The following is a 54,130-nucleotide window of genomic DNA, read 5'->3' as shown; positions in this document are numbered from 1 at the left end:
CGTCATTTCGGCTCGCATTCCGGTAGTGCCGGCCGCTGGCCGGCAACCCCATGAATCTCCGCAGACATGAACCCATTGCCGGCCAGCGGCCGGCACTACCATGGCGATGCGCGGCACCCCGTATAGTCGGCCCATGACCACCATCACCCCGGCCGAGCTCCCCGCCATCCTGCACACCCTGCGCAGCGCCTGGCAGTCGCAGCGCCCCACGCTCGACCAGCGTGAGGCCGACCTGCGCCGCCTGCGCGAGGGGCTGAAGCCACGCCTGGACGAAATGGCGCAGGCCATCGCCGAGGACTTCGGGCATCGCGCCCACGTTGAATCGAAGCTGGCCGATGGCATGAGCGTGCTGTCGGCCATCGACCACCTGCGCCGCCACCTGCGGCGCTGGTCGAAGCCGCAGCGGGCATCGGCGGGATGGAAGTTGTGGCCAGCGCGCGCGCAGCTGCGGCCGACGCCACTGGGCGTGGTCGGGGTGATCTCGCCCTGGAACTACCCGGTCACGCTGGCATTGGTGCCTTTGGCCACCGCCATCGCTGCGGGTAACCATGTGCTGCTGAAGCCTTCGGAACACACGCCGCGCACCAGTGCGTTCCTGGCCGATCTGCTGGCCAGCGTGTTCCCGCCCGATCGGGTGGCGGTGGTGCAGGGCGGGGCGGAGGTGGCCGCAGCGGTGTCGTCGCTGCCGTTGGACCATCTGCTGTTCACCGGCTCGACGGCCGTTGGCCGCAAGGTGATGGCCGCCGCCGCCGAGCATCTGGTGCCGGTCACGCTGGAACTGGGCGGCAAGTCGCCGGCGATCGTCTGCCGCGATTTCCCGCTGGACAAAGCCGCCGCGCGGCTGGCCACCGGCAAGTGGTTCAACGCCGGCCAGACCTGCATCGCGCCGGATTACGTGCTGATCGATACCGCGCGCCAGCGCGAGTTCGTGCAGGCGCTGCAGCAGCAGGTGCGCGAGCGCTATGGCGACTTCAGCGATGCCGACGATTACACCCGCATCATCAACGAGGGTCAGTACCGGCGCCTGCAGGGGTACCTGGCGCAGGCACGCGAACGCGGCATGCCGGTGATTCCGCTGGCGCAGGTGGATGACGCGCGCGCCGACCGCGAGCGTCTGCTGGTGCCGACCGTGGTGCTGGATCCGCCGGATGACCTGGACCTGATGCGTGAGGAAATCTTCGGGCCGATTCTGCCGGTGCGGGCCTATCCGGACCTGGATGCCGCGCTGGCCGACGTGCTGTCGCGTGACCGCCCGCTGGCGCTGTACCCCTTCAGCCAGGACCGCGCGACGGTGGAGCGCATCCTCGGCCAGGTGGTGGCCGGTGGGGTGACGGTGAATGACACGCTGCTGCACTTCGCCGCCGATGGCCTGCCGTTTGGCGGGGTGGGGGCCAGTGGCATGGGCGCGTACCACGGCCGGGCCGGGTTCGATGCGATGAGCAAGCGGCTGCCGGTGCTGTGGCAGTCGCGCTGGGCCGCCAGTGACCGGCTGCGGCCGCCGTATTCGAAGATTGCGGGGTTGTTGAAGCTGCTGCTGCGGTGAACCCAGGCAGGGCGTGGCTCTACTGAATCAGGGCCCGGGCCGATTCTTCTGTAGAGCCGAGCCCACGCTCGGCTGCTCCTGGCTGGGTGCCGATCAATGCAGCCGAGCGTGGGCTCGGCTCTACACGGGAATCCGGGCCGACCCCCATCCCGGCCACCCGGTTAGAATGCCCGCATGAAAATCGCCTCGTGGAACGTCAATTCGCTCAATGTCCGCCTGCCGCACCTGGAACAGTGGCTCAAGGACTTCGGCCCGGACATCGTCGGCATCCAGGAAACCAAGCTGGAGGACCACAAGTTCCCCGATTCGGCGCTGATCGCCGCGGGCTACCGCAGCGTGTTCGCCGGCCAGAAGACCTACAACGGCGTGGCGCTGCTGTCGCGTGAGCCTGCGCAGGACGTGCAGATCGGCATTCCCGGCTTCGAGGACGAGCAGAAGCGCGTCATCGCCGGTACCTTCGGCGACCTGCGCGTGATCAACCTGTACGTGGTCAACGGCCAGGACATCGGTACCGACAAGTACGACTACAAGCTGCGCTGGCTGGAGGCGGTGCACGCCTGGATCGCGCAGGAGCTGCAGCGGCACCCGAAGCTGATCGTGATGGGGGACTTCAACATTGCCCCGGACGCACGCGACGTGCACGACCCGGAGGTGTGGAACGACAACCACATCCTGACCTCCACCGCTGAGCGTGGCGCGCTCAACAAGCTGCTGCAGCTGGGCCTGCACGATGGCTTCCGCCTGCACAACGACGAGGCGGGTACCTTCAGCTGGTGGGATTACCGCGCCGCCGGCTTCCGTCGCAACCTGGGCCTGCGCATCGACCTGACCCTGGTTTCCGATGCGCTGAAGAGCGGTGCGGTGGCTTCGGGCATCGACCGCGAGCCGCGCACCTGGGAACGCCCGAGCGACCATGCGCCGGCGTGGGTGCAGCTGGGTTGAGTTGAGGTAGCGCCGGGGCATACCCGGCGAGCGCAGCGGCGGCAGGGTGACGCCGGGCATGGCCCGGCGCTACCCCTCAGATCACCGTATGCTCTTGCGGGTGAACAGGTTGACGATCGCCAGCAGGATCACCGCACCGATCAGCGAGAACAGGAAGGTGCGGATGGTGATCGCCTCGTTGATGCCACCGCCGAACAGCCAGCCGGAAATCAGCGCGCCGACGATGCCGACCACGATGTTGAGGATGATGCCCTGCTGGGCATCGCGCTTCATGATGATGCTGGCCAGCCAGCCTACGATGCCGCCGACGATCAGCCAGATGATGATGCCCATGATCGAACCTCCGGTGGGGAACTGTGACCAGTTGACGCGCACGGCTGTGAACCCGTCGTGCAATTGCGTGATGGGCGCGTGCGGATGAGCCTGCCAGCCACCCTCGACGGCCCCTGGCGCTTCGGCCCGGTGACGGTCTGGCGCTGCCCGCACGTGCCGGGCCAGCGCGGTGAACCGCAGGCCCGGCAGGTACTGGCGCAGGCGCTGGGCACCGATCCGCAGACGCTGCCACTGGTCCGTGACGACAAGGGCCGGCCGGAGCTGAGCGGCCCGTTGGCCCACTACGGGACCGGCTGGAGCCACAGCGGTGAGGTGCTGCTGGTGGCGCTGGGCGAAGGCGTGCGGCTGGGCGTGGACCTGGAACTGCTGCGGCCGCGGCCGCGTCTTCTGGAAATCGTGCGGCGCTTCTTCCACCCGCAGGAGGTGGCCTGGCTGGAACGCCTGGACGAGGCCGACCGCGAGCACTGGTTCTTCCGCGTGTGGTGCGTCAAGGAGGCGATCCTGAAGGCGCACGGCCAGGGCATCTCGTTCGGCCTGCACCGCCTGCAGCTGGCGCCGGGGGCCGATGGCGCCCTGCACCTGCGCTGGTGCGACCTGGAACTGGGCGAGGCCGCGCGCTGGCACCTGCACGAATGGCAGGCCAGCGGCCAGTTCCGTGCGGCGTTGGCCTGGTATCCGCACTGAAGCGGGGAATCAGCGCGCAAAACCGGCGATAATGGCGGCATGAGCGAACACCCACTTCCCGCCAGCGTGGCTGCCACGCTGGAACAGGGCCTGGCCAGCATGGGCCTGGACGCCGCGCTGGCGCCGCCGCTGCTGCGCTACCTGGCCCTGCTGCACCGCTGGAACGGCACCTACAACCTCACCGCCATCCGCGACCCGCAGGAGATGGTTACCCGCCACCTGCTCGATTCGCTGGCGATGCAGCCGTTCGTGGCTGATGGCAGCCTGGCCGACCTCGGTACCGGTCCCGGGTTGCCGGGCATCCCGCTGGCGATCGCCTGCCCGGGCCTGCAGGTCACCCTGGTCGAGAGCAACGGCAAGAAGGCGCGCTTCATGCGCGAGGCCGTGCGCCAGCTCGGCCTGGGCAATGCCCGCGTCGCCGAATCGCGCGCCGAGGCGCTGGACGAGGCCGGCCGTTATGACCAGCTGACCGCCCGCGCGATGGACACCCTGGCCGGCATCGTCCGCGTCGGTGGCCACCTGCTGCGGCCCGGCGGCGTGCTGCTGGCCATGAAGGGCGTCTACCCGCATGAGGAGATCGCGGAACTGCCGGCTGGCTGGCAGGTGCGTGAGGTGACCCCGCTGAGCGTGCCCGGCCTGGCCGGCGAACGCCACCTGGTCACCGTTGCAGGTCCCTGATTCGCGCCGCCAGCCCTTTGTGGAACAACGGGTTGGCGATCCACGATTTCCGCAAGGGGCCGGTTGTACGCATAATGACCGGTCCCAACCATCCGTCGACGAGGCACACCCGCATGGCCCGCATCATCGCCATCGCCAACCAGAAGGGTGGCGTCGGCAAGACCACGACCGCCGTCAACCTGGCCGCTTCCCTGGCCAACGCACCCAAGCGCGTGCTGTTGGTCGACCTGGACTCGCAGGGCAACGCGACCATGGGCAGCGGCGTGGACAAGCGTGAGCTGGCGGCCTCCACCTGCGATCTGCTGCTGGGCGAGAACAGCGCCGCCGATGTGCGCGTGCAGACCGCCGAAGGCTACGACCTGCTGCCGGGCAACATCGACCTGACCGCCGCCGAGATCCAGCTGATGGGCCAGAGCGAGCGCGAGCAGCGGCTGAAGCGCGCGCTGGCGCCGATCCGCGACGAGTACGACTACATCCTGATCGATTGCCCGCCGGCGCTGTCGCTGCTGACGCTCAACGCGCTGGCCGCCGCCGATTCGGTGATCGTGCCGATGCAGTGCGAGTACTACGCACTGGAAGGCCTGAGCGCGCTGGTGGAAACCATCGAAGCGCTGCGCACCAGCCTGAACCCCGCGCTGGAGATCGAAGGCGTGCTGCGCACCATGTTCGACGTGCGCAACAACCTGGCCAATGCGGTCTCGGCCGAGCTCACCGAGCACTTCGGCGACCGCGTGTTCCGCACCATCGTGCCGCGCAACGTGCGCCTGGCCGAGGCACCCAGCCATGGCCAGAGCATCGTCGGCTACGACCGCGCCTCGCGCGGTGGCGTGGCCTACCTGGGCCTGGCCGGCGAGATCATCCGCCGCAACAACGAACGCAACAAGGCCGGCAAGGCCGTGGAGACCGTCTGATGACCAGCAGCAAGCCGGCAGCCAAGAAGCGAGGCCTCGGCCGTGGCCTGGACGCGCTGCTGGGCCCGAAGGGCGCGGTCAGCCAGGTGCAGGCCACCACCGCGGTGATCGAGCCGCTGCCGGGTGAAGTGCTGCGCAAGTTGCCGGTCGGCCAGCTGCAGCCGGGCAAGTACCAGCCGCGCCGCGAGATGGACGAGGGCAAGCTGTCCGAGCTGGCCGACTCGATCAAGTCGCAGGGCGTGATCCAGCCGATCCTGGTGCGCCAGCTGCCGGCGGGCAACTACGAAATCGTCGCTGGTGAACGCCGTTGGCGCGCATCGCAGCTGGCCGGGCTGGACGAAGTGCCGGTGGTGGTGCGCGAGCTGGAAGACCGCACCGTCATCGCGATGGCGCTGATCGAGAACATCCAGCGCGAAGACCTCAACCCGCTGGAAGAAGCCGAGGCGCTGCAGCGCCTGATCAGCGAGTTCACCCTGACCCATGCCGAGGCCGCCGAGGCCGTCGGCCGCTCGCGCGCGGCGGTGTCCAACCTGCTGCGCCTGCTGGAGCTGCCGGTGGCGATCCGGCTGCTGCTGGAAACCCGCCGCCTGGAAATGGGCCACGCCCGCGCGCTGCTGACCCTGGCTCCCGAGCTGGCCGGCAAGCTGGCGCAGGAAGCGGCCGATGAAGGCTGGTCGGTGCGCGAGGTCGAGCGCCGTGCGCAGGCCTTCGCCGCCGGCAAGGTGCCGAGCAACCGCCCGGTGGCGACGCCGAAGGTGCAGCAGGCCGACATCGCCTCGCTGGAAACCGAACTGTCCGAAGCGCTGGGTGCCAAGGTGGCGATCAACCACGGCCGTGGCGGCAAGGGCAAGCTGATCATCCACTACACCGATCTGGACACCCTGGACGGCGTGCTGGAAAAGCTGCGTACGCGCCAGGGCTGAACCCGGCGCCACATCACGCCGGCCGACGCATCCCCGCGACGTCGGCCACGCCGATGGCAGCGGGGTGCTTTGATCGAGACCCGCGATGACCATCCTGCTTACCGGCGCTGCCGGCTTCATCGGTGCCTACACCGCCCGCGCGCTGCTGGAGGCCGGCCAGGCCGTGGTCGGTCTGGACAACTTCAACGATTACTACGACCCGCAGATCAAGCGTGACCGCGTGGCCGCGCTGTGCCCGGCGCTGGACCTGCGCACGCTGGACCTGACCGATAACGAAGGCCTGGCCGCGCTGTTCGACGAAGTGAAGCCGACCGCCGTGATCCATCTGGCTGCACAGGCCGGCGTGCGCTATTCGCTGGAAAACCCGCAGGCCTACGTCGACAGCAACCTGGTCGGCTTCGTCAACATGCTCGAGCTGTGCCGCCACCGTGGCGTGCAGCACCTGGTGTATGCCTCCAGCAGTTCGGTGTATGGCGACTCGGCCACGCCGCCGTTCTCCGAGGACCAGCGCGTGGACCAGCCGCGCTCGCTGTACGCGGCGACCAAGGCGGCCAACGAGCTGATGGCCTACACCTACGCACAGCTGTACGGCCTGCATGCCACCGGGCTGCGATTCTTCACCGTGTATGGCCCGTGGGGCAGGCCGGACATGGCACCGCTGCTGTTCTCGCGCGCGGTGCTGGCCGGTCGGCCGATCGACGTGTTCAACGAAGGCCGCATGCAGCGCGATTTCACACATGTCTCCGACATCGTGTCCGGTATCCTCGGTGCCCTCGCGCATCCGGCCGACGGCCCGGTGCCGCACCGGGTGTTCAACCTCGGCAACCATACGCCGGTCGAGCTGGAGCGCTTCATCAGCGTGATCGAGCAGGCGGCCGGCCGCCCTGCGCAGAAGGTCTACAAGCCCATGCAGCCGGGCGACATGGTGCGCACGATGGCCGATACCCGGCGCGCACATGACGCTTTCGGCTTCGATGCGGTGACCCCGATCGAACAAGGCCTGCCGCCTGTGGTGCTGTGGTGCCGCGAGTATTTTGGCGATCGCGCCTGAGGACGGATCCTCACGCCGCCGGGTTCATCTTCGGATAACCTCGGTTTCGGAGAATGCGCGGTCTTTGTCCCCCCTTTGGCCGAGTGCCTTATGAGCCAACCCGAGCTTTCCGTTGTCGTCCCGGTGTTCAACGAGCGCGACAATGTTGCCCCGCTGGTCGCCGAAATCACCGCTGCGCTGCGTGGCCGAGTCCCGTTCGAGATCGTCTACATCGACGACCACTCGCGTGATGACACCCTGGCGGTGCTGCAGGGGCTGAAGGCAACCACCCCGGAACTGCGCGTGCTGCACCATGTGAACCAGAGCGGGCAGAGCACGGCGGTGCGCACCGGCGTCAAGCATGCGCGGGCGCCGTGGATCGCGACCCTGGATGGCGATGGCCAGAACGATCCGGCCGATATTCCCAAGCTGCTCGCCGCACGCGACGCCGCCGACACGCAGGTGAAGCTGTTCGCCGGTTGGCGCGTCAACCGGCAGGACAGCAGCAGCAAGCGCTGGGCCAGTCGCTGGGCCAATGCCATCCGTGCGCGCATGCTGCGCGACGACACCCCCGACACCGGTTGCGGCATCAAGCTGTTCGAACGCAGCGCGTTCCTCGACCTGCCGTATTTCGACCACATGCACCGCTATCTGCCGGCGCTGATGCAGCGCGCCGGCTGGAAGACCACCAGTGTGCCGGTCAACCACCGCCACCGTACCGCTGGCGTGTCCAAGTACAACAACCTCGGCCGTGCGCTGGTCGGCATCCGCGATCTGCGTGGCGTGGCCTGGCTGATCACCCGAAGCAAGCGCACCGCGGTGGAGGAGCGCTGATGGATCTGGAGCTTCACTGGCTGGATCAGCCCTTGACCTGGCTGTACTGGACCGGCCTGCATGTAACCGGCTGGAAGCTGATCGGTTACACCGGCGCACTGATGTTCGGCGGCCGCTGGCTGGTCCAGTTCATCGCCTCCAAGCGTGCCGGCAAGCCCGTCATCCCGCGCCTGTTCTGGTACATGAGCGTGATCGGCAGCCTGATGACGCTGAGCTACTTCCTGTTCTCGGCCAAGCAGGACTCGGTGGGTGTGCTGCAGAACCTGTTCCCGGCGTTCACCGCGCTGTACAGCCTGCACCTGGACATCAAGCACCGCGGCTGGAAGCGCGACAAGGCCAGCCACTGAGGCCTGCGGGGTGCCTGCCATGGGTAGAGTCGACTGTCAGTCGACTTTCGCGCGGAGCGCGGGCTTTGCCACGTTTGGCGGAAGAGCAGCCGACTAACAGTCGGCTCTACCCAGTCGGCGCTACCACGCGCCTTCGGCCGGGGCCCGGTCCTGCCTGCTGTGGGTAGAGTCGACTGTCAGTCGACTTTCGCGCGGAGCGCGGGCTTTGCCACGTTTGGCCGAAGAGCAGCCGACTAACAGTCGGCTCTACCCAGTCGGCCTACTACGTGCCTTCGGCCGGGGCCCGGTCCTGCCCGCCGTGGGTAGAGTCGACTGTCAGTCGACTTTCGCGCGGAGCGCGGGCTTTGCTGCATGTGGCGGAAGAGCAGCCGACTGACAGTCGGCTCTACCACGCGCCTGCGCCGCTGGGTCCCCGGCCTGCGGGCGGTTCCCGGTCCTGCCTGCTGCGCAGGCAGGACCTTCGTCCCATGCCTTGGACCGTGGGCGGTGCCATGATCGGGGTCTGCCTTCCCGGGAACCTGTGCTCGTGAAAACCCGTCTTGCCGTTGCCCTGCTGCTCGCCCTGTCCGCCCCCGCTGTGGCGCTGGCTGCACCGCCCGCCACCGCCGCGTCGGCCAGCGTGGCCACCGAATCGCCCGCGGATGCCGCCTTCCGTGCGGTGTACGAGAAGGAATGGAAGTGGCGCCAGGATGGCGGCGGCGAGGCCAGCGAGGACGAGGACGCCCCGGCCAATGCCACCCGCATGCCCGACGTCGGCCCGGCCGCGCAGCAGGCGCGCCTGAAGGTGTGGGACGAGACTCTCGCCGCGCTGAAGAAGATCGACCCGAAGACCCTGTCGCCCGACAACCAGGTCAACTACGCGATCTACCGCGACCAGGTGTTCAACCTCGCCGAAGAGGTGCGCCTGCGCGGCTACGAGATGCCGTTCAACGCCGACTCCTCGTTCTGGTCCAACCTGTCCTTCATGGCCCGGCGCGAGATGAAGACCGTGCAGGATTACCAGAACTACATCGCACGGCTGAACGATGTGCCGCGCTATTTCGGGCAGCAGACAGAGAACATGCGCGCCGGCCTGAAGCGTGGCTTCAGCGTGCCGCGCGCGGTGCTCGATGGCCGCGAGGTGTCCATCGCCACCGTCGCCGAGTTGAAGGACCCGACCGAGTCGCCACTGTACGCGCCGTTCAAGAAGCTGCCCAACACCGTTCCGGCGGCCGAACAGGCCAGGCTGCAGGCGCAGGCGCGTGAAGCGATCAGCGGCAAGGTGGTGCCGGCGTTCCAGCAGCTGCGCACCTTCTTCGTCAACGAGTACGTGCCGCAGGCGCGCACCACCCTGGCCGCCGAAGCGATGCCCGACGGCAAGGCGTACTACAAGCAGCAGATCCACGAATACACCACGCTGGACCTGTCGCCGGACGAGATCCACCGCATCGGCCTGGATGAAGTCGCACGCATCCAGAAGGAAATGAACGACATCATCAAGCAGGTGAAGTTCAAGGGCAGCTTCGCCGAATTCCTGACCTTCCTGCGTACCGACCCGCAGTTCTACGCCAAGACGCCGGAGGAGCTGCTGTCGCGTGCCGCGTGGATCTCCAAGCGCGCCGATGGCCAGCTTGGCAAGTACATGACGCTGCCACGCGCCCGCTTCACCATCGTGCCGGTGCCGCCGGACATTGCGCCGTTCTGGACCGCCGGCCGCGGTGGCATGGGCACCTACTGGCTCAACACCTACAACCTGCCGTCGCGCCCGCTGTACAACCTGCCGGCACTGACCCTGCATGAGTCCGATCCGGGCCACGCGTTGCAGGGCGCCATCGCCGCCGAGCAGAAGAACCTGCCCGAGTTCCGCCGCAACGCCTACATCTCCGCCTATGGCGAAGGCTGGGCGCTGTACTGCGAGAAGCTGGGCGTGGAAATGGGCATCTATGAAACCCCGTACGAGGATTTCGGCCGTCTGACCTACGAGATGTGGCGTGCTGCGCGCCTGGTGATCGACACCGGCGTGCACAGCAAGGGCTGGACCCGCGAGCAGGCGTTGGCCTACCTGCGTGACCACACCGCGCTGAGCGAGCATGAAGTGACCACCGAAGTGGATCGCTACATTTCCTGGCCGGGCCAGGCGCTGAGCTACAAGCTGGGCGAGATCGCCATCGTGCGCCTGCGTGCGCAGGCCGAGAAGGAGCTGGGCGACAAGTTCGACATCAAGGGTTTCCACGACACCCTGCTCAAGCAGGGCTCGGTGCCGCTGCCGGTGCTGGAACAGCAGATCCAGGCCTACATCGCCGAACGCAAGAAGGCCTGACCCGACGCGTCGCCGGGCCATGCCCGGCGAGCGTGATGCGATCGGGTCAGAGCCCCGCCCGAAGGGCGGGGCTCCGACCCCCTCTCACCTCACCCCACCGCCCGCGGCTTGGCCACGCGTGCGGCAAACGTCGGCAGCACCAGCAGGGTCAGCACGGTGGCGGTGACCAGGCCACCGATCACCACCGTCGCCAGCGGCTTCTGCACCTCCGCACCGGAACCGCTGGCAATCGCCATCGGAATGAAGCCGACGATCGCTACCAGCGCCGTGGTCAGCACCGCGCGGATGCGGCTGGAGGCACCGTTGATCGCCGCCTGCAGCGGCAGGTCGCCGGCGTCGAGGCGCTCGCGGATCGCCTGCATCAACACCAAGCCGTTCAAGGTCGCCACGCCGGAGACGGCGATGAAGCCCACCGCCGCCGATACCGAGAACGGCATGCCACGCAGCAGCAGTGCGAGGATGCCGCCGACCAGCGCCAACGGCACGCAGCTGAACACCAGAATGGCTTCCTTGCCGCTGCGCAGCGCCATGAACAGCAGACTGCCGATCAGCAGGAACACCACCGGTACCACCGTCGCCAGCCGCTTCTCCGCGCGCTGCAGGTTCTCGAACTGACCGCCCCAGGTCAGGTAGGCACCCGGCGGCAGTGCCACGCCGGCCACCGCTGCCTGTGCCTCGCCGACGAAGCCGCCCAGGTCGCGGCCACGCACGTTGGCCTGCACCACCACGCGGCGGCTGCCGTTGTTGCGGCTGATCTGGTTCGGCCCTTCGCTCACCGTGATGCGCGCCACCGACGACAGCGGAATCACCAGCCCTGACGGCGTGGCGATCGGCAGTGACGCGAGCTGGTCCGGATCGTTGCGCGAGGCATCGTCCAGGCGCACCACCACGTTGAAGCGGCGATCACCTTCGAAGATCTTGCCGGCCGCAGTGCCGCCAATGCCGGTGGACAGCGCATCACTCACGTCCGCGGCGGTCAGCCCGTACTGCGCCGCCGCCACGTGGTCGATCGCTACGTTGAGCGTAGGCAGGCCGGAGATCTGTTCCACCCGCACGTCGGCCGCGCCGTTTACCGCACGCAGCTTCAACGCCACCTGGTCGGCCACCTTCTGTAGCTGGCTGAAGTCATCGCCGAAGATCATTACGGCCAAGTCGGTACGCACGCCGGAAATCAGCTCGTTGAAGCGCAGCTCGATTGGCTGGCTGAACTCGAAGCTGTTGCCCAGCTGCTGCCCGGCCAGTTTCTCGAAGCGCGCCACCAGTGCTTCCTTGTCCAACTTCGGATCGGGCCAGTCCTTGCGTGGCTTCAGCACGATCACGCTGTCGGAGATGTTGGTCGGCATCGGATCGATCGCCGCCTCGGCGGTACCGGTACGTGAGAACACGGTCTCCACTTCCGGCTGCTTGGCAATCACCTTTTCCAACGCCAGTTGCATGGCCAGTGACTGCTCCAGCGACGTCGATGGCACGCGCAGGGCCTGCATCGCCACGTTGCCTTCGTCCAGCGTCGGCATGAACTCACGGCCCAGCAGCGAGAACGCGCCGACGCCCACCACCACCATCATCACCGCACCGGCCACCACCGTGCGCGGATGCGCGACGGCCTTGCGGATCACCGGCTCGATGCGCGCGCGCAGCACGCGTATCAGCCTGGTCTCGTGCTCGCCGTCGTCCGCATGTGCATCGCCGTCCTTCAGCTTCGGCTCGCGCACCAGCAGCGCCGTCATCGCCGGCACGAAGGTGAAGGAGAACAGGAAGGCACCGACCAGGGCCAGCATGAAGGTCGCCGCCATCGGGTGGAACGTCTTGCCCTCCACGCCTTCCAGGGTGAGGATCGGCGCGAACACCAGCAGGATGATCAGCTGGCCGAACGCCGCCGGTCGCGCCATCTTCATTGCCGAATCGGCGGCCACGCGCAGCCGCTCCATCGCGGTCAACGCACGGCCCAGTTCGGCGCGGCGCTGGCCCAGCATCAGCAGGGTCGACTCGACCACGATCACCGCGCCATCCACCAGGATGCCGAAGTCCAACGCACCCAGGCTCATCAGGTTGCCGCTGATGCCGAAGCGGTTCATGCCGATCACTGCGAACAGGAACGACAGCGGAATCACCAGCGCGGTGATCGTCGCCGCACGCAGATTGCCCAGCAGCAGGAACAGCACCACCACTACCAGCAGCGCGCCCTCGGTGAGGTTCTTGGCCACGGTCTTGATGGTGGAATTGACCAGCACGCTACGGTCCAGCACCGGCGCGGCCACGATGTCGGCCGGCAGCGATTTGTTCACCTGTTCCAGGCGCGCCGCAGCGGCCTGCGCCACGGTGCGGCTGTTGCCACCGGCGATCATCAGCGCAGTGCCGAGCACGGCCTCGTGGCCGTTGCGGCTGGCCGCACCCAGGCGCGGCGCGCGGCTCAGGTCGACGTCGGCCACATCGGCCACGCGCACCACCACGCCATTGCGGGTCGCCACCGGCGCCTGTGCCAGGTCGTCGGTGGTCAGCGCCAGGCCGTCGGCACGTACCACCAGGCCCTCGCCGGCACGCTGTACGAAGCCGGCACCGGCCTGCACGTTGGAGCGCTGCAGGGCGGTAACCAGGTCGGCCAGGCCGAGGCCATGCGCGGCCAGTTTGGCGCTGTCCGGATGCACGCCGTATTCCTTGACGTAGCCGCCAACCGTATCGACACCGGCCAGCCCCGGGCTGGAGCGCATCTGCGGCGCGATGATCCAGTCCTGCACGGTGCGCAGGTAGGTCGCGCGCTCTTCCGGCGTGCGCAGCAGGTTGCCTTCCGGCGTGCGGTAGACCTCGCCGGCCTGCCAGCCGGCTTCACCGGGCTTGGCCAGCCTGGCCGGATCGAACGCGGTGAAGTCCACCGTCCACATCAGCACCTCGCCGAGGCCGGTGGTGACCGGCGACAGCATCGGCGACGCACCATCGGGCAGGTCCTCCGATGCCTCGCGCATGCGTTCGGCCACCTGCTGGCGGGCGAAGTAGATGTCGGTCGCATCGGTGAAGATCGCGGTGACCTGCGAGAAGCCATTGCGCGACAGCGAACGGGTGGTGGTCAGGCCGGGAATGCCGGCCAGCGCGGTTTCCAGCGGATAGGTCACCTGCCGCTCGATCTGCTCCGGGGTCAGCGCCGGCGCCACCGTGTTGATCTGTACCTGGCGGTTGGTGATGTCCGGCACCGCGTCGATCGGCAGCTTGCCGAGCTGGAACAGGCCCACGGCGGCGATCAGCGCGGCCATGAACACCACCAGCCAGCGGTGGCGCACCGCTGTTTCAATGATCAGCTTGAACATGGTCGCCTCCTCAGTGGCCGTGCTCGGCTTCGCCCTTGGCCAGTTCGGCCTTGAGCAGGAAGGCGTTGGCACCGACGATGCGTTCGCTGCCGCTCAACCCACCGAGGATCTCGATGCGGTCACCGGCACGGCGCCCGGCCAGGACCGGCTGCGCCTTGAAGCCGCCTTCGACGGCGACGAACACCGCGCTGCTGCCATCGACGTTCTGCACCGCATCGGCGGGCACGCTGAGCGAACCGTCCTGGCCTTCGGTGACCACCACGGCTGACACCGGCGAACCGGCCGGCGGCAGTGGCGCATCGACCGGCGTGGCGCGGATCACCGCGACGCCCCCCTGCTGGCGGACATCGGCGGCCGAGCCGGTGACGGTGGCGGTGAAGCTGCCCCCCGGCACACTCACTTCCAGCTTCATGCCCGGCGTGACCTGTGCAGCCAGCGCCGGCGGTGCGGTGAACACCAGCTCGTTCATCGACGGGTCGGCGACATCGGCGACTGCACTGCCGGCGGCGACCACACCGCCCGGAGTGACCTGCACGTTACCGACGATGCCGGCCACCGGGCTGGTGATGCGCACGCGGCCACTGGCATCGGGCGCGCCGTTGGCGGCGGCCTGGGCCTGCGCGGCAGCGGCCTGGGCCTGTGCCGCCAGCGAACGTGCGCGCGAGGCTTCCATCTCCTGGCGCGCGACCACGCCCTGGTCGACCAGCGCCTTGTCGCGGCCATAGGCCAGGCGCGCGGCCTCGGCTTCGGCCGAGGCGGCCAGCGCATTGGCACGGAACACCGCCGCTTCGCCACTGACCACGATGGCCAGGGCCTGGTTCTGCTTCACTGCGGTGCCCGGTGCGACCAGCACGCGTTCGACGCGGCCGGTAACGGTCGACGCCACCGAGGCACGTGCGCCCACCGACGGCTCGACGCGGCCGGACAGGCGCGTCGAGCCACCGCCACCGCGGCCGATGGCGACCACCTCGATACCGGACGCCTTGATCTGCTCCGGGGTCAGCGGCACCACGCCTTCATCGGCGCCAGCCGGCGCCTTGGCGGCTTCCGCCTTGGCTTCCTTGCTGTCGGTCGCGTGGCCATGGCCATCGTCGGTGCCGGCCTTGGCCGCGGCGGGGTCTTCATTTGCAGGTGTCTGCGCATTGCCGGCGCAGCCGGCCAGCAGCACGGTCAGCAGCACGCCGCCGATCAGCGGGAAGGTACGGGAGAGAGTCATGGGGCCTCCACAAAAGGTGCGCGCCCTTCGAGGCGGGCAAGATCGATTTCCGCGCCGACGCGCGACAGGCGCGCATCCACGGCGGCGGCGCGGGCGGCGATAAGGGCGCTGCGCGTGCTGCGCAGTTCCAGCTGCGAGATGCGTCCGGCGTCGAAGCCGATGCGTGCAAGGCGGTAGGCCTCTTCGGCGGCGACCACGCTTTCATCGGCGGCACGGGTGCGGCTGCCGGCCGCCTTCAGCCCGGCCACGGCGGACAGGCGTGCGGCCTCGCTGTCGCGGCGCTGCTGGTCCAGGCGTGCCTCGGCCGCGCGCTGGTCGGCATTGGCGGCGCGGATGCCACCGCGGTTACGGTCGAACAGCGGGATGCTGAGGCTGAGCCCGAGGTTGTAGGCACGCTCGCCGCCTTCGCGGAAGCGGGTCTGTGCGGCGGTGACGCTGAGGTCGGGCAGGGCGCGCTTGCGCTCCACGTCGACCAGCTTGCTCGCCGCATCGGCTTCGGCTTCGGCAATGCGCACTGCCAGTGCGGTATCGGTGGCACCGCGCGGCAGCGGTGGTGCGCGGTCGAGCAGGCTGTTGTCGATCGACTGCACCGGCGCATCCAGCAGTGCAGCACCGGCCAGGCGGGCCAGCGCGGCATCGCGGAACGCCTGTGCTTCATCCAGCGACGCCATGGCATTGGCTACTTCGCTCTGCGCTTGCACCGCGCGCAGCTGTGGTTCGCGGCCCTGCTTGACCATGGCGTTGACGGCGTTGGCGTCATCGCGGGTCAGTGACAGTGCTTCCTCGGCCAGGGTGTAGCGGCGCAGTGCACTTTCCGCCTGTGCATAGACCACCGCCAGCTGGCTGGCCACGTCGCTGCGACTCTGCGCGCCACGCAGGTTGGCCGCCTGGGCCTCGGCACGGGCGGCACGAACGCGCGCGCCACGCTGGCCCCAGACCTCCAGCGGCTGGGACAGGGTGAGTACGGTGTCGGCCTTGCCCATGCCGCGGTAGGTGCCGGAGCCCCAGGCGTTTTCGGCCGACCAGGAAAGGGAGGGGTTGGGTAGCGCACGGGCCTGGTCGGCGCGCGCATCGGCGGCCTCGGCCAGTGCCGTGCCCACACGAGTGCCGGGCAGCTGGTCCAGGCGTTCAAGCAGGGTGTCGTAGGAGGGGGCGGCTTGCGCCATCACCGATGCCGCCGGGGCCAGGCCCAGCAACACGGCGACGACCAGCCCGGCCGCACGCGGCGACCGAGGTGTCAGGATCGACATAGGGGGATTCCGGTTGTGAGTGAAACGGGAGCCCGCAATCGCGGGACGCGCTCAACTCACGCCCGGGGTGGACGCGTCAATTCATCCTGGGCGACCGCATAGGTCGCCGCATCGCCTGCACTCATCCAGCGCGCCGGCAGTGGCGCCCCGAAGGCGGCGATCGTGTGCGCCGGCAGGCTCAGGTTGGAGTGGTGGCAGTGGTTGTGGCCACAGGCACCGACATGCTTGCCGTCGCTGTCGCCATCGGAATCCGGTGTGGACTCCACATGCACCGTGCTGGCGTGCGGTTCCACCGTGCACGCCAGGGCATCGGCCACCGGCACGACCACGAATGCCGCCATCAGCAGCATCAGCAGGGTCGAACGGAGGTGGCGGGTGATCCAGCGCATGAAGGGGAGGCTAGCAAGCGGTTTTCGCCGGATACAATATCAATGGCCGCTTCGGGAATACGTCGGAATCTCCCGTTCAGGTGGGGCGGGCCTTTCGGCCCACCGGGCTGCGCTTCTGTAGAGCCGAGCCCACGCTCGGCTGCTTTCGCACGATCAGCCGAGCATGGGCTCGGCTCTACAACGAAGGTCACGGCAGCTTCGCGATCACCTTGATCTCGAACTGGAACCCGTACAGCCAAGTCACACCGATGCCGGTCAGGGTCGGGAGGCGGACATTGCCTGGCAGATCGCACCGGCTCCAAGCCATGCGTACCAAAGCCTGCTTGTCGGGATTGGCTCTTGGTGGGAAAGGCCGGGGCCGGGACAATTCCGAAACACGCTACGGAAGCCTAGGGAATCGACTCGATGAACTACTACGCGCTATCCCAGGCAAATCCGCCAGGATGCCCCTCGTACTATCTGGACGCTCAGCTTCACGACAGGTTCTATCCTTTCCATCCTGCTGTTTCCCATGGCCGATTCCCTTGGTACGCTAGGGCCAGAACTGACATGGCACGGGTATTTACAGACACCATGGTGCTGGTTGGCCCTGAGGCGAGTCATTCCAACGACATCGTTCGCATTACCTCGCACATTTACATTGCAAGCCAGAAGTTCCTGGAAGCCTGCCTGAAATTTGATGCCAAGATGATCGACTTCAGGCGCATTCCTCATGTTTCAGAGAAGGGATGGACGACTTCGACGAGTGAGTACAGTGCCATCATCTTCCATGAGACCAGCCTCTCCTCCGTCGCCTCTGAGGAAAACCAGATGGCGTACAGCAAGTATGGAGAGTCTCGCAGGATCAAGAAGCTGCGCGTGAAAAGCTCTTTCAAAGAACACTTGTTCCGGATTGAGAACATGGAAGGCTCCAGCAATACCTTGATCTGCTCGGAGGACTTTCGTGCTTATGTCGGGGATAGTCTCAGCGGCGTCGAATTTGTTGATACCGCGGATGTGGAGTGGCCGCGAATCAAGCCGATCTGAGTCACCCGACGGCGCGGAAGCAGGCGAGTGCAGGTCAACGCCCGTTGTTGCCGGCCAGCGGCCGGCACTACCGGTCTGCAGGCAGCTTCGCGATCACCTTGATCTCGAACTGGAACCCGTACAGCCAGGTCACGCCGATGCCGGTCAGGGTCGGGTGCGGCGCCTCGCCCCAGTACTCGGGCACGATCGCCCAGGCCTTCTCGAAGTTGGTTTCCGGATCGACCAGGAACACGGTCACGTCGATCACGTCATCGAAGGTGCAGCCGGCGGCAGCCAACACCGCATTGAGATTCTCGAAGGCGCGGCGCACCTGGGTTTCGAAGTCCGGCTCGGGCGAACCGTCCTCGCGGCTGCCGACCTGGCCGGAAACGAACAGGAAGCCATCGGACCGGATCGCCGGCGAGTAGCGGTTGCGCTCGTACAGGGCTTGGCGTCCGGCGGGGAAAACGACATCACGCTGTGACATGGGGAAGATCCCGTGGGAGAGAACGCCATCCTCCCTGCCAGCGCTGTCTGGATAAACCGCGATGATCGGCCTAGATTGATTGCCAATTCCAAACAATCAGGGCCCGCCATGGACCGTTTCGAGGCGATGCGGGCGTTTGCCCGGGTGGTGGAGACCGGCAGCTTCACCCGCGCCGCGCACACTCTGCAGGTCAGCCGCACCACGGTCACCCAGCTGGTGCAGCAGCTGGAGGCACACCTGCGGCTGCGCCTGCTCAATCGCACCACCCGACGGGTCAGCGTCACCGCCGATGGCGCGGCCTACTACCCGCGCATCGCCCGCCTGCTGGCCGAGCTGGAAGAGGTGGAGGGCGGGCTGGGTGACGCGGCCAGCCAGCCGCGCGGCCGCCTGCGGGTTGATGTACCCGGACCCTACGCGCGGTTGCGGCTGGTACCCGCACTGCCGGATTTCCAGGCGCGTTACCCGGAGATCCAGCTGGACATCGGCGTCAGTGACCGCGAGGTCGACGTCATCGCCGACAACGTTGACTGCGTGATCCGCGGCGGCACCCCGGCCGATCCGGCACTGGTGGCGAGACCGCTCGGCGCGCTGTCGATCGGTTTCCACGCCAGCCCCGGCTATGTGCAGCGCTTCGGCCTGCCGACCGACCCACGCGCGCTGGAAGGACCCGACCACCACATGGTCGGCTTCCTCAGCCCGCGCAGTGGCCGGGCGCGGGTGTTCAGCGCGCAGCGCGGCGATGAGCGCGTTGAGGTGCAGGGCCGCTATACGGTCGGCTTCGATGACGGCAACGCCTATCTGGCCGCCGCGTTGGCGGGGCTGGGCGTGGTGGCGCTGCCCAGCTATATGGCCGAGCCGCATGTGGCGCGTGGCGAGCTGTTGCCGGTGTTGCTGGACTGGCAGCTGCCGCCAATGCCGATGCATGTGATGTTCCCGCCGAACCGGCACATGAGCCAGCGGCTGCGGGTGTTCATCGATTGGGTGGTGGAAGCGCTGGGCTGATCGCGCGCGCATCTGTAGAGCCGAGCCCACGCTCGGCTGCTTCTGGCATCACCAAGCCCGCGCTACGCACGCCAGCCGAGCGTGGGCCCGGCTCTACCGGCATGCGAAAATCACCACCGCACGCAACAGGACACATCGCCACGCATGAGTCGCATCGTCGCACTGGATACCGAAACCACCGGCATCTCCCACCGCCTGGGGCACCGGGTGATCGAAATCGGTGCCGTCGAGCTGATCGATGGCCAGCTCACCGGTCGCCAGTTCCACACCTACCTGCAGCCGCAGCGCAAGGTGGATTGGGGCGCACAGCGCGTGCACGGCATCAGCGATGCGATGCTGGTGGGCAAGCCGCTGTTCTCCAGCAAGGCGGCCGAACTGCTGGAGTTCCTGCGCGGCAGCGAGATGGTCGCGCACAACGCCACCTTCGATGTGGGCTTCCTGGACAACGAGCTGCGTCTGTCCGGTATCCCCGGCACGCTGGCCCAGCACTGCCGCATCACCTGCAGCCTGAAGCTGGCGCGCGGGCGCTGGCCGGGCCAAGGCAACAAGCTGGATGATGTGCTGCAGCGCCTGCGCATTCCCAGCCAGCGCGGCCTGCACGGCGCGCTCAAGGATGCCCATCTGCTGGCGCAGGTGATTCCGCACCTGCGCTGAGGCCTGGCCGCTGTTACACCGGCCGCAACCAGCGCTCGATCATTGCCACCCCACGTGCCACCCCGTCCTCATGGCTCATCGCCGCGCCCAGGGCTGCCGCGCGTGCGCGTGTTGCGTCGGTTTCAGCGAAGGTGATGGCTGCCGCCAGCGTTGCTGCATCCAGTCGCTTCGATGACAACGGTGCCGGTGCCACGCCCAACCGATGCAGGCGATCGGCCCAGAAGAACTGATCCGCGGCGAACGGCATCACCAGCGAGGGAATGCCGGCGCGGCAGGCCGAATGCGTGGTGCCGCTGCCACCATGGTGGATGGCGAGTGCGCAATGCGGGAACAGTGCTTCGTGTGGCGTCGGGCCGAGCACGAACACATCTGCTGGCAGCGCGCCCGTCGGCAGCCCGGCCCACCCCGGAAACAGCAGCACCCGGCGTGGCGCCAGCGCCTGCAGCAGGGCCGGCAGCACGCGCTCGCGATCAAACCCGGTCATGCTGCCAAAGCCCAGGTACACCGGCGGCGGCCCGGCATCGAGGAAGGCCTGCAGATCGACCGGGGGCGTCCAGGGCGCATCAGGTAGCCGCCACTGGCCACAGACGATGTGGTTGGCCGGCCAGTCCGCCGGTGGCGGCAGCAGCTGCGGCGAGATGCCATAGAGCATCGGCAGGCCGGACCACAACGCGCGGCGCGGCGATTGCCCCAGTTGCTGGCGTGCCGCGTTGATCGGCCGGCGGAACTGGCGCCAGATCAGGCCGTTGACCAGCCCATAGCTGGCGCGGTTCAACCAGCCCGGCGAGCGTCCCGGTGGCAGGAACGGAGAGCGGAAGGCCCGCGTCGGGGTCAGCGGGATCATGCCGGTGCCGATGACCGGCATTCCGCGGCGTTCGCCCACGCTCATGCCGACGAAGGCCGCCAGTCCGCCGGTCAGAATCGCATCGCAGCCTTCTGCGGCCGCATCGGCCTGGCGCATCCAGCCGCTGACATGCTGCAGCGCCATCCGTGCCAGACCGGAACTGGCGGCGGCAACACCGTTGCCACGCGACACCAGGGCGACCACTTCGTCATGGATGTCGCCCTCAAGGGCCGCGTGGGGCACATCCAGGGCCTGCGCGCTGCCCAGGGTGCCGCCATCGGCCAGCAGTGTCACCGCGTGGCCTGCGCCGATCAGCCCATGGCAGAGCATGGCCAGCGGGCGCGTATCGCCTTCGGTTCCGTAGGTCAGGGCCAGCAGCCGCATGGAAAGCTCCGCAGTGATCCGGGCCAGTATGCCGGTTGGCGGGCTCCCGGCCCTGCCGGTTCAGCCGCAGCCTGTGGGTAACTTGCGCAAGTGCTTGAACCCGTGCATAATGCGCGGCTCGCTGTGTCCGGTTTTCTACCGGGCGGCGCCCCCGGGAGCACGTCCCCGGCCGCCCAACGCCAGCGTAACCCTTTGATTCTCTTGACGTGTGGTGGGCAACCATCGAGGCCGCCGTCGCCCGGGCTACGGGCTGACAACTACTACTATCGAGGTGCGCAATGTCCCGCGTATGCCAGGTTTCCGGCAAGCGAGTGCAGACGGGTAACAACGTCTCGCACGCCAACAACAAGACCCGTCGTCGTTTCCTGCCGAATCTGCACGAGCGCCGTTTCTGGGTGGCCAGCGAGAACCGCTGGGTCAAGCTTCGTGTTTCCGCGCATGCACTGCGCACCATCGACAAGAACGGCATTGATTCCGTTCTGGCTGAGCTGCGTGCGCGCGGCGAAAAGGTCTGAGGAGTAAAGCATCATGGCAGGCAAGCGCGATAAGGTCCGTATGATTTCCTCGGCCGGTACCGGCCACTTCTACACGACCGACAAGAACAAGAAGAACACCCCGGGGAAGATGGAATTCCTGAAGTACGATCCGGTCGTGCGCAAGCACGTCCTGTACAAGGAAGGCAAGATCAAGTAATCCGCACGGATTGCTGATCCCCGCGAAGAAACCCGCCCTTGTGGCGGGTTTTTTCATGCCTGGCATCCAGGTGGTGGGTGCCGACCGTTGGTCGGCACGCTCTCCCCGCACCCGGTAGCTGTCGACCCTGGTCGACACGCTGGCTCTCTGCCGTCGGTTCGAAAGGCAGTCGAGCATGGCTCGACTCTACAAATCCTGCTGGGCAGAATGGCCCATCACCTCCCGACGGGCGACGCGATGCTGTTCGAGTGGTTGCTGGGTTCGTATCTGCTGCTGATCGACTGGCTGATCCGGCTGGTCGCGCTGTGCTGGATTCCCACCCGCACCACGCCGGGGGCGGCGCGCAGCTGGCTGCTGCTGGTGGGCTTCGTGCCGCTGCTGGGCCTGCCGCTGTACCTGCTGTTTGGCCACCCGTGGCTGTCACGCGAACGCATCCGCCGCCAGGCCGAGGCCTCGCAGGTCATCCGCGAGGAACAGGCGCTGCAGCATCGCCTGCGCTGGACCCCGCAGCCGGATACCGCCAGCGCCGAGATCGTGCCGCTGGTGCAGCGCCAGGGCGATTTCATGCCGGTGCATGGCAACGCCGTCGATCTGCTGACCGACTACGACGAATCGCTGCACACGCTGATCGCCGACATCGACCAGGCCGAAGACCGGGTGCACCTGCTGTACTACCTGATGTTCGACGACGCGGTGGGCGAGGCTATCGTCGAGGCACTGCAGCGTGCGGCTGCACGGGGCGTGCAGTGCCGCGTGCTGCTCGACGCGGTGGGTGCCAAGCGTGGCCTGCGCGCCTATCGCAAACGCCTGGAAGCTCGCGATATCGAAGTGCGTGCGATGCTGCCCGGTGGCCTGCGCTGGCGCCGCAGCGGCCGCATGGACCTGCGCAACCACCGCAAGATCGCGGTGATCGACAACGAAGTGGCCTATGTCGGTTCGCAGAATCTGGCCGGCCCGCAGTTCGTGCCTGGCCACCCGAACCGCGAGCTGGTGGCGCGCGTGCGCGGCCCGGCGGTGGCGCATCTGGAAGCGGTGTTCGCCAGCGACTGGTACATGGAAACCGGCCAGCGCCTGGATGTGATCACCGATGTTCCCGAATGCGGCGACGACATCGCCACCCAGCTGCTGCCCAGCGGCCCGGCCTACCCGTACAGCAACGCGCGCGATGCGGTTGCGGCGCTGATTCATCTGGCGCGGCGCCGGCTGGTGATGGTGACCCCATATTTCGTGCCCGACGAGGCCACGTTGAGCGCGCTGCGTATCGCCGCATTGTCTGGCGTGCAGGTGCAGCTGATCCTGTCGGCCAGCAATAACCAGCGGCTGACCTCGTGGGCGCAGGAGGCCTACTACGACGAGCTGCTGCGCTGTGGCGTGCGCATCGCGCTGTACGAGCCGCAGTTCCTGCATGCCAAGCACATGAGCGTGGACGAGGACATCGCCGTGCTCGGCTCGATCAACATGGACATCCGCTCGTTCGCGCTGAATGCCGAGATCGGCCTGGTCTGCTACGACCGCGCGCTGGTGCAGCAGCTGTGCGCGATCGAGGATGGCTACCTGCGCGAGTCGCGGCAGCTGGACCTGCAGCAGTGGCGCAGTCGCCCCACGTGGCGGCGCAGCCGCGAAGGCATCGCACGGCTGGCCGATGCGTTGATGTGAGGTGGCGGCAATCGCCCGCTTCGGCAACCCGGCCCGTCATCGCCGATGGCCTACAATCGGCGCATGACTGATTCACCGCGTAATGGCGAACTGGACCTGGCAATCATCGGTGGTGGTGCGGCCGGGGTGCTGGTGGCGATCCAGGTACTGCGCCAAGCCAAGGCGCCACTGGCGTTGGCCATTCTCGAACCGGCTTCGCAGCTGGCCCAGGGCATCGCCTATGCCACGCCGTGGCCGGAGCACCTGCTGAACGTGCCGGCGGCGAAGATGAGTGCGTTTGCCGACCAGCCCGGCGATTTCCTCGACTACCTGATGGCCGCCAACGCCTACCCGGGCGAGGCGCGCGAGGTGCTGGGCGAGCGTTACGTATGCCGCCACTACTTTGCGGCCTACCTGCAGCAGCGCCTGCAGGAGGCCGCTGCGGCCAGCCCGGCGCAGCTGCAGGTGATCGCGCAGCCGGTACTGGGCCTGCAGCCGGATGACCACGGCTACCAGCTGACACTCGGCGATGGCAGCACGCTGCATGCCGCGCAGGCGGTGCTCGCCACCGGCAACAGCATGCGGCCGCTGCCGGTGGCCGGTGCCGAGGCACTGCCCGCCGATGATGTGATCGAGGCCTGGGACTACGACGGTGTGCGTACCCTGGCCGGCGACCAGGCCGTGGCCATTGTCGGCTCCGGCCTGAGCATGGCCGACACCGTGCTGGCGCTGGTCGCCGCCGGTCATACCGGCCCGCTGCATGTGATCTCGCGCCATGGCCTGCTGCCGTTGCCGCACGCGCACGGCGGCCTGCCCAGCTTCGATCCGGCGGTGCTGCTGCCGATGAACCTGCGCCAGCGCCTGCGTGCGCTGCGTGGCTTCGCCCGTCAAGCGCAGGCCGATGGCCTGCCGTGGCAGGGCGTGATGGACCGCATCCGTCCGCACGGACAGGCGCTGTGGTGCAGCCTCGACGAGGCCGACCAGCGTCGTTTCCTGCGCCATGTGGTGCGCTACTGGGACGTGCATCGCCACCGCATCGCCGAAGAGGTCGACGCACAGCTGCAGGCGCTGACCGAAAGCGGCCAACTGCGCATTCACCGGTCCCGCCTGCAATCCGTCGGCCGCGAAGGCGATGCCCTGCGGCTGTCGGGTCGCGATGCCAACGGCAATGAACAGCACTGGACGATCGGCGGTGTGGTCAACGCCACCGGCGTGGAAACCCGCGCCAGTGCGTTGCGCAATCCGTTGCTGCAGCAGCTGCAGGCCGATGGCCTCGCTCGCCCCGGCCCGCATGGGCTGGGCCTGGACAGCACGGTGCCGGGCGACCGCCTGCGCAGCGCCAGTGGCCAGCCGCAGGCACGGCTGGGCGTGCTCGGCAGCCTGCGCATCGGCAGCCTGTGGGAAAGCCTGGCGGTGCCTGAACTGCGTCAGCAGGCGCAGGCGCTGGCCACCGAAGTGGTCGCAGGAGCCGCGACGGCGATGCCGTAAAATGGGGGCATGGATGTCTCCCACCTGCTTGATGGCCTGAACCCGGCCCAGCGCGAAGCCGTCTCCGCTCCCCCCGGCCACCACCTGGTGCTGGCCGGTGCCGGTTCCGGCAAGACCCGCGTACTCACCCACCGCATCGCCTGGCTGCATGAAGTCGATGGCGTGCCGACCCACGGCATTTTCGCGGTGACCTTCACCAACAAGGCGGCCGGCGAAATGCGCCACCGCATCGACGCACAGCTGCCCCATGGCAGCCGTGGCATGTGGATCGGTACCTTCCACGGCCTGGCCAACCGCCTGCTGCGCCTGCACTGGCAGGACGCCAAGCTGCCAGAAGGCTTCCAGGTGATGGACTCGGACGACCAGCTGCGGCTGGTCAAGCGCGTGGTGCAGGCGCTGGAGCTGGACGACGGCAAGTACCCGCCCAAGCAGATCGCGTGGTGGATCAACGCGCAGAAGGACGAGGGCCGCCGCCCGCAGCACATCCAGCCCGAACCGCACGACGCGTGGCTGGAAACCATGCGCCAGGCCTACATCGAATACCAGGCGCGCTGCGACCGCGCCGGCCTGGTCGACTTCGCCGAGCTGCTGCTGCGCGCGCATGAACTGCTGCGCGACAACCCGGCCCTGCTGGCGCATTACCGCGCCCGCTTCCGCGAAATCCTGGTGGACGAGTTCCAGGACACCAACGCCATCCAGTACGCCTTCGTGCGCGTGCTGGCCGGCGATTCCGGCCACGTGTTCGTGGTCGGCGACGATGACCAGGCCATCTACGGCTGGCGCGGTGCCAAGGTCGAGAACGTGCAGGGCTTCCTGCGCGACTTCCCGGGTGCGCAGACCATCCGCCTGGAGCAGAACTACCGCTCCACCGCCAACATCCTCGGCGCCGCCAACGCGGTGATCGCGCACAACCCGGACCGCATCGGCAAGCAGCTGTGGACCGACAGCGGCGACGGCGAGCCGATCGACCTGTATGCCGCGTACAACGAGATGGACGAGGCGCGCTACATCGTCGAGCGCGCCCGCCAGTGGGTGCGCGACGGTGGCAGTTACACCGAAGTGGCCGTGCTTTATCGCAGCAACGCGCAGTCGCGCGCGCTGGAAGAAGCGCTGCTGAGCGAGCAGGTGCCGTACCGCGTGTATGGCGGCATGCGCTTCTTCGAGCGTGCCGAAATCAAGGACGCGCTGGCCTACCTGCGCCTGCTGTCCAACCGCAATGATGACGCCGCTTTCGAGCGCGCGGTCAACACGCCCACCCGGGGCATCGGCGACCGCACGCTGGACGAAGTGCGCCGCGAGGCGCGTGCGCAGGGCATTTCGTTGTGGGAAGCGACGATGCTGGTCACCCAGGGCAGCGCGCTGGCTGCACGTGCGCGCAATGCACTGGCCGGCTTCCTGGGGCTGGTCAACGAGCTGCAGGCGCAGACCGTGCACATGACGCTGGCCGAGCGCGTGGACCACGTGCTGGCCCGCTCGCAGCTGCGCGAGCACTGGAGCAAGGAAAGCCGCAATTCGCTGGACTCGGAATCGCGCACCGACAACCTCGACGAACTGGTCTCGGTCGCCTCGCGCTTCGTGCGCCGCGCCGACGACATCGAGGAAGTGGGCGAGGACATGGACGAGCTGGTCGCGTTCCTGGCCTATGCCGCGCTGGAGGCCGGTGAAGGCCAGGCGCAGGCCGGCGAGGACGGTGTGCAGTTGATGACCCTGCACTCGGCCAAGGGCCTGGAATTCCCGCTGGTGTTCCTGGCAGGCATGGAAGACGGCCTGTTCCCCAGCGCACGTTCGCTGGAAGAAAGCGGGCGGCTGGAGGAAGAGCGTCGCCTGGCCTACGTCGGCATCACCCGCGCGCGCCAGAAGCTGGTGCTGAGCTACGCCGAATCGCGCCGCATCCACGGCCAGGACAACTACAGCCTGCCGTCGCGCTTCCTGCGCGAGATTCCGCGCGAGCTGCTGCACGAAGTGCGCCCGAAGGTGCAGGTCTCGCGGCCGGCATCGATGGGCGCCAGCCGGGTGATGGGCCACGCCTCGATCGAGGCACCGCCGGTCAAGCTCGGCGCGCTGGTTACCCATCCCAAGTTTGGCGAAGGCATGGTGACCGACTACGAAGGCAGCGGCGCACACGCCCGCGTGCAGGTCGAATTCGCCGACGCCGGCAGCAAGTGGCTGGTGATGGCCTACGCCAACCTGACGGTGATCTGATCACCGTCGAGCGGCGGGATACCTGTAGAGCCGAGCCTATGCTCGGCTGCTTGTACCGCCAAAAGCAGCCGAGCATGGGCTCGGCTCTACAATAGGCGGCACTTCTTCCAGGAACGCCCCATGACCGAACCCACGCTGCACGTCACCGTGAAGTTGAACGCCCGGCTGCAGCCGGAGCATCGCCACGAGCTGTTCGAGGATCCGCTTGACGCGTTGCTGCAGGCGGCCCAGGTGGGCGAGCTCACCGGCGGCGGCACTGCGATGTCCGATCTGGGTGAGGTCGAATACGGCGACATCGAAGTGGCGCTGGTCGATGCGAGTGGCGTGCCGAAGCTGATCGACCTGCTGGAGCAGCTGGGTGCGCCGAAGGGGTCGAAGATCCAGGGGGCAGGCGAAGCGGATCGCAGCTTCGGCGTGACCGAGGGCCTGGGCATCTACCTGGATGGCCTGAACCTGCCGGACGAGGTCTACGAACAGTGCGATTCCAACCACGTGTTCGAGCAGCTGTCCGGGAACATCGACGGCCTGGGTGAGATCTGCAGCTGGTGGCAGGGCCCGAGCGAGACCGCGCTGTACATGTACGGCCAATCGTTCGAGGCGATGCGCGATGCGATTGCCGAATTCGTGGCCAGCTATCCGCTGTGCCAGAACGCACGCGTGGTGCAGATCGCCTGAGGGTGGGCCTGATGTAGAGCCGAGCCCATGCTTGGCTGCTTCGTCCGCAGCCGAGCATGGGCTCGGCTCTACAGGAGCAGGTTATCGGCCGGCTGACTGCCGGGCGTTGTCGCGCTGGGCAAGATCCTTGCCCAGGTAATAGCCGCCGCAGAACAGCACGAAGGCGGCGCTGAGGCTCCACAGGATGATCCTGAGGGTGCTTTGTGATGTCGGCTTGCTGTCCTGCATGCGGGTTCTCCCAGGGCGGCCCGATACCGCTTGGTCAGCATGCGCCGCGGTCAGTGGGTACGCAAGCCGGCGGTGCGCACACGCCGCTGCGCGGCGCCGGATTGATCCTGCTCAAGGCGCCGCCTCCACATCCGGTGTGCAATGGTGGCGTTCCCATCTGGCAGACCGCCACGGAGCCCCACCATGTACAAGCGCATCCTGATTGCCACCGACGGGTCCGAGCTGGCCGACAAGGGCCTGGCCAAGGGCCTGGAGCTGGCCAAGGACCTCAATGCCGAGGTCGATATCGTGACTGTCTCCGAGCCGTGGGCCGTCGGCATGTACGACGCCATGGGCTGGAGCGTGGGCTACATGAACAGTCCGGAATACAAGGCCGACCGCGAGGAAGGCGCGCAGAAGGTGCTGCAGCCGGCGCTGGCCAAGGCCGCCGAGCAGGGCATCACCGCCAACCCGGTGCACGTGCTGGACCGCTACGCGGCCGACGGCATCATCGAGACGGCGGCCGAGCGCAACAGCGACCTGATCGTGATGACCTCGCACGGCCGCCGTGGCGTGACCCGCGTGCTGCTGGGCAGCCAGACCGCCGAAGTGCTGGCGCGCAGCACGCTGCCGGTGCTGGTCATCCGCTGATCCATACCCGCTGATTCAAGCGTTCCCGGGGAGGGGACCCGACGCCGGCCGCAGGATGCGCGCCGGCGTTGTTTTTTGTGGGGGCCGGGGTGGATCCACGCATGGCGTGGATCTACTGAGTTGCAGATCTACTGAGTTGCAGGGATCCGACCCCGGTCACATCACCAGCTGTACAGCTTCCAGTACACCGGCGACACGCCATCCTTGTCGTTGTCGAATCGGCCATCGCCGTTCTTGTCGTACATGTAGAACGGGGCACCGCGCGACGGCGTCACCTTGACCATGCGCAGCTGGCCGGACACACGGTATTCCTCGATGACATCGCCGTTGTCCATGGTGCGCCTGGACACATCCGCGCCCTTGACGTCCACCGGGGGAGCACCCGCGCCATCCATGCTGGCGCAGCCAGCGAGCAGGAGCAGGGAAGCCAGCATCAGGGTCTTCATCGGCGGGGGCCTTTGCCTGGAGAGAGCCCTGATTATGCCCCATCGCCAAGTGCGTGCCGTGTCGTGGCGGTGCAGGCACGGGCGCGTAGAATCGGCGCATGAGCAGATTAGTCCTGATCGACGGGTCCAGTTACCTGTACCGCGCGTTCCACGCGCTGCCGCCCCTGTCCAATGCACAGGGTGAGCCCACCGGCGCGCTGTTCGGCGTGGTCAACATGCTGCGTTCGACGCTGAAGGAGCGCCCGGCCTACGTCGCGTTCGTGGTCGATGCGCCCGGCAAGACCTTCCGTGATGACCTGTACGACCAGTACAAGGCCAACCGCCCGCCGATGCCCGATGAACTGCGCAGCCAGGTTGAGCCGATGTGCCGCATCGTCGAAGCGCTGGGCATCAGCATCCTGCGCATCCCCGGCGTGGAAGCCGACGATGTGATCGGCACGCTTGCGCTGCAGGGCCTGGCGCAGGATCTGAAGGTGACCATTTCCACCGGTGACAAGGACTTTGCCCAGCTGGTGCGGCCGGGCATCGAACTGGTCAACACCATGACCGGCAGCCGCATGGATTCCGACGCGGCGGTGATGGACAAGTTCGGCGTGCGCGCCGATCAGATCATCGACCTGCTGGCGCTGATGGGCGACGCGGTCGACAACGTGCCGGGCGTGGAGAAGTGCGGGCCGAAGACCGCTGCCAAGTGGCTGGCCGAGTACCAGCACCTGGACGGGGTGATGGCGGCCGCGCCGACCATGAAGGGCAAGATCGGCGAGAACCTGCGCGCTGCGCTGGAACGCCTGCCGCTGAACCGCGAATTGGTGACGATCCGCACCGATGTGGAACTGGAGGCCAGCCCGACCACGCTGGCGCTGCGCGAGCAGGATGTTCCGGCGCTGACCGAGCTGTATACGCGCTATGGTTTCACCCAGGCGCTGAAGGAGCTGGGCGCGCCTGTGCCGGCACCGGTGGCCGCCAGCGAGGCGACCCCGAGCCTGCGCGGCACTGCGGCCGGCTTCGCGCGTGGCAGCGTCGAGGCGCCCGCCGCCGGCACGCTGGATCCGGCACTGTCCGCGCCGGGTGAATACGAGACCGTGCTGACCAGCGGGCAGCTGCAGGCCTGGGTCGAGCGCCTGCAGCAGGCCGAGCTGATCAGCTTCGATACTGAAACCGATGCGCTGGACGCGATGCGCGCGCGGCTGGTGGGCATCAGCCTGGCGGTCGAGCCGGGCAGGGCGGCCTACATTCCGGTGGGCCATGATTACCCGGGGGCTCCGGTCCAGCTGCCAGCGCAGCAGGTGCTGGACGCACTGCGCCCGGCGCTGCAGGACCCGGCGAAGAAGAAGCTGGGCCAGCATGGCAAGTACGACCTGCATGTGCTGCGCCGCCACGGCGTGGACGTGCAGGGCTACCACGACGACACCATGCTCGAGAGCTTCGTGCTCAACTCCACCGCCACCCGTCACGACATGGATTCGCTGGCCCTGCGTTACCTGGGCTACAGCACCGTCAAGTTCGAGGACGTGGCCGGCAAGGGCGCCAAGCAGATTCCGTTCTCGCAGGTGGGCATCGACGAAGCCAGCCGCTATGCGGCCGAAGACGCCGACATCACCCTGCGCCTGCATCGCGCGCTGCAGCCGCAGCTGCTGGCCGAGCCGGCGCTGGACAGCGTGTACCGCGACATCGAGATGCCGCTGGTGCCGGTGCTGGCCAGCATCGAAGCCAACGGCGTGCGGATCGACACCGACGAGCTGCGCCGGCAGAGCCAGGACCTGTCCTCGCGCATGCTGGCCGCGCAGCAGAAGGCCACCGAGCTGGCCGGCCGCAGCTTCAACCTGGATTCGCCCAAGCAGTTGCAGGCGGTGCTGTTCGACGAGTTGAAGCTGCCGGCGGTGGTGAAGACCCCGAAGGGCCAGCCCAGCACCAATGAAGAGGCGCTGGAGGCGATTGCCGACCAGCATGAACTGCCGCGCGTGATCCTCGACTACCGCGGATTGGCCAAGCTGCGCAGCACCTACACCGACAAGCTGCCGGAGATGGTCAATCCGGACACCGGCCGGGTGCACACCAGCTACCACCAGTCCGGCGCCGCTACCGGCCGCCTGTCCTCGTCGGACCCGAACCTGCAGAACATCCCGATCCGCACCGAGGACGGTCGTCGCATCCGCCGCGCGTTCATCGCCCCGGAAGGCTGCCAGCTGCTGGCCGCCGACTATTCGCAGATCGAGCTGCGGATCATGGCGCACCTGTCCGAGGACCCGGGCCTGGTGCGCGCCTTCGAGCAGGGTGCCGACGTGCACCGGGCCACCGCCGCCGAGGTGTTCGGGCGCACGCTGGAGGAGGTGACCCCGAACGAGCGCCGCGCCGCCAAGGCGATCAACTTCGGCCTGATGTACGGCATGAGCGCCTTCGGCCTGGCCCGCAACCTGGGCATCGACCGCGGCCAGGCGCAGGACTACGTGGCGCTGTACTTCAACCGCTACCCGGGCGTGCGCGACTTCATGGAGCGGATGCGCCAGCAGGCCCGCGACCAGGGCTATGTGGAAACCCTGTTCGGCCGCCGCCTGTACCTGAACGACATCCACGCCCGCAACCAGGGCCTGCGTGCCGGGGCCGAGCGCGCCGCGATCAACGCGCCGATGCAGGGCACAGCCGCCGACATCATCAAGCGCGCGATGGTGGATGTGGACCAGTGGCTGCGCGACAGCGGGGCACCGGCACGGATGATCCTGCAGGTGCACGATGAACTGGTGTTCGAAACCGAAAGCAGTTTCGTCGAAGACTTGCGCTTGCAGGTGGTGGAACGCATGTCGCAAGCGGCCAAACTGCGGGTGCCGCTGGTGGTCGATACGGGCGTCGGCAGCAACTGGGATGAAGCGCACTGACCGCATTCCGGGCCGAAAACGACGTGAATTTGTTCATGAGTCGGGGGTTTCTGACTCGACCATGAATGTTGCCCCGATTGAATTTCATTAAATGGGGCCCCTTCACGAACCGTTAGTGTTCGGAGTGCTTCTATAACTCCCGACAGGCGCAATGCCTGTTGTGGATCTCTCCCATCCCCTGGAGCAGATCTCGGAACGGGGACTCCTCCCCAAGTGCCCGTTCCCCGGCCCCGTTGACCTCCCCCTGGTCAGCGGGGCTTTTTATTTGTGCCGTTGCCAGACGCCATCGCCTGCGCCACGCTGGGCCACCGTTCCGCAGGGGAAGACCATGCCCGACCTGTTCGCCCTGGCCATGCCGTGGTGGGAATTCATCCTGCGCGCGGTGGTGGTCTACGTCGTGGTGCTGGGCATGGTCCGGCTGGGCGGCAAGCGGGCTCTGGGGCAGATCACGCCGTTCGACGTGCTGCTGATCGTGCTGCTGGGCAACGCGGTGCAGAACGCGCTGCTGGGCACGGATACCTCGCTGGGCGGCGGCCTGCTGCTGGCGGCGACCCTGATCCTGCTGAACTACGGGGTGGGCTGGCTCACCACCCGGAATCGGCGCATGGAGCGGTTGATCGAAGGAGAACCCACCGTAATCGCGCGCGATGGGCGCCTGTTCGAGGCGGTACTTCGCCGCGAGCTGATCAGCCGCGCCGACTTCGATGCCGCGCTGCGCCAGCAGGGCGGGCTGCAGATTGAAGATGTGCAGATTGCCCTGCTGGAGACGACAGGGCACATCACCATCATCGCGCGGAAGGGCAGCTGACCAGCGCCGAGCCCACGCCCCGCGCGACGACACCCCTCAGAGCCAGTCGCGCGGCACCAGGTAGTCGGCCAGGCGCGATTCGGGGCTGCCGGGTTCGGGCGAGAAGCCGTATTCCCAGCGCACCCGCGGCGGCAGGCTCATCAGGATGCTTTCGCTGCGGCCACCGCTCTGCAGCCCGAACAGGGTGCCGCGGTCGTAGACCAGGTTGAATTCCACGTAGCGGCCGCGGCGGTACAGCTGGAACTCGCGTTCGCGCTCGCCATAGATGGCGTCCTTGCGCTGCTGCACGATCGGCAGGTAGGCGTCGAGGAAGCCATCGCCGACCGCGCGCAGATAATCGAAATCGCGCTCGAAGTCGCCGTGCAGGTCGTCGAAGAACAGACCGCCGACGCCGCGCGTTTCGTTGCGGTGGCGCAGGAAGAAGTACTCATCACACCAGCGCTTGTGCGCGGCGTAGCGTTCGTCGCCGAACGGTGCACACAGATCGCGTGCGACCCGGTGCCAGTGCTGCACGTCCTCGTCGAACGGGTAGAACGGGGTCAGGTCGAAGCCGCCGCCGAACCAGCTGGCCACCACTTCACCGTCGCGCTGCGCCTGGAAAAAGCGCACGTTGGCATGGGTGGTCGGCACGTACGGGTTGAGCGGGTGGAACACCAGCGACACGCCGGTGGCGCGCCAGGAGGCGCCCGCCAGTTCCGGGCGGTTGGCCGAGGCCGACGGCGGCAGGCGGCTGCCAGCAACGTCGGAGAAGCCGATGCCGGCCTGCTCGAACACCGCACCGTCGCGCAGCACGCGGGTACGCCCGCCACCGCCCTCTGCACGCTGCCACAGGTCTTCCTGGAAGCGGGCCCGGCCATCGACGGCCTCGATTGCCGCACAGATGCGGTCCTGCAGGTCGGTGAGGTAGGTGCGCACGCGCTCGAATTCATTCATGGCGCGTACTTTACCGCAGGGCCCGGGGAGGCAAGCCCCTTACTGCTTGTGGTTGGGGGTGCGTGGCGCCGGTCGGGTCTGATCCTCGTCCGCCGACTGCTCCTGGACAGCACGCTGCAAGGCCTGGCCGAAACCCAGCAAGCTCCAGTTGCGCGTCGCCAGCACGTCACATGCCACGTGGCGGCCACTGCCCTCGGCCTCGCAGACGCCCTCAAGCATGGGGCGGACGTCCACACTGCTGCTGTTCTCCATCACGCTGGCCAGGTTTTCACAGCCTTCGCGGATGCCGGCCTGGCACACCTTCTGGTAGTGCTGGCTGGCCTCGACCCACTTCCCGCCCAGCGCGGCGCGGCTGCCCAGCACATTGCAGCCCTGCATCCTGCCGGCCGCGCAGCAGGTTTCTGCTTCGCCGTCGACCGACGCGCGTGGGCAATCCTGCGGGAATGGGATTTCGTCGAACACCAGCGGTGCGCTGCACTGGGCACTTCCCGGCTGTCGCTGGAAGCGCTCAAAACGCATCGAATCGTCCAGCCCCAGCAGGTCACCGTTGGCCAACGGTTGCAGCACGTAGTCACCCCCCAGCTCGTGGCGCATGCGGATCTGGCCGTCCTGCACGCGTGCACGCACCCGCGAACCGTAGCCCACCTCCACCAGTCCACCATCGCCGAACGTCAGTTCGTCCAACAGCCCGCCGGAGGCCACGTAGTGGCCACAGGGCACGGCGCTGGCGGCCTGCGGCAACAGCTCCCCATCCAGCGCCCGCAGTGCAGCCGCCTGCCGGCAGGACGTCTCGTTGCCGCCTTCGCAGGCCATCTGCAACGCCGCCCTGCCGTCCTGCAGATTGCCGGCGGTCCACTGCAGGGTGGCAACCTCCATGCAGAAGTCACTTTCACCCACCTGCGTGCATAGGTCCTGCAGGCGCTGCAATCGCGCGTCGGACAGCGCAGGCTTGGCTGCAGGCGAGAACACTTCAACCATCTTGGCCGCCATCGAGGCCGTGCGGATGGCAGTGGCGACGGCCTCGACCAGCTCTGGCCGCTCTTCCAGGATGGCCATGCAGGCCTCGGTGTCGGCCGCAGGGTCATCCTTGCGACACTGGCGGGGGAAGTCCATCTCGGCCATCTCCTTTTCCATCGTGGCCTGTATCACCGCGATCTGTGCTTCGGTCGGTGTATCGCTGCCGGGGGCCTGGTCAGCCTCGCGATAGCGATCGGGCAGGCGCTGGCACAGAAATGGAACCCCTTCGGCACAGGCCGATTCCAGCGCCGTCAGGCTCAGCTCATGATGATGCCTGTCAAGGCAGCGCTGGGCATCTGCCAGGCAGCTGCCTGGCGCGTGCTCGACCGGGGGCAGGCACGCCGCTGGCTGGATCAGGCGGTAGCGCGTGTTGCCCTGCTGCAGGACGCGACCGCCACGCTGGACGTTCAGTCCAGATGCAACTCCGAAGGTGAGGTTGACGAGGCTCAGCTCGCCATCGATCTCTTGGACAACGAAGGGCCGATCAGAGATGTGCGTGTTCTTCGCCACCCCGCGGTCAGGCCCATCCACGCGCAGCTGGTTGCCACCGCCTTCGGCCGCGAATAGGCCACAGCGTGGCAGACCGGTTGCGGCCGCCTGCTGCGCCCAGGTCAGCAGCAACAAGGCAATGAAGGCCGGAATCAGGTGGCGTGGGGCGAAAGGAGGCATCTTGGAGCCAGGGCAGAAAGACGCGGGCTACGATAGCCAACCGCCACCGATCCGCAATCAAACCCGCTGGAACGCCTGTGCTGCGGTCACGGCATCTGTGCCGGGCAGGTCGTTCGCGTCAAAAATGCCGGGAGCGAGAGCTCAGCGGAAGCGCGCGCGCACGTCGGGGCGCAGCAGGCGCCAGGCCAGCCAGCCCTGCAGGCCGAGAAGCACGAACGACATGCCGACCACGGTCAGCGTGATCAGCCAGCGTTTCAGCTGCAGCTCCTGCAGCAGGGCCGGGTCATCGGCCAGCAATGGGATGAGGTCGCGCATGAACACGTCCAGCCACCAGGCGACTGCGAAGTTGCTCAAGCCGCTCAACAGCAGCAGCACCACGAAGCTCCACAGGCCCCAGCGACGTTCACGCAGCAGGCCCCAGCTGGACACGGTCGAGGCCAGGCACAACAGCGCGACGATCATTGACGCGGCCACCGGGTGCGCCAGCAGCCAGACCAGGCTGTGCAGCTGCTGGTGCTGCACTTCGCTTTCCACCAGGTGCCACAGCGCAAGGTGGTTCAGCGGCCACAGCACCAGTCCCTGCAGCACGAAGTAGATCGTCAGCAGCAGTGACAGCCAGAACGAGGCCTGTGCCACCGGGCGCACCCAGGCGTGATAGGCCGGGGACGGCGGCGAGGGGATCGACGGGATCGACATTGACATCCGATGTCCTTGCAGTCGGCGCCCGCCTGCTCAGCGGACCGTCACCCGGGTGGCGACCGCCGGCAGGATATGGTGTTCGCTCAAGGGTGCCAAGGGCAGGCCATGCGGCGGTTGCAGCGGCACCCAGGCCAGCTCGGCGATCTCGGCGCGCGCCTGCGGCGCACCGTCCACCTGCACCCACCAGGCCTGTGCCTGCACGCGGTGGCCGGGTTCGTTCACCGCCCAGTCCTCGAACGTGCCCAGCCCGATGGCGGCATTGGCGCGCAGCTGTACCCCCAGTTCTTCTTCCAGCTCGCGGGCCAGCGCCTGCAGGGGCGCCTCGCCGGGTTCGGGCTTGCCACCTGGCTGGATGAAGCGGCGTGCACCGTGCTTGCGCACCACCAGCGCCTGGCCGCGGTCATCCAGGATGACCGCAGCCACGATCCGGATCGTGGCTGCGGCGTTGCTCACTTCAGGTTCTGCTCGAACAGCTTGAGGATGCGCTTGTACTGGTCCAGCCAGGAATCGGCACGCACGTAGCCGTGACGTTCCAGTGGGTACGGGGCGATCGACCAGTTGTCCTTGTGCAGTTCGATCAGGCGCTGGGTCAGGTTCACCGAATCCTGGAAGAACACGTTGTCATCCATCATGCCGTGGGCGATCAGCAGGTTGTCCTGCAGGTTCTGCGCATACTCGATCGGCGAGGAAACGCGGTACGCCTCCGGGTCGATGTCCGGGGTGTTGAGGATGTTGCTGGTGTAGCCGTGGTTGTAGTTGTGCCAGTCCACCACCGGGCGCAGCGCGGCGCCGGCCTTGAACGTGCCCGGTGCACGGAACAGCGCCATGAAGGTCATGAAACCGCCGTAGGAACCACCGTAGATGCCGGCGTGGTCGCGGTCACCCTGCTGGGTGTCGACCAGCCAGTCCAGGCCGTCCTTGTAGTCTTCCAGTTCCGGGTGGCCCATGTTGCGGTAGATCGCCGTGCGCCAGTCGCGGCCGTAGCCCTCGCTGCCGCGGTAATCCATGTCCAGCACGATGTAGCCCTTCTGCACCAGCAGGTTGTGGAACATCTGCTCGCGGAAGTAGGCCGGGTAGCGCTGGTGCACGTTCTGCAGGTAGCCGGCGCCGTGCACGAACATCACGATCGGGTACTTCTTCCCCGGTTCCTTGTTTTCCGGTTCGTAGTACTTGGCCCAGACCACGCCAGCACCATGCTTGGACGGCACTGCCACCAGCTTCGGCTGGATCCACTGGCGCGCCTTGTAGTCGGCGGTGCGGGTGTCGGTCAGCACGCGTGCCTGGCCACCGGCACTGGGCAGCACGGCCAGCTGCGGCGGCAGGTAGGCGCCGGAGTAGCGCACCAGCAGCTGCTGGCCGTCCGGCGACAGCGAGAAATCCTCCACGCCGTTGAGGCTGGTCAGCTCGCGCACCTGGCGGCTGCCGGTGTCGACCGCGCAGACTTCGTAGTCATGCGGCGCCTGCTGGTTGCACAGGAAGTAGAAGCCCTTGCCATCGGCCGACGGCACCGGCGCCGAGGTTTCCCACTTGCCGCTGGTCAGCGCCTGCGGCTTGGCCGTGCCGGCCTGGGTATACAGGTGCGAGAAGCCCGATTCCTCCGACAGCAGCCACAGCGTGCGGCCATCGGCCATCCAGCCGAAATCGTTGAAGCCCCAGTTGATCCAGGCGTTGTCGGTCAGGCGGTGGCGGTTCTGCACACGGCCGTCGGCAGCGTTGACGCTGATGATCCAGCGGTCCTTGTTGTCGTTGGCACGCAGCATCACCGCGGCCTGCTGGCCATCGGCGCTCCAGCGGATGCCGCCGCCCATGAAGTCGCTCATCACCTGCACGCTGCGCTCACCCTTCAGCGCGTCCTTGCCGGCCTTGCGGCGCAGTTCGGCCAGCGGGTCGGTGCTGATGCCCGGCAGGCTGGCCAGCGAGACCTTTTCGGCCTTGCCGGTGCGCACGTCCACGTACCACAGCGTGTGCGGCTCGAAGCCATTGCGGCCGACGCGGGTGCGGGTGTCCTCGGTTTCCTCGTAACCCGATTCGGTCACATACAGCGGCATCTTGCTGGTGCGGCCGTCGTCGAAGTCCTTCGGCTTGGTCACCACGATCAGGTGGGTGAGGTCCGGCGACAGCACGCTGTCGGCGATCTCCACGTCGGCGCCCAGGTACACCGGGCCCGGCGCACGCGTCGGGTCGGCCTGGCGCCAGCGCTGGTCCTGGTCCTTCAATGCCTCGCGCTGCTCGCGGTCGCGGCGCAGGGTTTCCAGCGTGCGCAGCTGCTGATCGCGCAGCACATCGGCCTTCGGCGGCGTACGCGGATCCTTTTCGGCCTTCAGGCTGGCCACCTGCTGCACGCCGCTGGCGGCGGTCCAGTGGAACCAGTTCTGGCCGACGCGCCAGATCACGCCATTGTCGGCGGCGAAGTTCACGTTGCCCGCGCGTTCGTTGCTGCGGGTGAGCTGGGTCAGCGCGCCACTGCGCAGGTCGCGCACGAACACATCGCCATTGCGCACGAAGGCGCTGCGGCTGCGGTTGCGATCGTAGACGGGATCGGCCACGTCCAGGGTGCCGCGCTGGTCATCGGCCACCTGCGCGGCCACGCCGCCGGTCAGCGGCTGGCGGAAGGTGTCGCGTACCGGGCTGCCGCTGCGCTTGAGCTGGTACTCCACCTGCTGGCTGTTCCACGACCACCAAGCCTTCTCGACCGGCGGACCGATCCAGTCCGGGTCGGCCATCGCCTGTTCAATGGTGATCGGCGTCGGCGCGGCGTGCGCGGCCGGTGCGGCCAGCACGGCCGACAGCAGGAGGGACAGGGGCAGCACTCGGGACATGGGCGGACGGCACCAGAAGAGGAAACCGGCCAAGGGTAGCAGCCGTCCGGGCCGGGGGCAGGGGCCACAGGTCATGGCAGCGGCATTGGCAAAGTGGCGCAACCGGTTGCCGTGGTCGCGCATCCATTCTCCTGAACCCGCATCATCCACCGAACAGGAGCCCGACCATGCAGGAATTGATCCCGATCACCCTCTTCATCTGCATCGCCTACGCGATCCACGCCATTGCCGATGCCCGCGCGCGTAGCAAGCTGGTGGCCCCGCACGTGCCCGAGGAAGTGATCCGCTCGCTGGCCGTGCTGGAAGAAGAGCGCCGCCGCCAGGGCGCGCTGCGCTGGGGCATCAGCTTGGTCAGCTTGGCCGTGGCGATGGGCCTGCTGGAGGCGATCGGTGCACGCGAGCTGACCTTCGGCGCCACCGCCGCGATGGTCGGCAGTGCCGGCCTCGGTCAGCTGCTGGCCTGGCACTTCACCCGCCCTGCCGCGCGCAAGGGCTGAGCCGGCGCATGCCACGGGCACAGGGGGCGCCCCGTAGATGAGCCTGCTCGGCGAAGCACTGTCGGCACTGCGGGGCCGTCGCCGCCACGATGCAGTATCGGCGGCACCGCCCGCCGAGCCGCTCGACGCGGACCAGGCCCTGGTGCGGGCCATCATCGATGGCTCGCAGTCGGCCTTCGCGCAACTGGTTGAAGCCCACCAGCGCACCTGCGCGCATGTGATCGGACGCATGGTGGGCGACCGCGACCAGGTCGCTGACCTTCTGCAGGAAACCTTCCTGGCCGTGTTCCGCCAGCTGCACCGGTTCCGCTTTGAATCTTCGTTGCGTACCTGGGTTTCGCGGGTGGCCTACACCACCGCGCTGCAGCACCTGCGCCGGCGGCGGCTGGAGGCGCAATGGATGGTGGCGGTGGAGGTGCCGGAGGAACTGGGGATCGGCGATGAAGGGCCGGGGCCGGCTGAACTGAGCGAGGCGCTGCAGGCTGGTCGCCATCTTGGCGAGGCGCTGGAACGGCTGAGTGCACCGCAGCGGCTGATCGTCGGCCTGCATTACCTGGAGGATTTCGATCTGGCCGAGATCGAGCAGGTGACCGAACTGGCACGCGGTACCATCAAGAGCCACCTGCACCGCGCGCGCCAGGTCCTGAAGCAGGAACTGACGCGGCATGCCGCCGCCGGAGAACTGCTGTGAACCCACCGACCGACCCTCGCGATGCGGAAAAGCGCGCGCTGGCGCAGGCGTTGCGTGAGCAGGCTCAGCAGGAACAGACACCGAATGTGAGCGAGGCGCTGCAGAAGCGCATTGCCGCCGAGTCGCGCGACAGTGGCGTGGGCTATGTGGTGGTGCAGGTAATGCTGGTGGGTGCGCTGCTGGCGGCCGGCGCTTGGTACTTCTGGGTCTAGAAGAACATTGACGCCCGCAACTGCTTTGGGACGTTTCTTCCTCCAACTTCCGATCAGATATCCAAGCGTCGGGCGTTGTCTCCACGTCGGCAGTTGGCCTTTCCCGTCAGACTCCGTCACGTCGGCCTCGTCATCAGTGGCAGTCGCTCTATCCAGGGTCCGCGAGCTACGTGTGTTTCCTGAGGAAAGTTGCAAACTCCATCCCTCCGCTTGAGTCGGAGTTTCACAATCAGAGACTCTCAACCATCAGCTTCCACGGGTATGGAGTGAGAATCACATGGACAGGTGCGCCAGTAATCCAACGCCGGCTGCAGTTGGATGATGCTCTACTACATCCAGCTTTCGCTTGCCCGTTTCAAGCAACGGATCGGCACTCATCTGGCAATCGCTCTCATGCTGGGTGCGGGGGTAGGGATCACCACCGTGATGCTCTCCATTGTTCTCCAGGCATCGTCGGATCCCGCACCAGGCCGGAGCTCCGCATTGTTCCGCCCGTACCTTGACGCGCGTCCAGATGCCCTGCGCAGTGGTTCCCCGGATCCGGGACAGGCACTGACCTGGCCAGATGCGAAGGCGCTTCTGGGCCAAGGTGGGACGTGGAAACAGGCAGCAATGGCAGGGGGGGCGGTGACGCTCTCCCGGCCGGGAGCCTCCAGCGCAAGGCTGCGTGCGAGGTTCGCTACGTCGGAAGTCTTCAGTGTGCTTGGCATTGCCGTTGTTCAAGGACGGGCATGGACCGCCGAGGAGGGGCATGCTGCGAGTCGAATCGTGGTGCTTTCGCGTGCGCTCGCCGCGCGTGAGTGTGCACAGGACTGTGTTGGTCATCGGTTGGAACTGGGCAGGCGCACCTATACCGTTGTGGGTGTCGCGGAGGACTGGCATCCGGTGCCGATGTTTCAGGGAGATCTCACACGCCGGCCGTTTGTGGAACCTGACGAGATCTACCTGCCGGTTGAGACCGCAATCGCGGACAGGCTGACTGTTGTGGACGGGACGGCGATTTGGGGAGGTGACCAGGACACGGACCCTGCAGGAGCCAACGTGTCATGGCTTCAATTGTGGGCGTGGCTGCCCACCGCAGATGATGTCGCCGCCTACCGGGCGAATCTGAATGCCTATGCACACGCAAAGGGTCTTCGGATCGAACCAGGCACCCAGCAGGTGGCACTCTGGCCTTTGAAGGATTGGCTGGACAGGCTGGGATTGGTTCCAGAGCGGGCCAGGATGCAGCTTCGGCTGTCACTGATCCTTCTCGGTGTGTGCATCGTCAACGCGGCGGCGCTGCTCAGCTTCAGTCTGGGGCGCCGTCGGCGGGAGCTCGCGATACGACGTGCACTGGGCGCGCGACGCCGGGACGTGTTCATCCAGCTCATGTGGGAATCCATCGCGGCGGGAGCCGCAAGCAGTGCGCTCGCTGTCGTCACCTATATGCTGGGAATCCGGGTGGTTGCTGCGGGAGACGTTCTGCCCAGCGCGATAACCGCGATGCATGCTGGGGCATTGCTGATGGCCGCTGGCCTGGGAGTCGTCACGACGTTGCTCTGTTCATTGGTCCCGTCGTTTGAAATCTGCAGGGTCAGCTCCCTGTCGAATGCCTTTGCGAAGGGGGCTGCCTGAAATGTTCGAATCGATGAGGGAGATCCGACGGCATTTGGGAAGCGCCGCACTGCTTGCAGTGCAGGCAGCGCTTGCAAGCCTGGCATGTGCGTTCGCACTGCAATCCGCGCTGGACAGCTTCGCCAGATTGAACACCGGGAGCATCCGGGAGGCAGCATCGATTGGTGTGGTCAGGGTATCCGATGTCGAAGAAGGCGCGGATGCAGCAGTGCAGCGGGCAGACCTGTCCGCGATCCGGCTGCCCGGTGTTCAGGACACGGTTGTGAGCGACGCTGTTCCGTTCGGAGGAAGAGCCCATCGATACGGCGTATGCACCAGTGAGTCGGCCATGGTGTATTCGATGAATGCGGGTACGACAGACGTTGCCGGATGTGATCGCATTCCCGTGGTAACTGCAAGCTCTGGTCTGCTGGCGATGCTGGGCGCGGGAATCGTCCTGGGGCGGGACGCCACGGAGGACGACATGGTTGAAGGCACTCCGGTGGTGCTGATCAGTGAATCGCTGGCTGCCCGACTGTTCGGAACGGAGAGTGCTGTTGGCCGCCACTTGTATTTCGGCCCCGGCAGCAGCCGTGTCATCATGGGCGTATTTGCCTCTGTTGCTGGACCGGCACCAGGAGGTAATGAGCGGGACTCGCAGTGGGCGCTACTTCCGGGCCTCCCCATGGGCGCCAGTCGCTACTATCTGGCGAAGTGGAGGTCGGAGGTTGATCGTTCATCGCTTGATCGTACTGTCGATGCGCTGCAGCGGCCTTATCGGATCGTGACCCCGGCCGGTGTCGAGACCCTGGCGGGATATCGCGACGCCTACGTCAAAGCTGATCGCTTTGCTACGACCGTGCTCGCGGTCATGACGGCCGTTGTTCTCGGTGTGCTGATGGCCGGCGTTTCCGGAGTTGTAGGCGCGTGGCTTGACCGGCGCCGGTACTCCATCGGGGTTCGACGGACATTAGGTGCTCGCAGGTCCGTGATCTTCGCCGAAATCATGTTCGAGGTTTCACTGTTCACCACGCTGGGCGCCCTGCTCGGCGCGGTGTCGTTGCAGTGGGTAGGGGCGCCGCAGGACGGCATCACAGGTTCACCGTGGTTCTCGATATCGAGCGCTGTCGTGCTGGTGATGGCGGCCTGCTTGACTGCACTGGTACCCCGGGCCCTGCGAATCGCCAAGGAGCCGCCCTTGACCCTGCTGAAGCCCCTGTAGCCCATTCATCCTGTCACCCGGCTTCACCTGCGACAAAGTGAAGCAGCGCGTCACCCAGTCGCATCCCACCTTAACGAAATCCTCCTAAAGTGGTCCGGTATCCCACCGGTCACAGGCAGGAGGCGTCCCTTGGACGCGTTGTTGTTGTCCCGGATCCAGTTCGGATTCGTCATCAGTTTCCACGTGCTGTTCCCCGCCTTCACCATTGGCACGGCCAGCTGGCTGGCCTTCATCGAATGGCGCTGGCTGCGCACGAAGTTGCCCGTGTGGCGCGAGCTGTATTTCTTCTGGCAGAAGATCTTCGCGGTGTCGTTCGGCATGGGCGTGGTCAGCGGCATCGTCATGGCCTTCCAGTTCGGTACCAACTGGCCGCGGCTGAGCGAGGTGGCCGGCACGGTGATCGGCCCGCTGCTGACCTACGAAGTGCTGACCGCGTTCTTCCTGGAAGCCAGCTTCCTCGGCGTGATGATGTTCGGCTGGGGCCGGGTCTCGCCGCGCCTGCATTTCCTGTCCACCTGCATGGTCGCGCTGGGCACGCTGTTCTCCACGTTCTGGATCCTGTCGTCCAACAGCTGGCTGCACACGCCGGCCGGCTACGAGATGGTCAACGGCATCGTGCATCCGGTGGACTGGTGGCAGGTGGTGTTCAATCCCTCGTTCCCCTATCGCCTGGCGCACATGGCGCTGGGTTCGTTCATCACCACCTGTTTCGTGATCGGTGGCGTGGGTGCGTGGTACCTGCGCAAGGGCACGCACGTGGAAGCGGGCCGGCGCATGCTGGTGGCAGCGGTGGCGTTCGCGGCACTGACCGTGCCGGTGCAGATTTTCGTCGGCGACATGCATGGCCTGAACACGCTCAAGCACCAGCCGATGAAGATCGCGGCGGTGGAAGCGCATTGGCATGAGACCCGGGAAGGCGAGGGCGTGCCGCTGGTGGTGTTCGCGCTGCCCAACGAGAAGGAGGAGCGCAACGATTTCGAAGTGGCCATCCCGAAGCTGGGCAGCGTGATCCTGACCCACAGCCTGGACGGCACCTTCGACCCGCTCACTTCGGTACCGTCCAGCGAGCGGCCGCCGGTGACGCCGGTGTTCTTCGCCTTCCGCATCATGGTCGGGCTGGGCACGCTGATGCTGCTGCTGGCCTGGGTGTCGGCGTTCCAGTTGTGGCGCAGGAAGCTGCTGGATTCGCCGTGGCTGCTGCGCGGCTGGAACTGGATGCTGCCCAGCGGCTTCATCGCGCTGCTGTCCGGGTGGTTCGTCACCGAGATGGGCCGCCAACCGTGGGTGGTGTATGGCGTGCTGCGCACCGCTGATGCGGTCGGCCCGCAGAGCGCGTGGATGACCGCGCTGTCGCTGGCGGTCTACGTCGTTGGCTACGCCTTCGTGTTCGGCTGGGGCATCTGGTACCTGGTGAAGATCCTGCGCCACGGACCGCGTCCGCACGATGATGGGCCATCGCTGGACCACGGCAGCCACACCCCGGCACGCCCGCTGTCGGCGGCCGACGAACCGCTGGAGGAGCGCTGACATGGACCTGATGACCTGGCTGCCGGTGGCGTGGTTTGCGGTGATCGGCTTCGGCGTGCTGATGTACGTGGTGCTGGACGGCTTCGTGCTCGGTATCGGCATCCTGGCCCCGTTCGCCGAGGACGAGGAGCAGCTGGACCTGATGATGAACACCGCCGCGCCGATCTGGGACGGCAACGAGACCTGGCTGGTACTGGGCGGCGCCGGGCTGCTGGCGGCGTTCCCGAAGGCCTATGCGGTGCTGTTGTCGGCGCTGTACCTGCCGGTGCTGTTGCTGGTGGTGGCGCTGGTGTTCCGCGGCGTGGCCTTCGAGTTCCGCTTCAAGGCGCATCGATCGCGCCGGCTGTGGAGCGTGGCGTTCGGCCTCGGTTCGCTGCTGGCGACCTTTGCCCAGGGCGTGATCCTCGGCACCCTGGTGCAGGGCATCCCGCTGGTGGACGGCGTCTACCAGGGCGGCGCATTCACCTGGTTCAGCCCGTTCGCGATGCTGACCGGTGCTGCGTTGGTGGCTGGCTATGCGTTGTTGGGCAGCACCTGGCTGATCCTGAAGACCGAAGGGCGCGTGCAGGCGCTGGCCCGGCAGATGACCCGGCCGCTGGTGGTGGCGGTGATCGCGGCGATGGGCCTGGTCAGCAGCTGGCTGCCGTTCCTCGATTCGCGGTTGATGGCGCGCTGGTTCAGCGACGGCAACTTCTGGTGGCTGTCGCCGGTGCCGCTGTTGACGCTGGCGGTGGCCGCCGCGCTGTGGCGCAGCGCGACCCATCCGCGCCGCGACCTGCCGCCGTTCCTGCTCAGCCTGGCCTTGTTCGTGCTTGGCTTCCTCGGCCTGGTGCTGGGCATGTGGCCCTATCTGCTGCCGCCGTCGATGACCCTGTGGCAGGCCGCCGCGCCGGCCTCCTCGCTGGGCTTCAGCCTGGTCGGCCTGGTCATTCTGCTGCCGGTCATCCTCGGCTATACGGCGTGGTCGTACCGGGTGTTCCGCGGCAAAGTGCGCGCCGATAGCGGTTACCACTGATCGATTGAAGCGGGGCCCGCTGGTGCCGGGCCCCCTGTTGTGGAATGTGAAATCTGCACACCCCGGGCGGGACGTGCTAGCGTGCGCTCCTTTCCGGCAGCCAGGGGGGCAGCCGGCGACGTCCTGGACGGACGCACGGCTGCAGGAACGGGGGGCCGCCGCGCGTCGCCGTAATGGCTCGTGCCTATCGTTCTCCCGTTGAAGCACCTTCGCTAATGATCGAATTCTCCATCGTCGACTGGGCTGCCTGGGCGCCCGGCCTGAGCGAGCGTAGCCAGTGGCTGGGCTGGGCCGATGCGCCGTATCCGCCGGTTGGCGAAGACACGCCGCCGCTCGCCGAAATCCCGGCAATGCAGCGCCGCCGAATCGAGCGGCTGGGCCGGATGGCGATCCAGGCTGCCTGCTGGTGCGAGGACGGGCAGGGCGCTGACAGCCAGGTGCCGCTGGTGTTCGCCAGCCGCCACGGCGACGTGGCCCGTTCGATGGAGCTGCTGGGGGCGCTCGCCAGCGATCAGCCCCTGTCACCGACGGGGTTCGGCCTGTCGGTGCACAACGCGATCGCTGCGTTGTACTCGATCGCGCGCGGTCACCGCGGCAACTACCTGGCGCTGGCCGCCGGCCAGGCCACGGTCGAGACCGCCTGCCTGGAAGCGGCCGGTCTGCTCGCCGATGGCGCCCGCGAAGTGCGGGTGGTGGTCTATGAGTCGCCGCTTCCTGAAATTTACGCGACGTTTGCCGACGAACCTGACCCGTTCTTTGCATGGTGCTGGCGTTTGACCGCTCCGGCAGAGGGCCGGCCGACGCTGTCGCTGCAGTGGCAGCCGGCCGACGGCCAGGCCAGCACTGCGCCCGGCCTGCTGCCGCATGCGCTGGACCTGCACCGGTTCCTGTTGTCCGGCGCGCTGGCACTGGAACACGTGGCCCACGGCCAGCGCTGGTGCTGGAGCCGCCGTGGCTGAGCTGCTGCGCCGCCTCGACCATGCCTGGCGTGTGTTTGGCACTGGCCTCAGCTTCGTCGCGTTTGGCCTGGGCGGGCTGCTGCTCGGCGTTCTGGTGATGCCGGTGCTGCTGCTGATGCGTGATCCGGTGGCGCGGCGCCGCCGCGCCCGGCGCGTGGTCCAGGTCGCGTTCGCCAGCCATCTGCGGCTGATGCGCGGGCTGGGGGTGATGACCTACGAGATCGAGGGCGGCGAACGCCTGCAGCGCGACGGCCTGCTGGTGCTGGCCAACCACCCGACCCTGATCGACGTGGTCTGCCTGATCTCGCTGCTTCCCAACGCCGACTGCGTGGTCAAGCGGGCGGTGGCCTGCAACCCGTTCATGCGCGGCCCGGTGCGGGCTGCCGGCTACATCTCCAATGACGATGGCGCCGGCCTGGTCGATGACTGTGTGGCCGCAGTGCGCGCTGGAGGCACCCTGGTCATCTTCCCGGAAGGCACCCGCAGCGTGCCGGGGCAGCCACCGCGGCTGCAGCGCGGGGCCGCCAACATCGCCGTACGGGGCCGCATCGACGTCACCCCGGTGCGGATCACCTGCAGCCCGCCAACGCTGACCAAGGGGCAGAAGTGGTATCGTGTCCCCTCACGTCGCTTTCACGTTCGGCTGCAGATCGGCGAAGATATCCCGATCGCGCCATTTCTGGCCGAAGACGACTCGCCAAGGGGGGATGCCTTGGCGGCCCGTCGCGTCACCGAGCACCTTTCTCGTTATTTCGACCTGTCTGGAGATCCGAACCGTGCAAGCACTTGAGCACGAGATCAAGGAATTGATCATTTCCTCCCTTTCGCTGGAGGACATCACGCCGGAGGACATCGATCCGACCGCGCCGCTGTTCGTCGAGGGCCTTGGCCTGGATTCGATCGACGCGCTGGAGCTGGGACTGGCGCTGCAGAAGAAGTACGGTGTCAGCCTCTCGGCCGATTCGGAAGAAACCCGTCGCCATTTCTCCAGCGTGCGCGCGCTCGGCGAGTTCGTCGCCGCCCGCCAGTCGTAACGGCGCCAGGAATTGCCATGACCAAGAATGAACTGTTCGAACGCATCGTCAGCATCCTGACCGACAGCTTCGAGATCGAAACGGCCCGGATCACCCCGGAAGCCCGCCTGTACGACGACCTGGACATCGACAGCATCGATGCGGTGGACCTGATCGTGCAGCTCAAGCCGCTGCTCGGCCGCAACCTGCAGCCGGAAGCGTTCAAGGCCGTGCGTACCGTGCAGGACATCGTCGATGTGGTGCACAGGCTGCTGCCGGACCAGGCAGCCGCCTGACCGCAGCGCCGACGGCTCCACCATGGCACGCGCACGCACGGTCGTGGTGGCTGCGATCTCGCTGGCCTACCCGGTACTGGTGTACCTGGCGATGGGTCGTTTCGAGCCACGCTGGCTGTCGCTGCTGCTGTTCACCCTGGCCCTGCTGCGCGCGCTGAGTTCGCGCCAGCCGCTGTGGTGGGCCGCAGCGGCGGGCACCGGCCTGCTGGCGGTACTGGCTACCGTGCTCAACCAGGCCCTGCCACTGAAGCTGTACCCGGCGCTGGTCAATGCGGTGATGCTGGCAGTGTTCGGCACCAGCCTGCGCTTCGGGCCACCGCTGGTGGAGCGCCTGGCGCGGCTGCAGGAGCCGGACCTGCCCCCGTTCGCGGTGGCCTATACCCGACGCGTCACCCAGGTGTGGTGCGGGTTTTTCGTTCTCAACGGCAGCCTGGCCCTGCTGACCGCGCTGTACGCGTCGGACCGGGCCTGGATGCTCTACAACGGATTGTTGGCGTACGTCATGATGGGCGTGTTGTTCGCAGGTGAGTGGCTGGTGCGGCGGCGGGTGAAGGCGGCGCACGCGCATGGCTGAGTGGATTGCCCTTGACAGGCTGCTGCTGGCGGCGCTGCCGCATCGAAGCGTTGGCGTCTGCGATGGCGAGGTGATCGACCACGCCCACTTCCGCCAGCGCGTGCTGGCCTGGCGCGCCGCATTTGCGACGACCGAAGGGCGTGACTGGGCCCTGTATTTCGATGATGCGGTGGCCTTTGCCGCGGCGTTGTTCGGTGCCTGGCATGCCGGCAAGCGGGTGTTCCTGGCCGCCGACAACCTGCCGGCCACGTTGCAGGCGCTGCAACCGCAGGTGAGCGGTTTCGCAGGCGACGTGTCGGCCGACTATCGCCCGCTGGCGGCGCTGGACGCCACGCTGGACGACGGGCTGCAGGCGCTGGACGAGCGCGCCTGCGAGCTGTGCGTGTTCACCTCCGGCAGCACCGGCCAGCCGAGTGCGATCGGCAAGCGGCTGGACCAGCTGGCGCGCGAGGTGGATGCGCTGCAGGCTGCGTTCGGCGCACAGATGGAGGGCGTGCAGGTGCATGGCACGGTATCCCACCAGCACATCTACGGCCTGCTGTTCCGCGTGCTGTGGCCGTTGGCCGCCGGCCGCCTGATCCATCCACGCCGGTTCTTCCATGAAGACCTGGTGGGTGCGCTGGCCGGTACCGACACGGTGCTGGTGGCGACGCCAGCCCACCTCAAGCGCCTGCCCGAGCAGCTGGACTGGGCCAGCCTGCATGGCCGCCTGCGCGCGGTGTTCTCCTCAGGCGGCCCGCTGCCGGAAGAAGCCGCACGCCAGGTGCGGCAGTGGCTGGGTGTGGCGCCGACCGAGGTTTACGGCAGCAGCGAAACCGGTGGCATCGCCTGGCGCCGCTGGGACACCGACCTGCCACCGTGGCAACCGTTGCCGGGCGTGCAGTGGCGCATCGAGGATGGCTGCCTGGCCGTCGCCTCGGCGCATCTGGAAACCCTCGACTGGTGGCGTACCCAGGACCGCGTGGAAGCGTTGGCCGATGGCCGGTTCCGCCTGCTGGGCCGGGCCGATCGCATCGTCAAGATCGAAGAACGCCGCGTCTCGCTGGATGCACTGGAGCGCGCGCTGCGCGAAGACGCCGAAGTGGACGACGCGCGCGTGCTGGTCCTGCCCGGCCAGCGCGAGCAGCTGGCGGCCGTGGTGGTACCGGCTGACCGGGCGCTGCTGGCGGGTGGCGACACCGCGCGCCGCGCCCTGGGCCAGCGCCTTGGTGCGCGCCTGGCGCACGCGCATGACGCAGTGACCCGGCCGCGCCGTTGGCGCCTGGTGCAGGCGCTGCCGATCAATGCGCAGGGCAAGGTAACCCAGGCGGCGCTGGCAGCGCTGTTCCAGCCACTGATGCCGGTGCCGGTCTGGGACCGCCGCGACGCCGCCAGCGCCACCCTGCGCATGACCCTGGACCCGACGCTGCGGCCGTTCCAGGGCCACTTCCCCCAGGCAGCGATCCTGCCCGGCGTGGCGCAGCTGGATTGGGCGGTGCGTTTCGGCCGCCAGGTGTTCGCAATGCCGGCAGCGTTTCTGCGCATGGATGCGGTGAAATTCCAGCACGTGGCCCGCCCCGGCGATGAGCTGACCCTGCAGCTGGACTGGGATGCCGCACGCAGCGCGCTGGCCTTCCGTTACACCTCCAGCCATGGTGTGCATGCCAGCGGCAAAGTGGTCTTCGCCGATGCGGACTGATCCGGCCGTTGCCGGTGCCGCATTCGCGCCACTGGTGGTGATTCCCGTCTACGATCACGAGCACGCCATCGCGGCGGTGCTCGACGGCGTGCAGGCCGCGGGACTGCCCTGCCTGCTGGTCGACGATGGTTCGCACGATGGGTGCGCGGCGGTGCTGCGCGCGCTGGCACAACGCCAGGGTGTCGACCTGCTGCGCCTGGACGTGAACCAGGGCAAGGGCGGGGCAATGCTGGCCGGTTTCGCCGAGGCCGGCGCGCGAGGCTACAGCCACGTGCTGCAGATCGATGCCGACGGCCAGCATGATACGGCTGACCTGCCACGCTTCATCGAAGCCGCGCGCCTGCACCCGGGTGCAGTGATCTGTGGCATTCCGGCCTACGACGCCAGTGTTCCCAAGGCGCGCCTGTACGGTCGCTACGCCACCCACATCTGGGTCTGGATCAACACGCTGTCGCTGCACCTGCGCGACACCATGTGCGGCTTCCGCGTGTATCCACTGCCGCCGGTGCTGCGCGTGATCGGTGAAGAGACCATCGGCCGGCGCATGGACTTCGATACCGAAATAATGGTGCGCCTGTACTGGCGCGGGCTGCCGGTCGAGCACCTGGCCACGCGCGTGACCTATCCTGCCGATGGCGTGTCGCACTTCGATGTGTGGCGCGACAACGTGCGCATCAGCCGCATGCATACCCGTCTGTTCTTCGGCATGCTCTGGCGCGCGCCGCGCCTGCTGTGGCGCCGCCTGCGGGGGCAGCGCTGAGATGACGGCCGCGCAGGGCGCCCCACACTGGGCCGACATCGGCGAATCCACCTCGGTGGCCGGCGTGCTGTTCCTGTGCTGGGTGCACCGCTGGTTCGGGCGCTGGCCGTTCCGCCTGTGCGTGTGGCCGGTGGTGGCCTGCCATTGGCTGGGCAACCGTGTAGGGCGCCAGGCCTCGATGCAGTACCTGCAGCGGCTGCAGGCGCACAGCGGCGTGCTCGGCCGCGCGCCGAAACGGCGTGACAGCCTGCGCCACTTCTTTACCTTCGCCGACACGATGCTGGACAAGATCCTCGGCCTGGGCGGGCGCTACCCGGCCGAACGCATCCACCTGCACCGCGACCTGGTGCTGCAGAAGATCGCGCGCCGCGAGGGCGGGCTGATCCTCACCGCGCACATCGGCTGCCTGGAGCTGTGCCAGGTGCTGGCCGAGCAGGTGCCGGGATTCCGCATCACCGTGCTGGTGCATACCGCACACGCGCAGCGCTTCAACCGTCTGCTGCAGCGGCTGGACCCGCTGGCGGCGGTGGAACTGGTGCAGGTGACCGAAATGGGGCCGGCCACGGCGGTGATGCTGGCCGAGCGCGTTGCGGCGGGGGGCTTCGTTGCCATCGTCGGCGACCGCACGCCGGTACAGGGTGGCCGCAGCGTCACCGCCGATTTCCTTGGCCACCGCGCCCCGTTCCCGATCGGCGCCTATGTACTCGCCGCCGCGCTGGGGTGCCCGGTCTACACCATGGCCTGCCTGCACCAGGGCGAGGGCTATCGCGTTGCATTCGAACAGTTCGCCGACCGCATCGTGCTGCCGCGTGGCTCGCGCGACGCCGCACTGGCCGAACAGGCACAGCGCTTCGCGCGCTGGCTGGAACTGCAGGTCATCCAGTCCCCGTTGGACTGGTTCAATTTCTTCCCCTTCTGGGATCAGGCTCCGCATGACGACTGACGCCGTACCCGTGTGCCGCTTTGGCGATGCACCGTTGACCATCGAAGACGTGGTTGCCCTGGCCCAGCGCCAGTGCGAGGCCGCGCTGAGCGACGCGCCGGCGTTCCGCGCGCACATCCAGCGCGGCGCCGACTTCCTCGACCGACTGCTGCGCGAGGATGGCGTGATCTACGGTGTGACCACCGGCTATGGCGATTCGTGCACGGTGAACATCCCGCCGGCACTGGTGGCTGAACTGCCGCACCACCTGTACACCTACCATGGCTGCGGCCTGGGCCGTTACCTGGACCCGGTCGAGACCCGTGCGGTGCTGGCCGCGCGCCTGGCCTCGCTGGTGCGTGGCATGTCCGGTGTCAGTGTGCCGCTGCTGGAAGGCCTGGCCACGCTGCTGCAGCACGACGTGCTGCCGATGATTCCGGCCGAAGGCTCGGTCGGTGCCAGTGGTGACCTCACGCCGCTGTCCTACGTGGCGGCGGTGCTGTGCGGCGAGCGCGAGGTGCTGCACGACGGCCGCGTGCGGCCGGCAGCCGAGGTGCTGGCGAAGATCGGCATGACCCCGCTGAAGCTGCGGCCGAAGGAAGGCCTGGCGATCATGAACGGCACCGCCGTGATGACCGGCCTGGCCTGCCTGGCCTGGCAGCGCGCCGACTACCTGGCACGCATGGCCACGCGCCTGACCGCGTTCAACGTGCTGGCCAGCGACGGCAACGCGCACCACTTCGACGAAACCCTGTTCGCGGCCAAGCCGCATCCGGGCCAGGGCCGCATCGCCGCGCGCCTGCGCAGCGACCTGCACAGCGAGCGTCCGCCGCGCAATGAACAGCGCCTGCAGGACCGCTATTCGCTGCGCTGCGCGCCGCATGTGATCGGCGTGCTGGAGGACAGCCTGCCGTTCCTGCGCCAGCTGATCGAAACCGAACTGAACAGCGCCAACGACAATCCGCTGATCGATGCCGACGGCGAGCGCATCCTGCATGGCGGCCACTTCTACGGGGGCCACATCGCGCTGGCGATGGACACCCTGAAGAACACCGTGGCCAACGTTGCCGATCTGCTCGACCGCCAGCTGGCACTGGTGGTCGATGCCCGCTACAACCATGGGCTGCCTGCCAACCTGTCGGCGGCCACCGGCCCGCGCGCGGCCATCAACCATGGCCTGAAGGCACTGCAGATCAGCGTGTCGGCGTGGACCGCCGAAGCGCTGAAGCAGACCATGCCGGCCAGCGTGTTCTCGCGTTCGACCGAATGCCACAACCAGGACAAGGTCAGCATGGGCACCATCGCCGCGCGTGACTGCCTGCGCGTGATCGAACTGACTGAACAGGTGGTGGCCGCGATGCTGATCGCTGCCCGCCAGGGCCTGGCCCTGCGCGAACGGGTTGGCCTGAACGCGCAGCTGCATGGCAGTCTGGCCGACATGTACGCCGACCTGGGGCAGCGCATCGCCCTGGTTGAAGAAGACCGCGCGCTGGATCGCGAACTGCGGGAACTGCTGGTGGAGATCCGCGCGCAACGTTGGGAGCTGTACGCCGGTGAATGAGGTTATTGAACGGGTTGGCGAAATTGCGTTGACGCCCGCCTTCCATGACTGCGATCCGATGAACGTGGTCTGGCATGGCAACTATTTCAAGTACTTCGAGATCGCGCGCTGCGCGCTGCTCGGGCGCTACGACTACGACTATCCACAGATGCTCGAATCGGGCTACCTGTGGCCGGTGGTCGATGCGCGGGTGAAGTACGTGCGCCCGCTGCTGTTCAACCAGGCCCTGCGCGTGGTCGCGCGCATCGTGGAATGGGAGAACCGGCTGAAGATCGAGTATGAAATCCTCGATGCGGAAAGCGGCCAGGTGCTGACCCGCGCGATGACCATCCAGGTCGCGGTGGACGCGGGCAGCAAGGAAATGCTGTACCAGTGCCCGCCGGTACTGTGGGAACGCCTGGGAGTGCCTGCACCGTGAACACCCTTGTCCGTCTTTCCAGCGCGCTGCTGTGCGCGCTGATCTTCGTTGCCGCACCGCAGGTGCAGGCGGCCGACCCCGCCATTGATGCGATCACTCAGGCGGTGGCGCGGCCGGACGTGCTGCGTGGCCAGTTCAGCCAGGAAAAGCAGGTCAGCGGCTTCAGGAACCCGCTGCGCTCGCAGGGCCAGTTCGTGGTCGCGCGCCAGCATGGCGTGATCTGGACCACGCTCAAGCCGTTCCCCTCCGAAGTGGTGGTCACCGCCGACCGCATCCTCAGCCGCCAGCGCGATGGCAGCACCCGTGTCGAGCTCGATGCA

General features: G+C 67.4%; 54 protein-coding genes and 1 pseudogene (1 of these 55 only partly in view). 40 read left to right on the top strand and 15 right to left on the bottom strand.

The annotated features are described in order from the left end of the window. Positions 1 to 133: 133 nt before the first annotated feature. A complete protein-coding gene (locus tag ACTXG9_RS08835; RefSeq protein ID WP_134735314.1) occupies positions 134 to 1,543 on the top strand; it encodes a coniferyl aldehyde dehydrogenase in 1,410 nt (469 codons plus the stop codon). 174 nt (positions 1,544 to 1,717) lie between these two features. Next, positions 1,718 to 2,485 carry an exodeoxyribonuclease III gene (xth, locus tag ACTXG9_RS08830; RefSeq protein WP_111098845.1) on the top strand — a complete coding sequence of 256 codons (768 nt, stop codon included), beginning with the start codon at positions 1,718 to 1,720 and terminating at the stop codon, positions 2,483 to 2,485. Positions 2,486 to 2,566: 81 nt separating this feature from the next. On the opposite strand, the gene ACTXG9_RS08825 is transcribed toward xth, so the two are convergent. Continuing rightward, positions 2,567 to 2,818 carry a GlsB/YeaQ/YmgE family stress response membrane protein gene (locus tag ACTXG9_RS08825; protein WP_005411656.1) on the bottom strand — a complete coding sequence of 84 codons (252 nt, stop codon included), beginning with the start codon at positions 2,816 to 2,818 and terminating at the stop codon, positions 2,567 to 2,569. Between the two features lie 84 nt (positions 2,819 to 2,902). Here ACTXG9_RS08825 and ACTXG9_RS08820 point away from each other — a divergent pair, with 84 nt between their 5' ends. The 8 genes from ACTXG9_RS08820 to ACTXG9_RS08785 all read left to right on the top strand — a co-directional run bounded on the left by ACTXG9_RS08820 (position 2,903) and on the right by ACTXG9_RS08785 (position 10,524). Beyond that, on the top strand, positions 2,903 to 3,502 hold the full coding sequence (locus tag ACTXG9_RS08820; protein ID WP_019661752.1) for a 4'-phosphopantetheinyl transferase family protein: 600 nt from the start codon (positions 2,903 to 2,905) through the stop codon (positions 3,500 to 3,502). A 39-nt stretch (positions 3,503 to 3,541) separates the two neighbouring features. Beyond that, positions 3,542 to 4,180 (top strand): 16S rRNA (guanine(527)-N(7))-methyltransferase RsmG, encoded by a 639-nt coding sequence (gene rsmG / locus ACTXG9_RS08815; protein WP_111098844.1) that lies wholly within the window; start codon positions 3,542 to 3,544, stop codon positions 4,178 to 4,180. A 113-nt stretch (positions 4,181 to 4,293) separates the two neighbouring features. After that, positions 4,294 to 5,091, top strand: a complete 798-nt coding sequence (locus tag ACTXG9_RS08810; protein ID WP_019661751.1) for a ParA family protein — start codon at positions 4,294 to 4,296, stop codon at positions 5,089 to 5,091. Then, positions 5,091 to 6,014, top strand: a complete 924-nt coding sequence (locus tag ACTXG9_RS08805; RefSeq protein ID WP_005411652.1) for a ParB/RepB/Spo0J family partition protein — start codon at positions 5,091 to 5,093, stop codon at positions 6,012 to 6,014. The genes ACTXG9_RS08810 and ACTXG9_RS08805 overlap by 1 nt, the downstream gene beginning before the upstream one ends. An 85-nt stretch (positions 6,015 to 6,099) precedes the next feature. Then, on the top strand, positions 6,100 to 7,065 hold the full coding sequence (locus ACTXG9_RS08800) for an NAD-dependent epimerase/dehydratase family protein (protein WP_019661750.1): 966 nt from the start codon (positions 6,100 to 6,102) through the stop codon (positions 7,063 to 7,065). A gap of 90 nt (positions 7,066 to 7,155) precedes the next feature. After that, on the top strand, positions 7,156 to 7,878 hold the full coding sequence (locus ACTXG9_RS08795) for a glycosyltransferase family 2 protein (protein WP_111098843.1): 723 nt from the start codon (positions 7,156 to 7,158) through the stop codon (positions 7,876 to 7,878). Further along, on the top strand, positions 7,878 to 8,225 hold the full coding sequence (locus tag ACTXG9_RS08790; protein ID WP_058979230.1) for a lipid-A-disaccharide synthase N-terminal domain-containing protein: 348 nt from the start codon (positions 7,878 to 7,880) through the stop codon (positions 8,223 to 8,225). The genes ACTXG9_RS08795 and ACTXG9_RS08790 overlap by 1 nt, the downstream gene beginning before the upstream one ends. Positions 8,226 to 8,751: 526 nt before the next feature. Continuing rightward, positions 8,752 to 10,524, top strand: coding sequence for a DUF885 domain-containing protein (locus tag ACTXG9_RS08785; RefSeq protein ID WP_111098842.1), 1,773 nt, complete (start codon positions 8,752 to 8,754; stop codon positions 10,522 to 10,524). Between the two features lie 89 nt (positions 10,525 to 10,613). Here the strand turns inward: ACTXG9_RS08785 and ACTXG9_RS08780 are convergent, their stop codons facing one another. The 5 genes and pseudogenes from ACTXG9_RS08780 to ACTXG9_RS08760 all read right to left on the bottom strand — a co-directional run. Beyond that, the gene (locus ACTXG9_RS08780) at positions 10,614 to 13,823 is read right to left on the bottom strand and encodes an efflux RND transporter permease subunit (RefSeq protein WP_456115844.1); all 3,210 of its coding nucleotides are present in this window, start codon (positions 13,821 to 13,823) and stop codon (positions 10,614 to 10,616) included. 10 nt (positions 13,824 to 13,833) lie between these two features. Continuing rightward, complete coding sequence (locus tag ACTXG9_RS08775) at positions 13,834 to 15,039, bottom strand: efflux RND transporter periplasmic adaptor subunit (protein ID WP_111098840.1); 1,206 nt, start codon at positions 15,037 to 15,039, stop codon at positions 13,834 to 13,836. Then, on the bottom strand, positions 15,036 to 16,289 hold the full coding sequence (locus ACTXG9_RS08770) for a TolC family protein (RefSeq protein ID WP_111098839.1): 1,254 nt from the start codon (positions 16,287 to 16,289) through the stop codon (positions 15,036 to 15,038). The genes ACTXG9_RS08775 and ACTXG9_RS08770 overlap by 4 nt, the downstream gene beginning before the upstream one ends. Positions 16,290 to 16,345: 56 nt before the next feature. Then, positions 16,346 to 16,678 (bottom strand): hypothetical protein, encoded by a 333-nt coding sequence (locus ACTXG9_RS08765; protein WP_021203525.1) that lies wholly within the window; start codon positions 16,676 to 16,678, stop codon positions 16,346 to 16,348. Between the two features lie 187 nt (positions 16,679 to 16,865). Then, positions 16,866 to 16,943 (bottom strand): annotated as a pseudogene (locus ACTXG9_RS08760) (RidA family protein); the annotation flags it as partial. A gap of 284 nt (positions 16,944 to 17,227) precedes the next feature. Here ACTXG9_RS08760 and ACTXG9_RS08755 point away from each other — a divergent pair. Continuing rightward, positions 17,228 to 17,704, top strand: a complete 477-nt coding sequence (locus ACTXG9_RS08755) for a hypothetical protein (RefSeq protein ID WP_457654781.1) — start codon at positions 17,228 to 17,230, stop codon at positions 17,702 to 17,704. Between the two features lie 67 nt (positions 17,705 to 17,771). On the opposite strand, the gene ACTXG9_RS08750 is transcribed toward ACTXG9_RS08755, so the two are convergent. Further along, a complete protein-coding gene (locus tag ACTXG9_RS08750) occupies positions 17,772 to 18,170 on the bottom strand; it encodes a RidA family protein (RefSeq protein WP_019661743.1) in 399 nt (132 codons plus the stop codon). Positions 18,171 to 18,278: 108 nt separating this feature from the next. On the opposite strand from ACTXG9_RS08750, the gene ACTXG9_RS08745 reads away from it, so the two are divergent. Together ACTXG9_RS08745 and dnaQ are read left to right on the top strand one after the other, a co-directional pair. Then, positions 18,279 to 19,172 (top strand): LysR family transcriptional regulator, encoded by an 894-nt coding sequence (locus ACTXG9_RS08745; protein ID WP_206621670.1) that lies wholly within the window; start codon positions 18,279 to 18,281, stop codon positions 19,170 to 19,172. A gap of 144 nt (positions 19,173 to 19,316) precedes the next feature. Beyond that, complete coding sequence (gene dnaQ / locus ACTXG9_RS08740; RefSeq protein ID WP_005411640.1) at positions 19,317 to 19,826, top strand: DNA polymerase III subunit epsilon; 510 nt, start codon at positions 19,317 to 19,319, stop codon at positions 19,824 to 19,826. 13 nt (positions 19,827 to 19,839) lie between these two features. Here dnaQ and ACTXG9_RS08735 read toward each other — a convergent pair whose 3' ends face one another. Beyond that, entirely contained in the window at positions 19,840 to 21,054 is a 1,215-nt protein-coding gene (locus tag ACTXG9_RS08735) for a nucleotide disphospho-sugar-binding domain-containing protein (protein ID WP_456115843.1), read from the bottom strand. A gap of 278 nt (positions 21,055 to 21,332) precedes the next feature. Here ACTXG9_RS08735 and rpmB point away from each other — a divergent pair, with 278 nt between their 5' ends. From rpmB to ACTXG9_RS08705, 6 genes are all read left to right on the top strand, one after another. Next, positions 21,333 to 21,569 carry a 50S ribosomal protein L28 gene (gene rpmB, locus ACTXG9_RS08730; protein WP_005411638.1) on the top strand — a complete coding sequence of 79 codons (237 nt, stop codon included), beginning with the start codon at positions 21,333 to 21,335 and terminating at the stop codon, positions 21,567 to 21,569. Positions 21,570 to 21,579: 10 nt separating this feature from the next. Next, the gene (gene rpmG, locus ACTXG9_RS08725; RefSeq protein ID WP_169411268.1) at positions 21,580 to 21,747 is read left to right on the top strand and encodes a 50S ribosomal protein L33; all 168 of its coding nucleotides are present in this window, start codon (positions 21,580 to 21,582) and stop codon (positions 21,745 to 21,747) included. Positions 21,748 to 21,984: 237 nt separating this feature from the next. Beyond that, on the top strand, positions 21,985 to 23,403 hold the full coding sequence (gene cls, locus ACTXG9_RS08720; protein ID WP_164144858.1) for a cardiolipin synthase: 1,419 nt from the start codon (positions 21,985 to 21,987) through the stop codon (positions 23,401 to 23,403). Positions 23,404 to 23,448: 45 nt separating this feature from the next. After that, positions 23,449 to 24,870, top strand: a complete 1,422-nt coding sequence (locus ACTXG9_RS08715) for an FAD/NAD(P)-binding protein (RefSeq protein WP_456115842.1) — start codon at positions 23,449 to 23,451, stop codon at positions 24,868 to 24,870. A 9-nt stretch (positions 24,871 to 24,879) separates the two neighbouring features. Next, a complete protein-coding gene (uvrD, locus tag ACTXG9_RS08710) occupies positions 24,880 to 27,072 on the top strand; it encodes a DNA helicase II (RefSeq protein WP_155030351.1) in 2,193 nt (730 codons plus the stop codon). A 120-nt stretch (positions 27,073 to 27,192) separates the two neighbouring features. Continuing rightward, positions 27,193 to 27,747 (top strand): hypothetical protein, encoded by a 555-nt coding sequence (locus ACTXG9_RS08705; protein WP_111098831.1) that lies wholly within the window; start codon positions 27,193 to 27,195, stop codon positions 27,745 to 27,747. A gap of 81 nt (positions 27,748 to 27,828) precedes the next feature. Here ACTXG9_RS08705 and ACTXG9_RS08700 read toward each other — a convergent pair whose 3' ends face one another. Beyond that, a complete protein-coding gene (locus ACTXG9_RS08700; protein ID WP_021203516.1) occupies positions 27,829 to 27,975 on the bottom strand; it encodes a hypothetical protein in 147 nt (48 codons plus the stop codon). 183 nt (positions 27,976 to 28,158) lie between these two features. On the opposite strand from ACTXG9_RS08700, the gene ACTXG9_RS08695 reads away from it, so the two are divergent. After that, positions 28,159 to 28,605, top strand: coding sequence for a universal stress protein (locus tag ACTXG9_RS08695; RefSeq protein ID WP_005420335.1), 447 nt, complete (start codon positions 28,159 to 28,161; stop codon positions 28,603 to 28,605). A 161-nt stretch (positions 28,606 to 28,766) separates the two neighbouring features. On the opposite strand, the gene ACTXG9_RS08690 is transcribed toward ACTXG9_RS08695, so the two are convergent. After that, positions 28,767 to 29,051 carry a DUF2782 domain-containing protein gene (locus ACTXG9_RS08690; protein WP_329858827.1) on the bottom strand — a complete coding sequence of 95 codons (285 nt, stop codon included), beginning with the start codon at positions 29,049 to 29,051 and terminating at the stop codon, positions 28,767 to 28,769. A gap of 98 nt (positions 29,052 to 29,149) precedes the next feature. Between ACTXG9_RS08690 and polA the strand changes: the two genes are divergently transcribed. Further along, positions 29,150 to 31,924: a DNA polymerase I gene (gene polA / locus ACTXG9_RS08685; protein ID WP_021203515.1), complete on the top strand. Its 2,775-nt coding sequence runs from the start codon at positions 29,150 to 29,152 to the stop codon at positions 31,922 to 31,924. A 328-nt stretch (positions 31,925 to 32,252) separates the two neighbouring features. Beyond that, positions 32,253 to 32,732: a DUF421 domain-containing protein gene (locus ACTXG9_RS08680; protein ID WP_021203514.1), complete on the top strand. Its 480-nt coding sequence runs from the start codon at positions 32,253 to 32,255 to the stop codon at positions 32,730 to 32,732. A 36-nt stretch (positions 32,733 to 32,768) separates the two neighbouring features. Here ACTXG9_RS08680 and hemF read toward each other — a convergent pair whose 3' ends face one another. The 5 genes from hemF to ACTXG9_RS08655 form a co-directional block, all read right to left on the bottom strand. Further along, positions 32,769 to 33,665 (bottom strand): oxygen-dependent coproporphyrinogen oxidase, encoded by an 897-nt coding sequence (gene hemF, locus ACTXG9_RS08675; RefSeq protein ID WP_021203513.1) that lies wholly within the window; start codon positions 33,663 to 33,665, stop codon positions 32,769 to 32,771. Positions 33,666 to 33,704: 39 nt separating this feature from the next. Beyond that, a complete protein-coding gene (locus tag ACTXG9_RS08670) occupies positions 33,705 to 35,351 on the bottom strand; it encodes a hypothetical protein (RefSeq protein WP_456115806.1) in 1,647 nt (548 codons plus the stop codon). A gap of 141 nt (positions 35,352 to 35,492) precedes the next feature. After that, positions 35,493 to 36,053, bottom strand: a complete 561-nt coding sequence (locus tag ACTXG9_RS08665) for a hypothetical protein (protein ID WP_111102304.1) — start codon at positions 36,051 to 36,053, stop codon at positions 35,493 to 35,495. A gap of 30 nt (positions 36,054 to 36,083) precedes the next feature. Next, a complete protein-coding gene (locus ACTXG9_RS08660; protein ID WP_021203510.1) occupies positions 36,084 to 36,503 on the bottom strand; it encodes an NUDIX hydrolase in 420 nt (139 codons plus the stop codon). Continuing rightward, a complete protein-coding gene (locus ACTXG9_RS08655; protein WP_227852344.1) occupies positions 36,500 to 38,869 on the bottom strand; it encodes a S9 family peptidase in 2,370 nt (789 codons plus the stop codon). The genes ACTXG9_RS08660 and ACTXG9_RS08655 overlap by 4 nt, the downstream gene beginning before the upstream one ends. A gap of 167 nt (positions 38,870 to 39,036) precedes the next feature. Between ACTXG9_RS08655 and ACTXG9_RS08650 the strand changes: the two genes are divergently transcribed. From ACTXG9_RS08650 to ACTXG9_RS08565, 18 genes are all read left to right on the top strand, one after another. Next, entirely contained in the window at positions 39,037 to 39,366 is a 330-nt protein-coding gene (locus ACTXG9_RS08650) for a hypothetical protein (RefSeq protein WP_206621676.1), read from the top strand. Positions 39,367 to 39,403: 37 nt separating this feature from the next. Continuing rightward, complete coding sequence (locus ACTXG9_RS08645; protein ID WP_207048807.1) at positions 39,404 to 40,057, top strand: sigma-70 family RNA polymerase sigma factor; 654 nt, start codon at positions 39,404 to 39,406, stop codon at positions 40,055 to 40,057. Continuing rightward, a complete protein-coding gene (locus ACTXG9_RS08640; protein ID WP_456115807.1) occupies positions 40,054 to 40,269 on the top strand; it encodes a hypothetical protein in 216 nt (71 codons plus the stop codon). Before ACTXG9_RS08645 ends, ACTXG9_RS08640 begins: the two co-directional genes overlap by 4 nt. Before the next feature lie 321 nt (positions 40,270 to 40,590). Further along, on the top strand, positions 40,591 to 41,886 hold the full coding sequence (locus tag ACTXG9_RS08635; RefSeq protein ID WP_329866854.1) for an ABC transporter permease: 1,296 nt from the start codon (positions 40,591 to 40,593) through the stop codon (positions 41,884 to 41,886). Between the two features lies 1 nt (position 41,887). Further along, positions 41,888 to 43,087 (top strand): ABC transporter permease, encoded by a 1,200-nt coding sequence (locus tag ACTXG9_RS08630; protein WP_188249747.1) that lies wholly within the window; start codon positions 41,888 to 41,890, stop codon positions 43,085 to 43,087. A 129-nt stretch (positions 43,088 to 43,216) separates the two neighbouring features. Further along, a complete protein-coding gene (locus ACTXG9_RS08625; RefSeq protein ID WP_134735293.1) occupies positions 43,217 to 44,614 on the top strand; it encodes a cytochrome ubiquinol oxidase subunit I in 1,398 nt (465 codons plus the stop codon). Between the two features lies 1 nt (position 44,615). Then, on the top strand, positions 44,616 to 45,629 hold the full coding sequence (cydB, locus tag ACTXG9_RS08620) for a cytochrome d ubiquinol oxidase subunit II (protein WP_021203502.1): 1,014 nt from the start codon (positions 44,616 to 44,618) through the stop codon (positions 45,627 to 45,629). 215 nt (positions 45,630 to 45,844) lie between these two features. Beyond that, positions 45,845 to 46,588 carry a beta-ketoacyl synthase chain length factor gene (locus tag ACTXG9_RS08615; RefSeq protein WP_233653553.1) on the top strand — a complete coding sequence of 248 codons (744 nt, stop codon included), beginning with the start codon at positions 45,845 to 45,847 and terminating at the stop codon, positions 46,586 to 46,588. Continuing rightward, positions 46,581 to 47,378, top strand: coding sequence for a lysophospholipid acyltransferase family protein (locus tag ACTXG9_RS08610; RefSeq protein ID WP_233653554.1), 798 nt, complete (start codon positions 46,581 to 46,583; stop codon positions 47,376 to 47,378). The genes ACTXG9_RS08615 and ACTXG9_RS08610 overlap by 8 nt, the downstream gene beginning before the upstream one ends. Further along, positions 47,365 to 47,622, top strand: coding sequence for a phosphopantetheine-binding protein (locus tag ACTXG9_RS08605; RefSeq protein WP_005411610.1), 258 nt, complete (start codon positions 47,365 to 47,367; stop codon positions 47,620 to 47,622). Before ACTXG9_RS08610 ends, ACTXG9_RS08605 begins: the two co-directional genes overlap by 14 nt. A gap of 17 nt (positions 47,623 to 47,639) precedes the next feature. Further along, positions 47,640 to 47,897 carry an acyl carrier protein gene (locus tag ACTXG9_RS08600; protein ID WP_006402206.1) on the top strand — a complete coding sequence of 86 codons (258 nt, stop codon included), beginning with the start codon at positions 47,640 to 47,642 and terminating at the stop codon, positions 47,895 to 47,897. 22 nt (positions 47,898 to 47,919) lie between these two features. Next, positions 47,920 to 48,471, top strand: a complete 552-nt coding sequence (locus ACTXG9_RS08595; RefSeq protein WP_026347223.1) for a COG4648 family protein — start codon at positions 47,920 to 47,922, stop codon at positions 48,469 to 48,471. Further along, positions 48,464 to 50,149, top strand: coding sequence for an AMP-binding protein (locus ACTXG9_RS08590; RefSeq protein WP_111098820.1), 1,686 nt, complete (start codon positions 48,464 to 48,466; stop codon positions 50,147 to 50,149). Before ACTXG9_RS08595 ends, ACTXG9_RS08590 begins: the two co-directional genes overlap by 8 nt. After that, complete coding sequence (locus tag ACTXG9_RS08585) at positions 50,139 to 50,909, top strand: glycosyltransferase family 2 protein (protein ID WP_021203499.1); 771 nt, start codon at positions 50,139 to 50,141, stop codon at positions 50,907 to 50,909. Before ACTXG9_RS08590 ends, ACTXG9_RS08585 begins: the two co-directional genes overlap by 11 nt. 1 nt (position 50,910) lies before the next feature. Continuing rightward, entirely contained in the window at positions 50,911 to 51,852 is a 942-nt protein-coding gene (locus tag ACTXG9_RS08580) for an LpxL/LpxP family acyltransferase (RefSeq protein ID WP_021203498.1), read from the top strand. Beyond that, positions 51,842 to 53,392, top strand: coding sequence for an HAL/PAL/TAL family ammonia-lyase (locus ACTXG9_RS08575; RefSeq protein ID WP_014038932.1), 1,551 nt, complete (start codon positions 51,842 to 51,844; stop codon positions 53,390 to 53,392). Before ACTXG9_RS08580 ends, ACTXG9_RS08575 begins: the two co-directional genes overlap by 11 nt. Continuing rightward, positions 53,385 to 53,810: an acyl-CoA thioesterase gene (locus ACTXG9_RS08570; protein ID WP_111098819.1), complete on the top strand. Its 426-nt coding sequence runs from the start codon at positions 53,385 to 53,387 to the stop codon at positions 53,808 to 53,810. The genes ACTXG9_RS08575 and ACTXG9_RS08570 overlap by 8 nt, the downstream gene beginning before the upstream one ends. Further along, positions 53,807 to 54,130, top strand: the 5' portion of a protein-coding gene (locus ACTXG9_RS08565) for a LolA family protein (RefSeq protein WP_111098818.1). Its footprint extends 306 nt past the window's final position; 324 of the gene's 630 nt are visible here — the first part of the coding sequence; it begins with the start codon at positions 53,807 to 53,809; its stop codon lies off the right edge, out of view. Before ACTXG9_RS08570 ends, ACTXG9_RS08565 begins: the two co-directional genes overlap by 4 nt.

The sequence above is a fragment of the Stenotrophomonas maltophilia group sp. LNF247 genome, assembly GCF_054083135.1.
The sequence above is the reverse complement of the archived record's forward strand: the minus strand, read 5'-3'. Positions and strand labels throughout refer to the sequence as shown.

Excerpts from the sequence above, each read along its gene's own strand:
- dnaQ (WP_005411640.1), top strand. The coding sequence starts at position 19,317 with ATGAGTCGCATCGTCGCACTGGATACCGAAACCACCGGCATCTCCCAC.
- xth (WP_111098845.1), top strand. The coding sequence starts at position 1,718 with ATGAAAATCGCCTCGTGGAACGTCAATTCGCTCAATGTCCGCCTGCCG.
- cydB (WP_021203502.1), top strand. The coding sequence starts at position 44,616 with ATGGACCTGATGACCTGGCTGCCGGTGGCGTGGTTTGCGGTGATCGGC.
- rsmG (WP_111098844.1), top strand. The coding sequence starts at position 3,542 with ATGAGCGAACACCCACTTCCCGCCAGCGTGGCTGCCACGCTGGAACAG.
- ACTXG9_RS08690 (WP_329858827.1), bottom strand. The coding sequence starts at position 29,051 with ATGAAGACCCTGATGCTGGCTTCCCTGCTCCTGCTCGCTGGCTGCGCC.
- polA (WP_021203515.1), top strand. The coding sequence starts at position 29,150 with ATGAGCAGATTAGTCCTGATCGACGGGTCCAGTTACCTGTACCGCGCG.
- ACTXG9_RS08600 (WP_006402206.1), top strand. The coding sequence starts at position 47,640 with ATGACCAAGAATGAACTGTTCGAACGCATCGTCAGCATCCTGACCGAC.
- ACTXG9_RS08750 (WP_019661743.1), bottom strand. The coding sequence starts at position 18,170 with ATGTCACAGCGTGATGTCGTTTTCCCCGCCGGACGCCAAGCCCTGTAC.
- ACTXG9_RS08775 (WP_111098840.1), bottom strand. The coding sequence starts at position 15,039 with ATGACTCTCTCCCGTACCTTCCCGCTGATCGGCGGCGTGCTGCTGACC.
- ACTXG9_RS08795 (WP_111098843.1), top strand. The coding sequence starts at position 7,156 with ATGAGCCAACCCGAGCTTTCCGTTGTCGTCCCGGTGTTCAACGAGCGC.
- ACTXG9_RS08645 (WP_207048807.1), top strand. The coding sequence starts at position 39,404 with ATGAGCCTGCTCGGCGAAGCACTGTCGGCACTGCGGGGCCGTCGCCGC.
- cls (WP_164144858.1), top strand. The coding sequence starts at position 21,985 with ATGCTGTTCGAGTGGTTGCTGGGTTCGTATCTGCTGCTGATCGACTGG.
- ACTXG9_RS08655 (WP_227852344.1), bottom strand. The coding sequence starts at position 38,869 with ATGTCCCGAGTGCTGCCCCTGTCCCTCCTGCTGTCGGCCGTGCTGGCC.
- ACTXG9_RS08700 (WP_021203516.1), bottom strand. The coding sequence starts at position 27,975 with ATGCAGGACAGCAAGCCGACATCACAAAGCACCCTCAGGATCATCCTG.
- ACTXG9_RS08595 (WP_026347223.1), top strand. The coding sequence starts at position 47,920 with ATGGCACGCGCACGCACGGTCGTGGTGGCTGCGATCTCGCTGGCCTAC.
- ACTXG9_RS08770 (WP_111098839.1), bottom strand. The coding sequence starts at position 16,289 with ATGTCGATCCTGACACCTCGGTCGCCGCGTGCGGCCGGGCTGGTCGTC.
- ACTXG9_RS08665 (WP_111102304.1), bottom strand. The coding sequence starts at position 36,053 with ATGTCAATGTCGATCCCGTCGATCCCCTCGCCGCCGTCCCCGGCCTAT.
- ACTXG9_RS08680 (WP_021203514.1), top strand. The coding sequence starts at position 32,253 with ATGCCCGACCTGTTCGCCCTGGCCATGCCGTGGTGGGAATTCATCCTG.
- rpmB (WP_005411638.1), top strand. The coding sequence starts at position 21,333 with ATGTCCCGCGTATGCCAGGTTTCCGGCAAGCGAGTGCAGACGGGTAAC.
- ACTXG9_RS08590 (WP_111098820.1), top strand. The coding sequence starts at position 48,464 with ATGGCTGAGTGGATTGCCCTTGACAGGCTGCTGCTGGCGGCGCTGCCG.
- ACTXG9_RS08585 (WP_021203499.1), top strand. The coding sequence starts at position 50,139 with ATGCGGACTGATCCGGCCGTTGCCGGTGCCGCATTCGCGCCACTGGTG.
- ACTXG9_RS08835 (WP_134735314.1), top strand. The coding sequence starts at position 134 with ATGACCACCATCACCCCGGCCGAGCTCCCCGCCATCCTGCACACCCTG.
- ACTXG9_RS08765 (WP_021203525.1), bottom strand. The coding sequence starts at position 16,678 with ATGCGCTGGATCACCCGCCACCTCCGTTCGACCCTGCTGATGCTGCTG.
- ACTXG9_RS08635 (WP_329866854.1), top strand. The coding sequence starts at position 40,591 with ATGCTCTACTACATCCAGCTTTCGCTTGCCCGTTTCAAGCAACGGATC.
- ACTXG9_RS08575 (WP_014038932.1), top strand. The coding sequence starts at position 51,842 with ATGACGACTGACGCCGTACCCGTGTGCCGCTTTGGCGATGCACCGTTG.
- ACTXG9_RS08715 (WP_456115842.1), top strand. The coding sequence starts at position 23,449 with ATGGCCTACAATCGGCGCATGACTGATTCACCGCGTAATGGCGAACTG.
- ACTXG9_RS08630 (WP_188249747.1), top strand. The coding sequence starts at position 41,888 with ATGTTCGAATCGATGAGGGAGATCCGACGGCATTTGGGAAGCGCCGCA.
- ACTXG9_RS08805 (WP_005411652.1), top strand. The coding sequence starts at position 5,091 with ATGACCAGCAGCAAGCCGGCAGCCAAGAAGCGAGGCCTCGGCCGTGGC.
- ACTXG9_RS08705 (WP_111098831.1), top strand. The coding sequence starts at position 27,193 with ATGACCGAACCCACGCTGCACGTCACCGTGAAGTTGAACGCCCGGCTG.
- ACTXG9_RS08695 (WP_005420335.1), top strand. The coding sequence starts at position 28,159 with ATGTACAAGCGCATCCTGATTGCCACCGACGGGTCCGAGCTGGCCGAC.
- ACTXG9_RS08790 (WP_058979230.1), top strand. The coding sequence starts at position 7,878 with ATGGATCTGGAGCTTCACTGGCTGGATCAGCCCTTGACCTGGCTGTAC.
- ACTXG9_RS08580 (WP_021203498.1), top strand. The coding sequence starts at position 50,911 with ATGACGGCCGCGCAGGGCGCCCCACACTGGGCCGACATCGGCGAATCC.
- ACTXG9_RS08735 (WP_456115843.1), bottom strand. The coding sequence starts at position 21,054 with ATGCGGCTGCTGGCCCTGACCTACGGAACCGAAGGCGATACGCGCCCG.
- ACTXG9_RS08780 (WP_456115844.1), bottom strand. The coding sequence starts at position 13,823 with ATGTTCAAGCTGATCATTGAAACAGCGGTGCGCCACCGCTGGCTGGTG.
- ACTXG9_RS08825 (WP_005411656.1), bottom strand. The coding sequence starts at position 2,818 with ATGGGCATCATCATCTGGCTGATCGTCGGCGGCATCGTAGGCTGGCTG.
- ACTXG9_RS08820 (WP_019661752.1), top strand. The coding sequence starts at position 2,903 with ATGAGCCTGCCAGCCACCCTCGACGGCCCCTGGCGCTTCGGCCCGGTG.
- uvrD (WP_155030351.1), top strand. The coding sequence starts at position 24,880 with ATGGATGTCTCCCACCTGCTTGATGGCCTGAACCCGGCCCAGCGCGAA.
- ACTXG9_RS08615 (WP_233653553.1), top strand. The coding sequence starts at position 45,845 with ATGATCGAATTCTCCATCGTCGACTGGGCTGCCTGGGCGCCCGGCCTG.
- ACTXG9_RS08650 (WP_206621676.1), top strand. The coding sequence starts at position 39,037 with ATGCAGGAATTGATCCCGATCACCCTCTTCATCTGCATCGCCTACGCG.
- hemF (WP_021203513.1), bottom strand. The coding sequence starts at position 33,665 with ATGAATGAATTCGAGCGCGTGCGCACCTACCTCACCGACCTGCAGGAC.
- ACTXG9_RS08745 (WP_206621670.1), top strand. The coding sequence starts at position 18,279 with ATGGACCGTTTCGAGGCGATGCGGGCGTTTGCCCGGGTGGTGGAGACC.
- ACTXG9_RS08755 (WP_457654781.1), top strand. The coding sequence starts at position 17,228 with ATGGCACGGGTATTTACAGACACCATGGTGCTGGTTGGCCCTGAGGCG.
- ACTXG9_RS08810 (WP_019661751.1), top strand. The coding sequence starts at position 4,294 with ATGGCCCGCATCATCGCCATCGCCAACCAGAAGGGTGGCGTCGGCAAG.
- ACTXG9_RS08670 (WP_456115806.1), bottom strand. The coding sequence starts at position 35,351 with ATGCCTCCTTTCGCCCCACGCCACCTGATTCCGGCCTTCATTGCCTTG.
- ACTXG9_RS08800 (WP_019661750.1), top strand. The coding sequence starts at position 6,100 with ATGACCATCCTGCTTACCGGCGCTGCCGGCTTCATCGGTGCCTACACC.